We start from the raw sequence: 57,671 nt of genomic DNA on the forward strand, positions 1-57,671 counted from the left end.
GATGGACGGCATAGCTGGAGGTCGCAAGATTCCGGTTGGCGATCAGCGAGGGATAGGCCCCGGCGCCGGCGGCACCCGAGGCATCGGGCATGTGGCAGCCCTGGCAGACATTGGCGAACAATTCCTCGCCGGTCATTTCGACGAAGCGGTAGCCCGAGCTGAAGGTCGGGCGCGTGGCGGGGTTGTCCTGCGCGAAGTCCGCGGCCGCAGGGAGGAACGCGAGCAGTACGGCGCCTGCCCCTGGCGCAACGAAATGGGCTTTCGTCGGCCTCATGTTTTCACCACCCGCTCGTGCAATCGCGCAATGGCGTCGAGCGAAGACAGGATCGCCCCCTCCTGCCAGGCCGGCAGATCGGATGCATGCTCGCCGGCCAGCACGATCCGACCGTCGATCTGGCACAGGTTCTTGTAGTGCTTCACCCTGCCCTCGTCGGTCCATTCGCCGCTGCAGCCGAGAGTGAAGGGCACGCGGTGCCAGGCGACCGCAACGCCGTTCTCGAACTCCTGTTTGTATTGCGGATGGATCATGGAACCGAACTCGACGGCGCTTGCGATCCGTTCTGCCGGCGTCATCGCGGTGAACTCATAGGCATTCGCACCCTCGAACAGATAGGCGCCGAGCAGCACGCCGCGTCCGGCGCGATTGAAGCCTTCATTGGGATAGGCGATCTGCCGGATCGGCAGGTCGGTATAGGTGATGCCGCCATAGATCGCCTCGTCTTCCTCCCAGAAGCGGCGCTTGAACTGCAGGCCGATCTTGACCGCGCCGGCATAGGAAACGGCGTCGATCGCGGCCTCCATGCGGCTGCCGACGTCGATCGGGATCTGGCTCAGGATCGACAACGGGATCGTGCAGATGCACCAATCCGCTTTTGCGTGCAGCACCGTCGACGGATTTGTCGTGTCGACATAGCTCACCGTGACGCCACGGTCGTTCTGCTGGATCTGCGTCACCTTGGCGTTATAGCGGATGAGGTCGCCGACCTCTTTTGCAAAGGCCTTGCCGATCATGTCCATGCCGCCGACCGGCTGGAACATCGTGGTCTGGAAATTGTAGCGCGCAAAACTCTGCAAGTAGCGCCAGACGCGTGATCGCAAGAGATCCGACAAGGTGACGGGATCGCTCGGCAGCGGCGCGGAGCTCAAGCCCCCGCCGGGCTCGCGCGCATAGCCGCGGAACTCGGCCGAGAGGAGATTGGCATTGTACCTGTAGTCGGAATCGAGTGCGCCCCAGGAGCGCAGCGCCTGCAGCAGGATCTCCTGATCTTCCTTGGACACCGCTTCGTCGAGCTTGCCCTGCTGGGTCACTTTCGCGAGCAGTTCGGAAACCTGGCCCTGGAAATCCGCCTTGATCGCGCGGATTTTTTGCGGCTCGCCGCCGAACGCTCGCGAGGCGTGGAGATAAGCATTGTGGTTCAACTGAATGAAGGGTTCGAGCGCAACCCCGAGCCGCCTGCAATAATCGAGCAATGCACGATGGTGGTAGGGAATCCGCCACGGGCCCGGGTTGATGTAGAGACCGTGATCGAATTCGCAGGTCTGCTTGTAGCCGCCGAGTTCGACGAACGTGTCGCCGCCGCGCAACGTCCAGTTGCGGCCGCCTGCCCTGTTGTTGAATTCGAGGATCTGGACCTTGTAGCCCGCCTTGCGCAACTCCAGCGCCGCGCTCATGCCGCCAAGTCCCGCGCCGAGGATCAGGACGGATGCGCCCTTCGGGTCGCCTTCGAGCCTCACCGGCCCCTTGTAAGTCGACTCGGAGGCAAAGCCCAGGCTGGTCATCGCGTGATACATCGCCGCGCTGCCGGCCATCGCGCCGATCAACGAGAAAAGATCACGCCGCCTGATGACTGCCGCTTCGCTTTGCATTGACGTCCCAGCCGGGCCAGATCGAGAGCAGCAAAGGAAACGATTGGCTCCTCACCTGTCAAGGAAGCGGCTTGGTTGAACACGCGCCAACACGCGCTTTTGATGCGAGTTGGCGCGGTGATGCAAGATCGGGCGGGGAGCTCCGCTGTACCTCGCCCCGCGTGCGGGGAGAGGTCGAAATTCAAGCGAAGCTTGAATTTCGGGTGAGGGGGAGCTTCCGCGAGTCCGTCTGTCACTATATTTGCGGAGAGAGCCCCTCACCCCAACCCCTCTCCCCGTAAGAACGGGGAGAGGGAGAAGAACCTCAATCGGTTCGACCTAAGCCATCACACCGCGATCACCTTTTCGATGTGAACGCAGCGGCAATCCATCTCGTAGTCGAGACCAACCACCGGCGGGCGGTTGAAATGCCAGGTCAGGCCGTTCCTGAACACGCCACGGCGGCCGAGCTCGCTTTCGAGGATCGAATAGACGTCCTGCACGGTGTAAAGCTGCACGCCGGTGGTCTGTTTCCAGGTGCCGCCAAACGCGCTCATGCGGCGTTCCATCTCATCCAGCACCCATTTTGCCTTGGCGAGCATGCCCGACGGACTGACGTCGCCCGGGCTGATGATGTGATCGCGATAGTTCGCCTTGCCTTCGGCCGATTCGCCGCTACCGGCGACGACGAAGGACGGCGCAGCCTGCGGCGCCGGTACCGCATAGGAAAAGGCGTGGAAGCAAGGCTCGGACGGCGGATCGATCTTCGGGCACACATTGCTGCGCGCCACCGGATTGACGCCGTCCTTCATGACGCCCCATTCGATCAAAGTCTTGATGTAGATCTCGTTGAAGGCGCGAAAGCCCTCTTCGGTGAACGGCGCGGGCGAGCGCAATTCGCAGGCGCCGAACGCCGTCAGCGGACGGCCGGCACCTTTGAGAATTTCGGCGATCCGTGCAAAGGCCGCCTTCAGCGGCACCGGATCGGCAAAACGGACGCGCTCGATGGTGAAACCGGGTAGCGCGCCGATGCCGCAGGAATACTGGCTGACGCCCGGCATGAAGCGATAACCGCCGTCTTGAACCTCGATGGTCGTAATCATGACACCTCTTTGCAACGTAAAGGGGCTAGAAAAGCCCGGGTTCGGTCATTCGTGGAGAACGCCGAGATAGGCATCGCGGACGATCCGATCGGCGAGCAGTTCGCTTCCCGAACCGCTGCGCACGATACGTCCCATGTCCATGACAAAGGCGCGGTCGCAGAGATCGAGCGCGATGGTGACGTCCTGCTCCACCAGCAGGATCGACGTGCCGCCAGCGTTGAGCTCGCGCAGCGCCGCCACGAGCTGCTCGACCAGCAAGGGCGAAAGCCCGAGCGAAAGCTCGTCGATCATCAACAGCAGCGGCGCGCTCATCAGGCCGCGGCCGATCGCGCACATCTGCTGCTCGCCGCCGGACAAGGTCGCCGCCGCCTGCCGTCGCCGCTCGCGCAGCTTCGGGAACGTGGCATAGACCTGATCGAGGTCGCGATTGATCTCGGCGCGGCCGGCGTCGCGCAAATAGGCGCCCATCAGCAGGTTCTCCTCGACACTCATCGCGCCGAACAGCCGCCTCCCCTCCGGCACATGCACGATGCCGTGAGCAAGGATCCCGGCGGCGGTGTCGCCGGTGAGATCGCGGCCTTCCGAGAAATAACTGCCCGCCGTGGTCGGGATCAGGCCCGACAATGCCCGCATCAGCGTGGTCTTGCCGGCGCCGTTGGAGCCGATCAACGCGGTGATCTCGCCGCGGCGAACGTCGAGATCGATGCCCCACAGCACCTGGATCTCGCCATAGCCGGCGCACAGCCCTTTCAGTTCGAGGATCAGGGAGCTAGCCACGGGCGGCATTCCGTTTGGCATATTGCTGGCCGAGATAGGCCTCGACAACAGCGGGATTCTCGATCACCTCGCGCGGCGCGCCATCGGCGATCAGCGCACCGTTGTGCAGCACCGCGATGCGGGTGCAGACATTGAGCACCACCTTCATCAGGTGCTCGATCATCACGATGGTGATGCCGCTGGCGGCAAGCTCATGGATCAGCTTGGTCGCGCGCTCGACCTCGGCGCTGTTGAGACCGGCATTGACCTCGTCGAGAAACAGCAGTTTCGGATTCATCGCGAGCGCTTTCGCAAGCTCCAGCCGCTTGCGCATGGCGAGCGTCAGCGTCGCAGCAGGGTGATTGGCCTGCAACTCGAGGCCGACATAGACCAGATGGGCCATTGCCTGCTCGCGCGCCACCTTCAGGCTTTGACCCGGTTGCGAGAACAGCGCGGCGGCGGCGACATTATCGAGCGCGGTGAATTCGGCAAATGGCTGCACGATCTGGAAGGTGCGCGACAGGCCGAGCCGCGCCGCCTGATAGGTCTTGATGCGCGTAATGTCATTGCCGTCGAAAGCGATCTTCCCCGAATTGGCCGGCGTGACGCCGCAGATGGTGTTGACCAGCGTGGTCTTGCCGGCGCCGTTGGGTCCGATCAGGCCGAGCACCTCGCCTCTGTTGACGGTGAGCGTGACGTCGCGCAGCGCCTGCAGGCCGCTGAAATGCCTTGATACGTTCTCGAGGCGAAGGATCTCAGACATGCTTGACCCGTCGCCAAAGGTTGGATGGCCGCAATGAGATCAGGCCATGCGGCAGGAACAGCAGCAAGAGGACGATGATCAGCCCGAGCACGCCGGTGTGGATCTGGATGTAGTTGCGCCAGACCACCTCCTCTAATCCGAGATAGAGGAATGCGCCGCAGGCAACGCCGAGCGGCGAGCCGAGGCCGCCCATCAGCGCCATCACGATCGGTTTCACCGAATAGAGGATGTCGAAGACGTCGGACGGATCGATATAGTGCACCCAGGCGGCATAGACGCCGCCGGCGGCACTGACGAAACAGGCCGACAGGCCGAAGGCGATGCTCTTGTAAAGCGTGGTGTTGAGGCCGACCATGCTGGAGGCGGTCTCGTTCTGGCGGATGCAGGCGAGCCCGAAGCCGAGCTTCGAGCCAGCGACGGCCATCACCATCAGCGCGGTGAGCAGCAGCAGGATCCACATCGCGTAAAAGAAAAACACCGCTTCCGCGAGCACGCCGGAGCCGGACACCAGGGGGATGTTGAGGCCCATGCCGCCGCCGGTGAGATCGGTGGCATTATTGATGAGCTCGCGCAGCACCTCGACCAGCGAGAGGCTTGCGATCGCAAAGTAATGTCCGCGCAGGCGCAGCAGAGCCGCGCCAAGTGCCGCCGTGATCAACAAGGCGGCGACCGCGGAGATGACGACGCCAAGCCAGAGCGGCAATCCCTTGCCCAGCAGCACGCCCGTGGTGTAGGCGCCGAAGCCGAAGAAGGCGGCGGTCGCAAACGAGGGATAGCCGGCAAAGCCGCCGACCACGTTCCAGGACAGCGCGAGGATCGCATACATGCAGGCGATGGTGCCGAGCCGCAGCGCATAGGCGCCGCCAAACAGCGGCAGCGATGCGACGACCGCGAGCAGGACAAGCAGAGCGATATTCGACTTCGTCATTCAAAACCCTTCCGGCCAAGGAGCCCCTGCGGGCGCAGGATCAGGAAGACGATGAGCAGGATGAAGGACAGCGTGGTCGCATGGGCCGGACCGAAGAAGGTCGAGCCGATCCCTTCGACCAGCGCCAGCAGCAGCCCGCCCGCGAGCGCGCCCGAGACGCTGCCGAGGCCGCCGAGCACGCAGACCACGAAGGCTTTTCCGAGATAGCCCGACGAGGTCAACGGCGAGATCGGAAAGATCAGCGCCATCAGCACGCCGGCGCAGCCGGCGAGTGCTGCGCCGAGGCCGAACGCAACCGCGTAGATCGACTTGACGTCGACGCCCATCAACACCGCCGCGTCGCGGTCGAGCCGCACCGCGACAATGGCGCGCCCGACGCGCGAGTGTCGCAGCAGGAGATAGAGCAATCCGGTCAGCGCCAGCGCGGAGACCGTCGCGATCAGACGATCGACCGGAACCACCACATCGAAGATCGACACCGAGCCGAGCGACGGCGTCAGCGTCAGCTTGCGGTAATCAGCCTTGAAGAAATAGATCATCGCGTTGTTCAGGATCAGGTCGAGCCCGAACGTCATCGTCAGCGTCACCAGCACGGGGGCGGTGATCACGCGGTTGAGCAACAGCCGCTGCAGGAGGTAGCCGAGCACGAAGAACAGCGGCGCAGCGACCGCGACCGAGTACCAGGGCGAGATGTGCAGCGCGTTGTAGAGCCCGTAGGCGAGATAAGCGCCGAGCACGATGAAGGAGCCGTGGATCAGGTTGATGACGTTGAGCACGCCCCAGACCAGCGAGAAGCCGATCGCGATGCAGGCATAAAGGCAGCCGAGAACGACGGCGTTCACCAGGATCTGGGCTGCGTGCATGAGGGTGCCCTAACCGATCAGCTCAAGAGTGCCGTCATTGCGAGGAGCGAAGCGACGAAGCAATCCATTCTTTCTACTTGTGGAGACATGGATTGCTTCGCTTCGCTCGCACTGACGGTTGGTCATCGGTTGACGCCAACCTTGAGGTCGCCCTGCTTGATGGCTTCCGGGAACAGCACCACGGGCTTCGCGCTCTGGATCTGGAAGACCGGCGGGTCGAGCGAGTTGATCTGGCCGTTGGCACCAAACCTGACGGGGCCGAAGAAAGTCACCACGTCGAGCTTGGCGAGTTCATCGCGTACCTTGTCGCGATCGAGCGAGCCGGCCTTTTCGATCGCCATCTGGAACAGCGCGCCGCACAACGCCGCCGACGCCTGGCCATAGTCCGGCTCGCTCTTGTACTTGGCCTTGAACAGCTTCACGAAATTCTCGGTCGCGCCGAAAATGTCCTTGCCCTCATATCGCGCGGCCGGATGCCACCAGGAGGCGCTGGTGATGTTCTCGGCGGTCTTGCCACCGGACTCGATGAATTCCTGGTAGGCGGGACCGGCGATCATGGTGACGACCGGCGCCTTCATCTCCTGGTCGACCATCTGTTTGCGCACCAGGAGCAGGTCGTTGATGTAGCCGGTGACGAAGATCCATTGCGGCGCCAGCGACTTGATCTGCGACAGCGTCGCCGAGTGATCGAGCGTGCCGATCGCATATTTCTCGAAATAGACGAGGTCGAAGCCGTTCGCCTTCGCCGACTTCTCCATCTCCTGCGCGATCGCGAGCGGGAACAGGTCGTTGCGCGCGAGGATGGCGACCTTCTTCACCTCGGGCACCTTGGCCTTGATGATCTGGGTCAGCGGTGTCGTCAGCGTGTCGTTCGGCGTGAAGGTGCCGAACAGATATTTGTAGCCCTGGTCGTAGACCTGGACCGAGGATGCAGTCGCCGCCAGCGTCGGCACCTTGTACTTCTCGGATACGGTGCTGGCCGCCTTGGCCGCGCCGGAGCCGAAGGCGCCGAACATGAAGTTGACATTGCCCTGGGTGATCATCTGCTCGGTCGCCTGCACCGCGCGCGGCGTGTTCGACTGATAGTCGGCGTAGACGATCTCGACCTTGTATTTCTTGCCGCCGACGGAAATGCCGCCGGCCTTGTTCGCCTCCTCGGCCCAGAGGTCATAGCCCTGCTGCTGCTTGATCGCCTCAGGCGCGAGCGGGCCGGTGATCGGCAGCGGGGCCCCGAAACGGATGACGTCCTCGGCCGACGCGTTAGAAGCCAGCGCGCCGGAGAGAACCGCTGCCGCCCATATTGGGGTTGCAAGACGCGCGCAACGAGTGACCCAAGACTTATTCATAGAATATTTCTCCATGGCGGCCAGACCGAATGGAAAAATCATGGCAAATCCCGCATTCGAATAAAAGCATTGAAATTAGAGGTCTGAGGTCGAATAATTCGATCCCTGGTCAGCGCCTGCCATCTTGTTGGGCAGACCGACAGGAGGCAGACCGACAGGAGGACGAACGCCGCATGATCGAGTCAGCCGCCATCCGATATTTCCGAGAGGTCACTCAATGCGGCTCGATCAAGCAAGCGGCTGCTACGCTGCGGATCGCGCCGAGCGCGATCAGCCGGCAGATGCAGGCGATCGAGGAGGAGCTATCGGCAAAGCTGTTCGAGCGCGGCCCGCGCGGGATGCAGCTCACCGGCGCCGGCCATTTGCTGTACCGCTACGCGGTCGAGAACCGCAATCAGCTCGACGGCATTCGCGTCAAGGTGCAGGAATTCGACAGCTCGCGGCGTGGACAGGTCAGGATCGCCACCGTCGAGGGCATGCTGATGAGCTTCCTGTCGAATTTCGCCGTTGACCTTGCCGGCGACTATCCGGGCATCTCGATCTCGATGACAATGGTGGGCTCGCGCGACGTGGCCGAGAAGGTTGGCCATAACGATGCTGACCTCGGCTTCGTGTTCGGCCGCGCGCCGCGCAGCGACCTGATCGAGCTCGGGCGAATGCGGCAGTCGCTGTGCCTGATCGTCTCGCCACGCCATCCGTTGGCGAACAAGGCGAGCTGCACGGTGAAGGAACTCGCAGGGCTACGCGTTGTGGTTCCCGATCCGTCCTTCGGCATTCGTCAGGAGGTCGATCGCGCCTGCGCGCAGGCCAAGGTCAGGCTCGAGGTGTGCACCGAGACCAACTCGCTCGCCTTCGCACAAAGGCTTGCCGCGCGCACCGATCTCGCCACCTTCTTGCCGCGTGTGGCCGCGGTGCAGGCGCTGGAGGCGGGCCTGCTCGTTGCCGTGCCGCTACGCGACAAGCGGCTGGAGGCGACGCAGGTCACCATGGTCCGGCTGGCGAGCCGAAACCTGTCGCCGTCCTGCCGGCTGGTGGCCGACCTCCTGATCGGCCGAATGCGTGAAGAGCAGGACTGAATTGTCCGAGCTCAGCTCGCTTTGCGCAGTTTGAAGCGCTGGATCTTGCCGGTCTGCGTTTTCGGCAGCGCATCGACGAAGCTGATGGCGCGGGGATATTTGTACGGCGCGATCCTGGCCTTGACGTGATCCTGCAGGAGCTTGACCTGCAACTCATCGCAGCGGCAGCCCTGCTTCAGCACGACATAGGCCGAGACGATCTGCCCGCGCTCTTCATCGACCTGCCCGACCACCGCACATTCCGCGACATCTGGATGTGTCAGCAGCGCGGCCTCGACCTCGGGACCTGCGATGTTGTAGCCGGAAGAAATGATCATGTCGTCGGCGCGGGCGACGAAGGAGAGCCTGCCATTCTCGTCGCGCACGAACGCGTCGCCGGTCAGGTTCCAGCCATCGCGCACATATTTGGTTTGGCGCGCGTCCGCGAGATAGCGACACCCGGTCGGGCCGCGCACCGCGAGTTTACCGACCTTGCCGGGCGGCAACTCGTTCATGTCGTCGTCGACGATCTTTGCCTCATAGCCGGAAACCGGATGTCCGGTCGTGCCCGCCACGGCATCGCCGATCCGGTTGGTGATGAAGATGTGCAGGATCTCCGTGCTGCCGATGCCGTCGAGAATCGGCTTGCCGGTCTTCCTGGTCCAGCTTTCGAACACCGGCGCCGGCAACGTCTCGCCGGCGGAAACAGCGATGCGCAGCGATGACAGATCGGCCCCGTTGTCCATCGCGGCCATCATCGCACGGTAGGCGGTCGGCGCGGTGAAGCAGATCGTGGCCTTGTAGGTCTCGATGATCTCGACCATCTGGTTCGGCGCGGCGTTTTCCAGCAGCGTCGCGGTGGCGCCGAACCGCAAAGGAAAGATCGCAAGCCCGCCGAGGCCAAACGTGAAGGCCAGCGGCGGCGAGCCGACAAAGACGTCGTTCTCGGTGACCCCAAGCACTTCCTTCGCATAGCCGTCCGCGACGATCAGGAGATCGCGGTGGAAATGCATCGTCGCCTTCGGCTCGCCGGTCGTGCCCGATGTGAATCCTAATAGCGCCACGTCATCGCGGCCGGTCTTGACCGCGTCGAACCGCACCGGCTTGCTCAATGCGACGCGGTCGAGCTCGGCGTCGTGATTCTGCGTGCCGTCGAAATTGACGACCTGCTTGAGGAATTTGCTGGTCTTGGCACAGGCGACAAGTTCGTCGGCGATACGGCTATCAGTTAGCGCCAGCGAGATTTCGGCCTTATCGACGATCTTCGCCAGTTCGCCGGCGCGGAGCATCGGCATGGTGTTGACGACCACGGCGCCGGCCTTGGTCGCGGCGAGCCAGGCGGCGACGAAGGCCGGATTGTTGCCGGAGCGGATCAGCACGCGGTTGCCGGGCTTGACCCCGTAGTTCTCGACCAGCGCATGCGCAAGGCGGTTGGACCAGTCGGTCAATTCCTTGTAGGTGCGCTGGCGGCCGTTGCCGATCAGCGCAGTGTGGTCGCCAAAGCCTTTCTCTACCATGCGGTCGGTCAGTTCGACCGCGGCATTGAGATATTCTGGATATTGAAATTCAGGCCGGTCGAGCAGCAGGTCCGGCCATTGATGGAATGGCGGAAGATTGTCGCGCGTGAACGTGTCGACATGGGCGGAAGGGCCCAGCTTCGGTGCAAGAACTGCCATATCCATCGCCCCTCGCTTTCCAGCAAGAATGCTCACGATCACACATCGAGGACGCCCGGCAGCGTATCCGGCAACAATTTTATACTTAAAACAATTTCACGCAAGAGCCGATTTTGCGGTTCGGAGAATTCAGTCCTGCGCCAATTCGCGCAGGCGCGTGACCATCGCCGAGTCCGGATCGGCGAGCGGCGCGATCGCGGTGAAATGATTGGCAGCGGCGACGACGCCGAAGCGGGTGGCAACGCCGGCCGCGCCCCATTGTTCGACGATGGTGCGGCTTTGCCGATGATATTCGGCGCTTTCGGTTTCGCCGACCACCGCATCCAGCGCTGTTCCGGCCGGCGGCCGCCAGAACAGCGGACTTGCAGCCTCGGCCGCCGCGGCATCCAGACGCAATGCCTTGTTGATCGAGGTTTCGACCAGCGGCGCGAGCTCGAACAGGCCCGAGATCGAATAGGCGGATATGACCGGCCGCTTCGGCAGCGACGCATCGAGCGCCGGCCAATCGGTCGCGAGCATGCAGGCGGCGAGATGCCCGCCCGCGGAATGGCCGCTCACCACCAGCGGTCGGCCAAGCCGAGCCAATACGCGCGAGGCATCTCGCATCTGGCTGATGATGTCGGCAATGGTGACAGTGGGACAGAGATCGTAGCTTGGCACGGCAACCGTGACTCCGTGGGCATTGAGCCCGCGCGCGCAATGGCTGAAGAAGGAGCCGTCGAGCGCCTGCCAATAGCCGCCGTGGATGAAGACGACGATCGGCCCCTCGCTGCTTTCAAACAAATCAATGGTGTGGCGATTGCCCGGGCCGTAGGCGATGCGGCGCGGCGCATGCTGCGCGCGATAGGCGGCCGCGTCCCTGGCCCAGCCTTCGATCAGCGCGGGATGTTCCGGTACCCGCGCGCGGTTGTTGTATTCGACCTCGTAGTCGACCCCAGCCACGCCGCTCATGGCGTCCGCGCTTTGGCCGATCGCTGCGCCGACGCCTTTGTCTTGGCGAGCAGCCGCATCAATTCGCTGATATCCTTGCGCGAGAGGTCGGCGAAGACATCGGCGATCCAGGTCTCGTGCTCGGCGGCCATCTTGCGGAACTCGGCGCGGCCGAGCTTTGTCAGCCGGATGAACTGCACGCGCCGATCGGTCTCCGAGGTGCGGCGGTCGAGATGACCGGATTCCACCAGCCGTTCGACCAGACCGGTCACATTGCCGTTCGACACCATCATCCGCTTGGAGAGGTCGGACAGCGTCATGCCATCAGGCACCTTGTCGAGCTGGGCCATCAGGTCGAAGCGCGGCAACGTAACGTCGAAGCGCTCGCGAAGGCGGCTGCGCACCTCGCCCTCGATCAGTGTGGTGCAGGTCAGGAGCCGAAGCCAGAGCCGAAGCTCGGTGCCGTGATCCTCCGGCAGTTCGACCGCTTTTGTCTCGGAATCAAGCATCATGGGTAGTCACGCCTTTCGCGGCGCCAATCGCAGCCGATCGTTTTGACCTTCAAGCAATTCGCGGCATATCGCAAGCTGAATGAGCGATGCTCCATGATATCGCGGGATCTCTTTAAGCTTCAAGCAATTTGGCGCGGCGCTTGCATGCGGGCTTGCATACGATCCGCTGGCGGTCGAGACGCGGCGAGGCATTCGCTTGCGGCGCTTGCCGTCGTCAGAATAAGCTGTGGCGCGGGATTTTGATCTTTGTTGGCGCGGGGACAGACCATGAAACGGGCATTGAAGTTGGCAGGACTGGCGGCGCTGTTCGCCCTTGCTGCCGGACCTGCGCTGGCGCAGGAGAAGATCAAGATCGGCGTCATCGTGACGACGTCGGGCCCGGCTGCCGCGCTCGGCCAGCAGGTGCGCGACGGTTTTGCGCTGGCGATCAAGGATCTCGGCGGCAAGATGGCGGGCCGCGAGGTCGAGGTCGTGAATGTCGACGACGAGCTCAAGCCGGATGGCGCGGTGACCAAGGTGCGCGGGCTGCTGGAACGCGACAAGGTCGACTTCGTGGTCGGGCCGATCTTCTCCAACATCCTGCAGGCGATCCATCGCCCCGTGACCGAGAACAAGACGTTCCTGATCTCGCCCAACGCCGGACCCTCGAGCTACGCCGGCAAGGAATGCAACCCATTCTTCTACGTCACCTCCTATCAGAACGATCAGGTGCACGAGATCCTCGGCAAGGTCGCGCAGGATCGCGGCTACAAGCGCGTCTATCTCCTGGTACCGAACTATCAGGCCGGACGCGACTCGGTGGCCGGCTTCAAGCTCGACTACAAGGGCGAGATCGTCGATGAATCCTATACGCCGCTCAACACGCTCGACTTCCAGCCGGAGCTCACAAGAATCTCCTCGCTGAAGCCGGATGCGCTGTTCACCTTCATGCCGGGCGGCATGGGCGTCAATCTGGTGAAGCAGTACAAGCAGGCCGGCGCCACCGTGCCCGTGCTATCGGCCTTCACGGTCGATGAATCCACGCTGCCGGCCCAGCAGGATGCGGCGGTCGGCATGTTCGGCGGCGCCAACTGGGCGCCCAACCTCGACAATCCCCAGAACAAGAAGTTCGTGGCGGCCTATGAAGCCGCCTACCAGAGCGTGCCCGGCACCTACGCCATGCAAGCCTACGATGCGGCGCTCTTGATCGACAGCGCTGTGAAAGCGGTGAACGGCAACCTCTCCAACAAGGAGGCGGTCGCGGCGGCGCTGAAGAAGGCCGATTTCGTTTCGCTTCGCGGCAGCTTCAAGTTCAACGCCAACGGCTATCCGATCCAGGACTTCTATCTGACCCAGGTCGCCAAACGTCCTGATGGAAAGTTCCAGACCGAGATCGTACAAAAGGTGTTCGAGAATTACGGCGACCGTTACGCCAAGGATTGCTCAGGCAAGTAAGCGAGGGAGTGGAACAATGAACGACGAGATCGCGGGCATCACCCGCGCCAACGAGGGCATGCAGGGCATCACCTGGAACATCCTCGGCCAGACCTATGTGCCGAAGAACCGCACCGAGCATTCGTTCTCCTGGCACGCGACGTTTCCGCCCGGCACCTTCGTGCCGCCGCACATCCATCCCGACCAGGACGAATATCTCTACATCCTCGAAGGCAAGCTCGACTTCATGCTCGACGGCGCCGATGAATCGGCGACGCCAGGCGATCTCGTGCGCCTGCCGATGGGCAAGCCGCACGGCATCTTCAACAAGTCACAGCAGGCGGCGAAGACGCTGTTCTGGGTGTCGCCGACGCGCCGGCTCTACGACCTGTTCTGGGCGATCCACAACATGCGGGAGCAGAACCCGGATGACGTGGTCCGGCTCGCGGCCGAGTACAACATCCACTTCCTGCCGCCGCCTCCGGCGTAACGCAGGCTGATATTTGCTCGAATCGACGCGAGCGTGGCTTTTCACCTCTCCCGAAGGGAGAGGTCGGCGCGAAGCGCCGGGTGAGGGGTTTCGCTCCCTCATGGACACCGCCCCCTCACCCGGATCGCATCTGACGATGCGATCCGACCGCTCCCCGCTGGGGAGAGGTGGGCACCGAGCTACTGCCGCGCCACCACGCGGGCGGCGAAGCCGGCCTTGGCGGCGTAGCCGCGCACGATTGCTTCGCGGGCCTCGTAGCTGAGGATGGTATCGATATCTGTAAACCCCTGCGGGGCGATCTGCTCGACCGCATCGATCACGCCCTCCGGCCCGCCGCGGCGGTTGGAGGCGACGATGTCGGCAGTCATCGGCAGGCGCTGGCGTTCATAGGCGGCCAGCGCCTGACGTGGATGCTCCGACCGCGCCAGCGCATCCGCGAGACACCGCGCATCGAGGATGGCCTGCGAGGCGCCGTTGGAGCCGACCGGATACATCGGATGCGCGGCATCGCCGAGCAAGGTGACGCGCCCGCTCGTCCAATAGGGCAAGGGATCGCGGTCGCAGCACGGATACTCCCAGAATTCCGGCGTGGCGCCGACCAGCGCTGCAAAGTCCACCTGCGGGATCGAGAAGCCTGTGACATGCGGCATCAGCTCTTCCCGCCTGCCGAGATTCGACCAGCCCTCGCGGCGCGGCGGCGGTGACGCGCCATCGCCGATCCGCACCATCACCGCCCAATTGGTGAGACGGCTGGCCGGGCTCGAGCCTTCCGCGATCGGATAGATCACGGCCTTGGCGTTCAGGCCCCCGGCGATGATCATCGAGCGGCCGGTCAGGAACGCGGGCCAGTCGGCGGCTCCGCGCCACAGCATCAGGCCGTTCCAGCACGGCGGGCCTTCGTTCGGAAACAGCGTCTCGCGCACTTTCGAGTGGATGCCGTCGGCGCCGATCAGGATATCAGCGCGAGCGGTGTGCATATGTGCCCCCGCACGATCGAAGAAATAGGCCGTGACGCCGCCTTCATCCTGCGTGAACGCGCCGAGCCGGCAGCCGGTGTGGATCGCCTCGCCGCCAAGCCGCTCGACCACAGCCTGATGGATGACGCCCTGCAGACGGCCGCGATGGACGGAGAATTGCGGCACGTCGTGGCCGGCGTCCAGCCCGCGCTTCTCATGCCAGACCTGCTGGCCATGGCGCGTCAGGTAGAACAGTTCATGGGTCCGGATCGCGACCTTGTCGAGCGCGTCAAGCAGGCCAAGCCCGGCGAGTTCGCGGATTGCATGCGGCAAAGTGTTGATGCCGACCCCGAGCTCGCGGATCGTCTCCGCCTGCTCGAACAATTCGCAAGTAATGCCACGGGCCCGCAGCATCAGCGCCGTGGTGAGCCCGCCAATCCCGCCGCCGACGATAATCGCCTTCATCGCCCTACTCCACTCGCGACGTCATGCCCGGCCTTGCGCCGGGCATCCACGCCGTCCGCGCTGAACCAAGGACGTGGATGGCCGGGACGAGCCCTGCCATGACGAAAGCATTCGCTCGACGCACCAGCGTCGCATGGCCCAAGCCCGCGTCGCAAGCGGGTTTGTTGGAGGTGGAGCGCGCTTAGGTTAACGCTCTCACCACCTCAATCCGGAACCACCGCGATCGCCTGGATCTCGACCTTGGCGCGATCCTCGATCAGGCCGGAGACCTGGACCGCCGTCATCGCCGGGAAGCGGCGGCCCATGATGTCGCGGTAGACGGCGCCGATCTCCTTCAACCGGGAGGAATATTCGCGGCGGTCGAGCAGGAACCAGGTCATCGACACGATATGCTCCGGCTTTGCGCCGCCGCTGGCGGCGACCGCGACGACGTTGCGCAGGGTCTGCCCGATCTGCTCCACGAGGTCGTCAGTCTCGAACACGCATTGCGCGTTCCAGCCGATCTGGCCGGCGACAAGGATCATCTTGCCGCGCGCGGCAACGCCATTGGCATAGCCGACCGGCTGGGCCCAGCCTTCGGGCTGCAGGAGTTCGATCATGTGCTTATTCCCGTCAAAGGCTCAATTCCCCTCGAAGACCGGTTTCCTCTTGGCGGCGAACGCCTCGAAGGCGCGGCGGAAATCGCCGGTCGCCATGCAGATCGCCTGCGCCTGCGCTTCCGACTCCACTATCTCGTCGATGCCCATCGCCCATTCCTGGTTGAACATCGTCTTGGTCATGCCATGCGCGAACCACGGACCGTCGGCGAGCGAGCGGGCGAGATCGTAGGCCGCGGCAGGTAGCTCCGCCGTCGGCACCAGTCGGTTGTGAAAGCCCCAGGCAAATCCCTCTTCCGCGCTCATAGCCCGGCCGGTGTAAAGCAACTCAGCGGCGCGGCCCTGACCGATCACCCGCGGCAACAATCCGCACGCGCCCATGTCGGCGCCGGCGAGGCCCACGCGCGTGAACAGGAAGGCGGTCTTGGCCTGCGGCGTCGCCAGCCGCAGATCGGAGGCGAGCGCCAACATCGCGCCGGCGCCGGCACAGATGCCGTCGATTGCGGCGACGATCTGCTGCGGGCATTTGCGCATCGCCTTCACGACATCGCCGGTCATGCGCGTGAACGCGATCAGGTCCGGCATCGCCATCCGCGTCAGCGGCTCGATGATCTCGAACACGTCGCCGCCGGAGCAGAAATTGCCGCCGTCCCCGGTCAGCACGATGGCGCGGACATCTGAGGCGTAGGCGAGATCGCGGAAGAGATCGCGCAGTTCCTCGTAGGACTGGAACGTCAGCGGATTCTTCTTGTCCGGCCGATTCAGCGTGATCGTGGCGACGCGGGCATCGTCATCGGTTGCCCATTTGAAATGGCGCGCCTGATAGTCCTTGAACGGCCGGAGCTTTGCTTTCATCTCAGACATGATTTTTTCCTTGGGCGTTTCTTTTATCCCGTGAAGACCTCGCCGCCTGCGACGGCAATGGCCTGTCCATTGATGGACGATGAGCTAGAGGAAGCGAGCCAAAGAATGGTGTCCGCGACTTCCTCAGGCGTCACCAGCCGCTGCATCGGATTGACTTTCGCCAGGGCTGCGCGTGCTTCGGCTTCGCTGCGGCCGGTCTTGGCGACGATGTTGGCGGCCGCATCCGCCACTAACGGAGTATCCGTATAGCCCGGACAGATCGCATTCACGGTGACGCCGCGACGCGCATATTCGAGCGCGAGCGCGCGCGTCAGCCCGACAACGCCGTGCTTCGCGGCGACATAGGCCGAGACGTAAGCGTAGCCGGTCAGGCCCGCCGTGGACGATACGTTGATGACGCGCCCGCGGCCACGTTGCGCCATGCCGGGCAGCACCGCATGAGTCACCAGGAACACGCTGGAGAGATTGCTCGCCAGCATGTCCGACCATAGAGCCGCATCCGTCTTCTCGAACGGCGCGCTCAATGCCTTCCCCGCATTGTTGACGAGAATGTCGATCGGGCCGACCTCGGCCTCGATCCGCTTGATGCCCTCGGTGACAGCGATTTCATCGGTCACATCGACAGGCAGAACAGCGCCGGCACCCGCCCCAATGGACGCCGCAGTCCCGGCAAGCGTATCCGGCCTCCTGCCTGCAACGCTCACGCGTACGCCGGCTTCGGCCAGCGCTCGTGCCGTGGCCGCGCCGATGCCGGAGCCGCCACCGGTGACGAGCGCATGTGCGTCGGGCCAGAAATTCCGGGTCATGCTTTCGCTCCCGCTGCCGCGCGCTCCAGATTGGCCTCATATTGCGGCTTGCCGGAGAGATACTGCTTCGGCCAGGCAATCGACTTCACGCCGATCTTAGCGGCCTCGTGCAGCGTCCAGGCCGCATCCGCAAGATGCGGGCGCGCGATCGCGCAGAGATCGGCGCGGCCGGCGGCGATGATGGAATTGGCGTGATCGGCCTCGGAAATCGCGCCGACCGCAATGGTCGCAATGCCGACCTCGTTGCGGATCTTGTCGGCAAACGGCGTCTGATAGAGCCGGCCATAGACCGGATGGTCGTCAGCCCAGACCTGGCCCGAGGAGCAATCGATCAGGTCGGCGCCGGCTTGCTTGAACAGCCTTGCGAACTGAAGCGCATCATCCGGCGTGTTGCCGCCCTCGGCCCAGTCATGGCATGACAGGCGCACCGAGATCGGCTTGTCCTGCGGCCACACGTCACGTATCGCCCGAAATACCTCCAGCGGATAACGCGCGCGGTTCTCGATGCTGCCGCCATATTCGTCCGTCCGGCGGTTGGTGAGCGGCGAGAGGAAGCTCGACAGCAGGTAACCGTGGGCGCAATGCAGTTCGAGGATGTCGAAGCCGGCCCGCACCGCACGCCGCGCCGCGGCGACGAACTGCTCGCGCACCTCAACCAGTTCGGCGCGCGTCATCGGCTCCGGCGTCTGACCGTCGGGCAGATAGGGAACAGCGGAGGCTGACACCAGCGGCCAGTTTCCTTCGGCAAGCGGCTCGTCCATTCCCTCCCAGGCCACGCGGGTCGAACCCTTGCGTCCGGAGTGGCCAAGCTGAATGCCGATCCTGGCCGCGCTATTGGCGTGGACGAAATCGACGATGCGCTTGTAGGCCTTCGCCTGCTCGTCGTTCCACAATCCGCAGCAGCCCGGCGTGATCCGCGCCTCCGGCGACACGCAGGTCATCTCGGTGAAGATCAGCCCGGCGCCGCCGAGCGCGCGGGCGCCGAAATGCACCAGATGGAAATCGTTCGGCACGCCCTCTTCTGCCGAATACATTGCCATCGGCGAGCAGATGATGCGGTTGGGCAATGATAAGCCGCGGATACGGAACGGCGTCAACATCGGCGGCGCCACGCGATCATTAGAATCCGGCAGCCCGGCGCGTTCGGCAAACCAGCGCTCATAGCCTTCGAGCCATGTCTTGTCGCGAAGCCGCAAATTCTCGTGGCTGATGCGCTGCGAACGCGTCAGCAGCGAATACATGAACTGCTCGGGCTCCAGGGTATCAGCATAGCGCGCGCCCACCACCTCGAACCACTCCATCGCATTGCGCGCGGCATTCTGGATCCGCGCCACATCGACGCGGCGAAGCTCCTCGTAGGCCGCGAGTACCGCGGGAATCTTGTCCGGCGTCGCGCCGAGCTGCTTGAACTGGTTGGTCAGCTCGATCGCGTCCTCGAGCGCGAGCTTGGTCCCCGATCCGATCGCAAAGTGCGCGGTATGCGCGGCATCGCCCATCACCACGACATGGCTGTTACCGTTGAACGCGGTCCACTTGCCGCAGATCAATCGCGGGAAGGAAAGCCAGGCCGAGCCACGCAGATGCCGCGAATTGGAGACCAGCGGATGGCCATCGAGAATTTCGGCGAAGATCTTCTCACAGAACGCGATGGAGTCGTCCTGATCGAGCTTGTCGAGACCATGCGCAAGGAACGCCTCCTCCGTGGTCTCAACGATGAAGGTCGCCGCGCCCTCCTCGAACTTGTAGATATGCGCCTGGAACCAGCCGTGCTCGGTCTTGCGGAAGTCGAAGGTGAAGGCATCAAAGCGCTTGTTGGTGCCGAGCCAGATATAGCGGTTCGGCCGCATCAGGATGTCGGGCTGGAAGCTTTCGGCATAGCGCGTGCGGATCTTCGAGTTCACGCCGTCGGCGGCAACGATCAGGTCGGCATCCGGAAATTCGAGATCGGACTCGACCTCGCGCTCAAAGACCAGTTCAACGCCGAGTTCCTCGGCGCGCGCCTGCAATATGTTGAGCAGGCGCTTGCGGCCTATGCCGACAAAGCCGTGGCCGGTGGTGCGCATCCGGCGCCCCTTGATCAGGACCTCGATATCGTCCCAGTGGTTGAAAGCCTGCTCGATCGCATCCGCCGTGACCGGATCCCATTTGCGCATGTTGTCCATGGTCGCATCCGAAAACACGACGCCGAAACCGAAAGTGTCGTAGGGGCGGTTGCGCTCGACCACCGAAATCCGGTGCGCCGGATCGAGCATCTTCATCAGGATGCCGAAATAGAGCCCGGCCGGCCCGCCCCCGATGCAGACGATGCGCATGGCTGTCTCCTCACCTTCGGCCGTCGGAGGATCTGAGCGTTCCCAGGAGCCGAAGTCAGGAGATATTTTATGCTTAAAATAGTTTTGTCAAGCGAGAGTGAGACACCACCAGCCCGGCAAACGGGTGATCGTGCCGTTCTTTTTGCCCAGGAACGGCGATTTTGGCGCGACTTGGGGCTGGAGATGAAGACGGAGGAGTGACTTGGGAGTCTGGCCCGCAGCCGAAAGCAAAACGCCGGCCTCCACGGATTGGAGGCCGGCGCTGAATCTTCACCTCTCCCGCTTGCGGGAGAGGTCGGCGCGTAGCGCCGGGCGAGGGCTCTCTCCACTCGGGGAGCCCTAATGCGGAGGCACCCCCCACCCCAGCCCTCCCCCCCGCAAGCCGGAGAGGGAGCGCAGCTTCGCCGGGGCGACCTTTCAACCTGATCGGCGATTTCGCTAATACGCCAGCGGCTTCGGCCGGCCGACGCCGCAGTAATGAAAACCGTTCCGCGTCACATCCTCGGGCGAATAGATGTTGCGGAGATCGACGATCACGGGTGTTGCCATGATCGTTGCCATCTTCTTCAGGTCGAGCGCGCGGAACTGCTCCCATTCCGTCACGATCACGATCGCATGGCTTCCTCGCGCGCAATCATAAGCGTCGCGGCAGAAGGTGACGTTCTCGAACACCTTCTTGGCCTGCTCCATCCCGACCGGATCGAAGGCACGGATCGTCGCGCCCATATCCTGCAGCGCCGTGATCAGCGGGATCGACGGCGCATCGCGCATGTCGTCGGTGTTCGGCTTGAAAGTGACGCCGAGCACGGCGATGGTCTTGCCGCGGATGTTGCCGCCGAAGGCATTCGCCACCTTGCGCGCCATGGCGCGCTTGCGCTGGTCGTTCACCGACACCACCGTCTCGACGATCCGCAGCGGGGCCTCGTGGTCCTGGCCGGTCTTGATCAGCGCCAGCGTATCCTTGGGAAAGCAGGAGCCGCCGAAGCCCGGACCGGCATGCAGGAATTTCGAGCCGATGCGGTTGTCGAGCCCGATGCCGCGGGCGACCTCCTGGACATTGGCGCCGACCTTCTCGGCAAGATCGGCGATCTCGTTGATGAAGGTGATCTTGGTCGCAAGGAATGAGTTGGCGGCATATTTCGTCAGCTCCGCGGTGCGGCGGCTGGTGTAGAGGATCGGCGAGGTGTTGAGATGCAGCGGACGATAGACTTCCGCCATCACCTCCCTCGCAAAGGCATCCTCCGTGCCGATGACGATGCGATCGGGGTGCTTGAAGTCCTGGATCGCGGCCCCTTCCCGCAGGAATTCGGGATTAGAGACGACGGCAAATTTTGCGTCCTTTTTCTCCTCGCGGATGATGCGCTCGACCTCGTCTCCGGTGCCGACCGGGACGGTCGACTTCGTCACCACGACTGCCGACTCCGGCAAGGCCGCGGCGATTTCGCGCGTCGCGGCGTAGACATGGGAAAGATCGGCGTGGCCGTCGCCGCGGCGGGACGGGGTGCCGACCGCGATGAAGATGACTTCGGAACGGCTGACCGCCCCCTTCAAGTCGGTCACGAAGGCCAGCCGGCCCTGCGCGATGTTTCTCGCCACCAGCTCCGAAAGCCCGGGCTCGTGGATCGGGATCTCGCCCTTGTTCAGCGCTGCGATCTTCTTTTCATCCTTGTCGACGCAAACGACGTAGTGCCCGAAGTCGGCGAAACACGCCCCCGACACCAGTCCGACATAACCGGCGCCGACCATCGTGATATGCATGACTTATCCTGTCTGACCAAATGATCGCAGCGGCCGCACCGGTCATCATTTGACCAGCATCGACTCGCCATCGAGATGCTGCGGGAAAAAGAAGAAATTGTTGATATAAAACCGCCCTTCCTTGCGGCCACCATCCGCCTCGAGCGCCGCCGCATCCTGCAGCTCCTCGACATCGAACTTTTCGACGTCGATCACATCGCCTTCCTTCAGGAAGAAACCACGGTAGAGCCGTTGCCGGAAGAAATCGAACACCGATTCCGTCGCGGCCGGCCGATGACGATCCTCCGCTTCCACCAGGAACACCGGCTGGCAGCGCTCCAGGAGCTCGACGGCGCCGTTGAGGACGTTGAGCTCGTGCCCTTCCACGTCGATCTTCACGAAGGCGACCTCTTGATGCATCACCGAATCCAGTCGCGCCATCGGCACGTGGGCGGCGACGATCGGATCGGCCGACGCCATCACACGCCGCTCTAGAGAGGCAAGGCCGTGGACCAAACCCGTGTCGCCGCGCGGAATGAAGAGTTCCGCGTCACCTTCGTGGTCCGACAGCGCGATCTCGTGCACGCTGACGTTTGAAGCAGATGTCCGCCGCAGCAGGCGCGCCATGTCGTGCGAGGGTTCGAAGGCGTGGACCTCGCGGGAAAGCCGCGCCAGCTTTCGCGTGTAGAGCCCGCAATTGGCACCGATGTCGACCGTGACCGCATCGTCCGGGATAATCTTGTCGAGATAGGAAAGTTCCCGCTCCGCCGATTTCGGACGATGCATAAAGTGCCACTGCAGCCAGATCGATGGGAATGCATCCTTCAAGAGATCCTTGGCCTGCTGCTTGGCACCCATGTCCATTCCCTCCGTTATGTGTTGATGCGGATAGGATACTCCGAGACGCCGCCCACCGGATTGGCTTGCGGCCGCCACGTCACACCCGGTGGTAGATATCCTGCACCCGGACGATGTCGTCCTCCCCAAGATACGTGCCCGACTGCACCTCGATCAGGTTGAGCGGAACCTTGCCCGGATTTTCCAGGCGATGCATGCAGCCGAGCGGAACGAAGATCGATTCGTTCTCGCGGAGCAGCACCTCCTCGTCGTCCCGCGTGACGATCGCGGTGCCGTTCACCACCACCCAATGCTCGGCGCGGTGAAAATGTTTCTGCAGCGACAGCTTGGCGCCCGGGTTGACAGTGATGCGCTTGACCTGGAAGCGGTCGCCGGCATGGATCGACGTGTAGTAACCCCACGGACGGTGCACGCTGTGGGTCTGCGTCGCGGCGCGATGGCCGTTGGCCTTCAACCGCTCCACCAGCTTGCCGACATCCTGGGCGCGCTCGCGTTTGGTCACCAGCACCACGTCGGGCGAAGCGGTGATGACGAGATCCTCGACGCCGAGGGCGGCAACCAGCGGGCCGTCTCCCCGCACGTAGCAGCCGGAGCTGTCCTCGGCCAGCGCATCGCCGATCACGACATTGCCGGATGCGTCCTTCTCGCCCATGGTCCACAGTGCCGACCAGCTTCCGACGTCGCTCCAGTCAAAACTGGCGGGCACCACCATGGCCTTGTCGGTCTTTTCCATCACCGCGTAGTCGACGGAGATGGACGGGCAGGACTCGAATGCCTTTTCTTCCAATCGCAGGAAATCGAGATCGCGCGTCGCGCCGGCCAGCGCCGCGCGGCAGGCATCCAGAATCGCGGGCTCGTGCCGCGCCAGTTCATCGATGAAGGCGCGTGCGGGCAGCAGGAAGATTCCGCTGTTCCACAGATGATCATTGCCGGCCAGCAAGCGCTCCGCGGTCACGGCGTCGGGCTTCTCGACGAAGCCCGCGACTTTGCGGATTTCGGGAAGATCGGCGATCCCGCCGCCCATGCGGATGTAGCCATATCCGGTCGCAGGCCCGGTCGGCTTGAGGCCGAACAGAACAAACTGTCCACGGCGCGCCGCCGGTAGCCCGCTCGCGATCGCGGCGCGGAACGCCGCGTGATCGCGCACCCAGTGGTCGACCGGCGTCACCAGGATCACCGCGCCGGGATCAACCTCGCTGGCGAGAAGCGCCGCGATCGCGACCGCCGGCGCCGTATTTCGTCCGAACGGCTCCAGCACCATGGTCGGATTGGCGATGCCGGCCGCGCGCAGTTGCTCGCCAATGGCAAAGCGATGCTCGGCATTGGCGATCACCATCGGATCGGCAAACAGCGACGGCTCCGTCACACGGTTCGCCGTCTGCTGCAGCAAGGTCTTCTCGCCGAGCAGCGCGAGCAGTTGCTTCGGCTGGTTCTCGCGCGACAGCGGCCAGAGCCGTGAGCCGGTTCCGCCCGACAAAAGAACTGGGACTATGCGGCCGCGTGGCTGCAGCATTCTGTCGCTCCCCTTTTTGTGATGCTTGGATGTCGGCGGGCTAGAAGCCGCTGCCGGACAGGAATTCGCGGCGGACGGTGCGCACGATGATCATGACGTCCATGCGCAAGGACCAGCGCTCGATGTAGTCGAGATCGTAATCGATCCGCGAGATCGCGCGGCCGGCCTCAACCGTGCTTCCGCGGCAGCCGCTCACCTGCGCAAGGCCCGTGATCCCGGGCCGAGCGCTGTGGCGCTGGAAGTAATACGGCACGAGGTCCTCATAAGGCAGCTCAGCGGCCAGCATGCCCGGGACATGCGGGCGCGGGCCGACCAGCGACATGTCGCCCTTGATGACATTGATCAATTGCGGGATTTCATCGAGGCTCGTCTTGCGCAGGATCCTGCCGATCGGGGTGACTCGGGAATCGCCCTGCACGGTCTGCTTGACGCCGCGCACGTCGCCGGCGTCGGTCCGCATCGAGCGGAACTTGTAGATCTTGAAGCGCCGGTTTCGATAGCCGTACCGGTATTGGTGAAACAACACCGGTCCTCGCGACGTCAGCTTGATGCCGATGGCGATCGCGATCAAGAGCGGCGCGAAGAACAACAGCGCTGCGCTTGCAACCACGATATCGAAGATGCGCTTTGAGATGGAAGAACCCGGCTCAGTCCGCACCGCGCCGCGCGGGCGCTTTGCTCGATAGGGGCTATATGAATTGCTGCCGGCATATTCGACCGGCCGCATCGAGATGGTGCTCCGCTTGTTGCGGAGCGACCTGATACTGTCCTGGTCGAAGTTGGCTGTGACGATGGCGGCCATTTGCTCTCGCTCTCTCTGTTGAACCCAAAGAGGTCACAAGCGCGACGACGCAGAGCGTCACTGCCCGTCTCGCGGGCACCTTCGCAATTGCGAATTTTCCTGCGTAGCAGAGACGCGTCTCGATCGCGCGGCGGTATAACTCTACGAACTCTTTGAGCGAAATGGGGCAGCAAAACGAAAATGTTGCGCGCGGTTTTGCATCGCGGCATCGTGAGCTTTGTGCGATGCAAAGAATCCGTTTTGTTCGGAAGCGCTTAGGTTGAAGTGCACGCGAAATGCGCTGCGTGTGCTTCGATGCAGCCATGCATTAACGCAAACCTGGAACCACGCGCGAATCGGATTCGATTCAGAAATGGCCCCGCAACGGCTATATCAAGCACTTAATCTGTGCGATCATTTTTGAAGGATTTCTTTCACTGCATACTAAAGCGCCACTCGTACTCTCGCCGACGCGATCATTTCAATTGATGGTCTTCTCGATGATTGCGGGACGTCAACACCCGAAAACGGCCTTAACGAAGAAGCCGCTTGTCTCGGAAAGATTTTCCAGGGAGGCGCCAATGATCGCGGCGCGTTTGGATCGCCCTGAACCAAAACGACTCGATTCTGCGGGGCGTAAATTGAGGAACCGCATCATCCTGACGAACATGCTTGCCTGGATCGTGATCATTCTGCTCATCCGAATGATCTTCTTCTAGACTTTATACAGGCAAGCGAAACGGGAACAGGTGCCGCTGCGGCGGCGCCGCCGATTGACCTCATGACGGTTCCATGATCGAAGCAATCGATGATGCGGCCGCCAGTTGCATATCCCGAGTTCGTTGCACCTTCGGCTCCCGCAGACACGCGCATCTACGCGGTCGGCGACATTCACGGACGCGCCGACCTGCTCGCCGAGACCATTGCGCGTATCGACGACGACATAGCCCGGCGGCCGATCCGCTACGCGCTCGAGATCTATCTCGGCGACTATATCGACCGCGGCCCCGATTCCAAGACCGTGCTCGATCTGTTGGCAGTTCGCCTCGTCAGGAATCACGCGGTTTGCCTGCGTGGCAATCATGAAGAGCTGTTGCAACACTTTCTTGACGATCCGGCGGCGTTCGCGCAGTGGCGGCGGCTCGGCGGCATGCAGACGCTCGCCTCCTATGGCGTGTTTCCGCGCGACGTGCCCGTCTCCGAAGTCAACCTGCAGCGCCGTTTTCTCAACGTCTTCCCACGCACGCATGTCCTGTTCCTGCAATGCCTGCGCGACAGCTTTATCTGTGGTGACTTCTTCTTTGCCCATGCCGGGGTGCGCCCCAGCGTTCCGGTCGAGCAGCAGCATCCGGAGGATCTACTTTGGATCCGCCGGGAGTTTCTCAGTTCGGATGAAGATCACGGCAAATATGTCGTACACGGCCACACCCCGGTTCCCCATCCCGACATCAGGCATAACCGCATCAATATCGACACCGGCGCGTGGAGAAGCGGGACCCTGACCTGCATCGCCATCGAAGGAACAGCGATTCTGGTCCTGTGACAGACGATGGCGCCATTAACGCTGCGCGATCATGGAACCGCATGGAGCTGTCGCGGAACCACTACCCACATTTTTTCGCCTTGTTTGCTCACTTATGCTCCGCGCCGTTACTGACGGACTTTCGTGGGGATGCAGTCATGCAGCAACAATCAATCCGTGTCGCCCGCGCGGCGCCACGCAATATTCTATTTGCGTTTGTTTTGGCGAGCATCGCGAGTTTTGCAACTTGCGCGTCGGCTCAAACGCAAACCGGCTCGCATGCGTTCTCGACAGGGACCTACGTGCTCGGTCCGAACGACAGAGTGCGTGTGAAGGTCTATGGGGAGCCCGACATCACGGGAGAGTATGAAATCGACGCGAGCGGTCAGGTCTCGATTCCACTTGCAGGACGCATGAGGGCGTCCGGCATGACGACCAAGCAGTTGGAACGCGCGATCACATCCGCGCTATCGAAGGACATCGTGCGTGATCCGAAGGTGAACGTCGAGATCGTCGCGTACAGACCTTATTACATCCTCGGCGAGGTCAAGAAGGCCGGCGAGTATCCGTACCGCCTTGGTCTGACGGTGATGGATGCGGTCGCCAGTGCCGGCGGATTCACCTATCGCGCCAACGAGGGCAAGGTCTATCTGCGCCGATCGGGCAGTCCAGCGGAGGAGATCTACGCGCTCGATGCACCGATCCTGGTGTTTCCTGGCGACAACATCCGGGTTCCCGAGCGCTACTTCTGAGTGGCTCGTTCGACGGAGCAATCTCATTCGCAAATCACGCGCGTAAACATTTACGTCATGCGCGCTGCCATAGTGTCGTCGATTTGCGATGAGTATTATTTTGCAATGCAGAAAACTTTTTCCCGCGACGCACGTTAATGCGCGGGAAGATGTTCTCTGATCAAACCAGCAATGCTCCGTAGTGCGCGCGTAACAAGTGCAAAGGGCTGCCATGTCAATGCGCAGTCCGCGGTGAATTTGTGAGCACGGCAGCCGGGCCTCAGAACTTCACCGCTCCAGAGTTCCCGCAAGGGATGGATTATGGGACGCACGACTGCATTTGGCTGGTTGAACGCGATTGGAACGAGTGGGTCGCAGACCCGTTCGGTCGTCGCGTTCGGTCGCCGCGGACTGAAGATCCTACCCGCGCCGGTGACTGCGATTGTGCTTGGACTCGGATCGCCAGCGGAGGCGCAGGTGCTCCCTTGGCCGAATGAGGAGGTGGCGCCGCCATGGAACGCGCAACAGATCTTCGAGCCATCTCCGTTACCCAAGCTGACCGATCCTGACACCCGTGAAGCCATCCCGCCGGAGGACACGCCCGTGAAAGGCCGTCTACAGCCTGGCTATGAGCCTGTCGGCATTCGCTCGGGCTCATGGATGTTCAATCCGTCGCTGATCACTGGCGGGTTCTTCGACAGCAACGTATTCGCGTCGAATACCGACATCCGAAGTGACGTCGCGGCCGTGGTCGAGCCGTCGCTGCGTGCCCACACGCTATGGGAACGGCACGGCCTCGACCTCAAGCTCGATGCCCAGGAGACGGTCTATAAGCAGAACTCCAGCCTCAACCAGACCAATGCCAGCCTGAAGGGCAATGGCTGGCTCGACATTGCCCATGACATGGTGCTTCTGGGCAGCTTCCAGGTCGCGCATCTCAATGAGGGCGTTGGTTCGCTGAGTTCGCCCGCCAACGCCATCGCGCCGACACCTTATAATCTGTACTCAGGCGATGTGACGCTGCGCAAGGAATTCAACCGGCTGACCACCTCGGTCGGATTCAGCACCGATTCCTACGATTACGGCTCGACCGTGTCGCAGGATGGCAGGACCATCAACCAGGATGCCCGCGACGGACAGATCTACTCGCTCCATAGCCGGATCGATTATGCGTTTTCCGAGACCCTTGGCTGGTTCGGCAGCGCCGAGGGCAATGTGCGCGACCTCCGCGGCCAGCCTCTCCAGCCGCTGAGCTCCCAGGGCTATCGTGCGCTCACCGGCGTCACCCTCGGACTGGCGCGCCTGATCACCGGCGAAATCGGCTTCGGCTATGTGCAGCAACAGTTCGTCGATCCGACTATCGGCACGATCGCAGGCCCGACCTATCACGCCAGGCTGACCTGGAGCCCGACGCGGATGATCGACGTTCACTTCAACGCCGAGCAGATCGTCACGGAGACTTCCGTCACGAGTGCGAGCGGCGTGCTCGCCAACGCCGTGCAGTTCGGGCTGGACTATGAGTTCCGTCGCAACGTCATCGTTTCGTTCTACGGCGCCTATGAGATCGACCGCTTCTTCGGGCAGCCGCGCAAGGATCAGGTCACCACGTCCGATGCCCGCGTCAAATATCTGCTGAATCGTTTCGCCGCGATCGCGGTCTACTACCGCTTCACGTCGCGCGAAAGCAACATTCCGACTTTCAGCTACGACAAACACCTGGTGGGATTGAATGTTACAACGCAGTTCTGAGCACCTGCCTCGCCCTCCGGAAGAGAGGACGGAACCTGCCGCAAGTCGCTGGCAGGCTCCGACCGTCGATCTGCGCGAGATGGCGCGTATCCTGCGCCGCCGCTACAAGCTTGCCATCCTGCCCGCTGTCGTGCTGGTCGCACTCGGGCTGACCTACTGCCTGCTGGCCACGACTTTATATACGGCAACCGCGACCGTGCTGGTCGATCCACGCCGAGCCGCCGCTGTCGAGACCAACAGCCAGACCGCGCTTTCGAACTATGGCACCGATGATGCAACCATCGAAAGCCAGTCATTGCTGATCCAGTCGATCGCGATCCTGGACCGTGTGGTCCGCAGGCTGAAGCTGACGCAAGATCCGGAATTCATCCCGACACCAGGCCTCCTCGATCCGATCAAGCGGCTGTTCGCCTCGGCTGCGCCCGAAGGCGCGGCGGATCCGCAAGACGCGGCGCGCGCGCGTTCGATCGAAATCCTGCAGAAGCGCATGAAGGTGACTCGGCAAGGCACGACCTTCCTGGTCGATATCAATGTCAGCTCGGAATCGCCGTCGAAGGCCGCTATTATCGCCAACGCGGTCGCGGACGCCTATTTCGAGGATCAGGTCCGCGCCAAGAATGACGCGACCCGCATCGCGGCTAACTGGCTCGGCGGCCAGATCAACGATCTCAAGTCGAGGGTCGTCGCCTCCGAGAAGGCGGTTGAGGATTTCCGATCCGCCAACAATCTGACGGTGTCGCAGGGCGTGACCGTCAACGACCAGCAGATCACCGACCTCAACAACAAGCTGATCGCCGCGCGGGTGCAGACCGCGGAGGCGCGCGCCAAATACGACCAGGTGCAGCAGATCGCCAAATCCGGTGGCGACCCCGGCGGAATCAATGCGGCGATTTCGTCGGATATGATCACGAAGTTGCGCACGCAATATGCCGACATTGCCAAGAACGAGGCCGATCTCTCCAGCAAATACGGCGCGCGGCATCCGCTCGTCACCAATGTGCGCGCGCAGCTCAAGGACACCCAGCGGCTGATCAACGAGGAAATCAAGCGGATCCTCGAGAGCACCAAGCACGATTACGACGTGGCGCTCTCCCGCGAAAACTCGCTGAGCCAGAGCCTGGAGCAGTTGCAGAACGTATCCAATACTTCGAGCCAGGCCCAGGTACGGCTGCATGAGTTGCAGCGCGAGGCCGAAGCCAACCGCACGCTCTATGAATCCTATCTGGCGCGCTCGAAGGAAGCGACGTCGCAGGAAAGCCTGGAATTGCCGGATTCGCGGGTGGTGACCAAAGCCAGCGTTCCGATCCGTCCCTCCTCGCCGAAGACCATGCTAATCCTGGGCCTTGCCGGGATGCTCGGCCTCGGCTTGGGAACCGTGCTCGCCTTCGGGGCCGACTATCTCGACGGCCGCATCAAGACGCTGGAGCAGGCGGAGTCGATATCGGGCGTGCCGGCGCTCGCCGCGGTGCCGTTGATCGGCACAAGGGAGCTTGCAGGATTGGCGCGGCGGCGCGGACGGGGCGAACTCGAAAATCACGATCCGAGAACGGTCAAGCTGTTGCCGGCCGCCTTGCAACCGCCTTTGATGCGCTATGCGATCGACGAGCCCGCCACATTCTTCGCGGAAGCGATTCGCTCGGTTCGCCTGGCGCTGCAACGGACGATGCGGCTGCAGCCGGTCAGGGTCGTGCTCGTCACCTCGGCCCTGGACAGCGAAGGCAAGACCACGCTTGCCGGCAATCTGGCGCAGTCGCTGGCGACGTTGGGTATCCGGACGCTTCTGATCGACGGCGATCTCCGCAACCCGCAACTCACCCGCTCGCTCTGCCCGCGCGCCGACATCGGATTGTTGGACGTGGCCCTGGGACGCGCGGCTATCGACCAGGCGATCCTGACCGACGAAAGCACCGGACTGTCCGTGCTGCCGTCGACCGCGGTCAAGCAGGCCGAGATCATCACCGAACTGATGTTCTCCGACCGCATCGTCGATGTGCTCGATCACTTACGTCATCGCTACGAATTGATCATCGTCGACTCGCCGCCACTGGTGCCGCTGGTTGACGGCCGCGCGCTGGCCGAGCTTGCGGACCGCATCATCCTGGCGCTGGCCTGGGATCAGACCCCGCGCGAGGTCCTGGCCCACACCATCGACCTGCTCTCGCCGGTCTCCGATCGCATTCTCGGCACCGTTCTCACGCGCGTCGACCTCAGTCGCCTGCAGTTCTACGACTACTACCGCAGTTCCGCCTATCTCAAACCATACGGAACCGCGAGCCTCAGCCCCGGAGCGGCGCGGTGAACACGCGCGGCTTTGCCAGCCAACCTCTAAGCCTGCCCGGCGCGGCGTCGCACACGCCGTCCGGAGCACGGACGCATGGGATGACATTCGACACTTTTGTCGAGTGGCTGGCGACGGGCTTTCTTGTGCTCGCAGTCGTCGCGATGTTCATGCTCTCGGCGGGCATGCTCACCAACGTGAAGATCCACTATCTGACGGCGGGCGGAAATTTTTACGAGAAGCTGCATCCGACGACGTACTTCACCTTCCTCGCCTTTTTCCTGCTGCTGATGCGCAGCCGCGGGCCGATCGGCGAGATCGACCGGATGTTCTCGCAGTCGAAGCTCCTCTTGTTCTATCTGCTCTGCTGGCTGTTCCTGCTGGTGCAGATGTTCGTGCTGGAACGGCCGTTCACGGTGATCTTCGATACGTTCTTGACGCCGGTCGTGTTGTGTCTTGCGATCTGGCAGCTCTCGCCGTCGCAACGACGGCCGCTCGCCTGGGCGATCCATGTCACGATTCTCGTGAATATCGTGGTCGGCTATTATGAGTATTTCTCAGGTCACCGCCTGATTCCGCTGACAATGGGCGACATCGTCGTCCTCGGCGAATGGCGCTCCTCGGCGTTTCTCGGCCATCCCCTTACAGCATCGGGCGTGGTCGCCGGCTATGTGCTGGCGCTGCTGCTGCGGCCGGCGCTCTGCCCTCCGATTCTGATACGGGTGCCGCTGATCGCCTTCAGCCTGGCCTCGCTGATGGCGTTCGGCGGCCGGACCGCGCTGGTGACGGTGCTGATCGTGATGGGACTGCTTGTCGGGATCGAGATGCTCCACATGCTGCGGGGCAAGCGCATCCCGCTCTCGGCCGCGATCCTCGCCATCTGCCTGCTGTTCGCAGCGGGCGCAGTCGGATTTGCCGCGCTCGATCTCGGCATCTTCGACAAGATGCTGCTGCGCTTCTCCTCCGACAAGGGCAGCACGCTGGCACGCTATGCCACCTTTCACCTGCTGTCGTATTTCGACTGGCAAGAATTGCTGCTCGGCCCCAATCCGGTCCGGGTGACTTCACTGCAGAGCCAGCTCGGCCTCGACTATGGTATCGAGAATTTCTGGATCTCCTGCATCGCGCAGTTCGGCGTCATCCACACCGTTGCGCTGACGATTGGGCTCGCTTGCCTCTTCACCGAGATCATCCGACGCGCCGACCGCGGCGTCTGGGCGATGCTGCTTCTGATGTTGACGATCGCTGCGAGCTCGGTGAGCTTCTCGTCCAAGAATATCCAGCTTGCACAGTTCATCGTCCTGATCACCGTGCTGCTGCCGCGCGCCGAATATCGGCGGACAGCCCCTCCGCCTCCCGTCGCTCAGCGCCGTTACCGGCCTGTTCCCGCGTAAATCCGGCGTCAGGACATCGTATGGACATCTACGTCGACAACACCCATCTCGGACGTCACGTCACCGGACTCGAGCGCATTACGCTCGAACTGTTTTCCGCGTCCGCGCTCGCTCCGCTCAATGTGGTGCCGGTCACCGCGCGCGGCACGCGCCAGATGGTGACGACCCAGACCTTTGGCTTGCCGATGCGGCTTGCGACCTCGTCGGCGATACTGCTGTGCCCCGGTTTTCCGCCGAGCCCGCTATTGCTGCCGTTCGCCTCCCGCGTGCTGCCCTACATCCACGATGATTTCCTGGTGACCAGGCCCGCCGAACTGAACGCACGTGCCCGGCTCTATATGGCGCGTCCCTTCAAGCTGGCGCTGCGGCACTATCCGCGCTTCCTTGCCAACTCCAACGATACAAGGCGCCGGATCGCCGCCTATACCCGACCCGATGCCGAGATCACGCTGTACCGTCCCTCCGTGCGCAACGTGTTCGGATTACAGTCGGAGCAGCGCGCCGGCCGCGCGACTGCGCCGCAACCGCTGCGGCTGGTCGCCCTCGGCACCGTCGAGCCGCGCAAGAATTTCAAGGCGGCGGCCGCGCTCGTCGGGGCACTGCGCGGAAGAGGTTTTGCCGACGCCACGCTGGATATCGTCGGCCGGCGCGGCTGGGGCGACGACTGGCAGGCGCTGGAAGCCATGCCGGGCGTTACGCTGCACGACTATCAACCGACCGAGCGCGTCAGGGAATTGCTTGATACGGCCGACCTGTTCGTCTGCACCTCGCATGACGAAGGGCTCGGCCTGCCCTTGCTCGAAGCGCAATATGCCGGGCTGCCGATTGCAGCACCCGATGCGCCGATCTTCCGTGAGGTGCTCGACGCCTCCGGCATCTTCATCAATCCCGCCGAGCCCACCGCCGCCGCGGCGCAGATTGCAGCCGCGCTGTCGATCCAGAATTGGCGCACGCGCTATGTCGCGCTCGCCGAGCAGAATCTTGCTCGCTGGAACGCGCTTGCCCATGGCGACCGCGAGGCGGTGATCGACCTGATCTCGCGCCTTGCTGCCCACCCCCTCTCCTCTCGCCAGTTCAACCCGAAGCGGATCTAAACTTTTGCACAAGACTACCAACGCGATGCGGCACCTCGACAGCCTGCGGATCATCGCCGCTTGCGCTGTGGTGATTTTGCACTATTCCGATTATTTCAAGGAGCTGCCGACCGGGCGCATCATCATCGCCCACGTCTGGCATTTCAACCTGTTCGTCGACCTGTTTTTCGTGGTTTCCGGCTTCGTCATCGCGCGTCAATATCATGACGACGTCGGCGACGGCCCCGCCATCGGACGCTTCCTCTGGCGGCGCATCGCCCGCATCTATCCACTGCATCTCGCCACGCTGACATTCTATATTGGCATTGCTTTCGCGCTTTCGCTTGGCATCGCGCACACGGACAATCCCGGGCGCTATTCGTTCTCCGATCTGCCGGCGCAATTCCTGTTGCTGCATGCTTTCGTCGGTGAACGGTTGACGTTCAACTTCCCGAGCTGGTCATTGTCGGCGGAAATGTTCTGCTATCTGCTGTTTCCGCTGATCGTTGCGCTCACATTGCAGCGCAAAGTACTGATCATCGCGCTCGTAGCGTTGTCTGCGCTTGCTAACAGCATTTGGGCAGCGACCATGGATACCCTGCCATGGTCCGAGTGGATCAACTTGGGCGGAGCCTTCCGCGCGGTTCCCGCGTTCAGCCTCGGCATTGCCTGTTCCCTCTACCGCGACCAGATCGCGCGCTGGCCCGCAACGCGCGGCGCCCTGATTTCGACGCTTGTTGCGTTCATCTTGTTCGGATCGTGGCTGACGCCAATGGCTGCGCTGGTTGCGGTCTACGTGATCGCCGTACTCGCGATCCAACTCGACTGCAGCGGCCGCGATACGTTGCTATCGATGCTCACGCTCGATCGCTTCGCGCCACTGACTTATTCCAGCTATATGCTGCACATGCCTATCGCAACCGTCGTCATCACCTTGGATTCGCGTCTGATGCTTTTCGCCTCTCCCGATGCCAAGCTGATCCTGGCGCCCGTGTCGATCATCATCCTTGGCATCGTGAGTGTGCTGTCCTACCGATACTTCGAGACGCCGTCACGGCGCTACCTGACCGACCTCTACGACCGCCGCTTCGTCAAGCCGGTGGCGGCACCGATCTCCCATCGGGAGATCGCGTGATGACGCTCGCGGCGTCGGCACAGGCAGACATCGTTCACGCCCGCACGGATGCGCGGGCGACGAGCCGCGACGCCGTGATCGATACCATGCGGGGCGTTGCCATCCTGATGGTGATCGGGATCCATTCCCTGCCGCAGCCGCTCGATCTTGCCTGGACCAAGGCGATCGATGCCGCGCTGCGGCCCTGCGTACCCATCTTCCTGTTCGCGTCCGGTTACCTGACCGCGCGCGCCGGACGTGTGCCGTTGTTCAAGCGGCTGAAGGCGGCGGTGATCCCCTATACGATCGCCTTCATCGCCGCCTATCTCTACATGGCCCTGCACAATCCCGCGATGGATCATCGCGTAACCACGACGTTGGCGCGGTTCGCACTCGCTTATGTCTTCGTGTACTACTACGTGTTCGTCTATGTCGGCTGCACCGTCGTGCTGTGGCTGATCTATGCTGCCGCCGGAACGGACCGGCAGAACACGGAGCAGCGGATGACAATCCTGCTCGCCCTTGCGATCGGTTTCGGGCTTGTCGCCGGAAGCTACCTCGATCCCCTGCTGTTCCATCTCGGCTTTGCCGAGTCCTTCGTCGATGAAGCCCGGATGCGCGATATCCCCTTCTGGTTTTCGTTCATGGCTGTCGGCGCGCTGACGGCAACGTTCGCCGGCGTGGCCGCGCGGAGCATGCGCGCGATCGTTGTCGGCGCCATGCTGTTCGCCTATTTGCTGTATCTGTCCGTGCGCCTGTCCGGAATCGGCGATGCGGCAGTCTATGACTCGACGGCGTTCTTCCTGTACGCGGCGCTGTTCAGCCTTGCGCTGCTGGTGTTGCAGCCGAGCGCAGCCTGGCTCGCGAGCCTCGGCTCGGGCAGCTATTTCATCTATCTCTGGCACATCTTCGTCGTGATGTTGCTGCGTGACCACGCCGGATTGCGCCAGTTCGGCCCCGCCGTCAGCTTTGCGATCACTTTCGGACTGACAGCACTGGTCAGCATCGCTGCGCTAGGCGCGGTCAGGCAGTTCTCCTCCGCGCGCGTTGCCCGCTGGCTGGGAGCATAACGATGCTGCTGCGCCATACACTGCTCTACCTCCCTGCGCAGTTCGTCGGGCCGCTGTTCCAGTTGATCGCGATGATCGTATGGACCCATGTGGTCAACGATCACACGCTCGGCATCATCACGCTGGTCACCGCCACACACGAATTCCTGCAGATCGCGTTCCTGGCCTGGTGGTCGCAATACGCACTGCGCTTCTCCGGCCGTTACAAGGATGGCGACGCGCCGCGCTTCTACCGCACCGAAAATGCGGTGCTGCTGGCGTCGGTCCTGCTGCAGAGCATTGTCATCGTCGTCGTGCTGCGCCTCGTCATTTCACCCGACGCGCATTTCGGCATGCTGCTTGCGGCCATTGCCTACGTGGTGACCCGTTCGCTGAACCTCTATATCGGCGAGCGCGCCCGCGCCCAGCAGCAGATCTGGGTCTACACGATCCAGCAGGTGGTCGGCCCCGCATTCGGCTTTGCCGTGGGCCTCGTGATGATCAAGCTGTTCGGCCAATCCGCCGAATGGCCGCTGGCCGGATACGCCGTCGCGCAACTCGCGGCTGCGCTGCTGGTACTGCCGAAGATCGCCTACGGCCGCCGCCTGTGGCCGATCGATCGCGAGATCGTGGTGCACGCATTGCATTACGGCGTTCCCCTGATCATCGGTGGCGGGCTCGGCTGGGTCGGCCTCAATGCCTCGCGCTTCATCATCAACGAGATGCAGGGTGTGGCCGCCGCCGGCCTGTTCGCCGTCGGTTACGGACTGGGACAACGCGCCGCCGCGGTCGCCGCCATGCTGGTGACGGCCGCCGCCTTTCCGCTCGCAGTCAAGAGCATGGAGCAAAGCGGCAGCAAGGCGGCAATGCGGCAGCTTGCCGATAACACCGCGCTGCTCGTTGCGATTCTCGCGCCAAGCCTGACCGGCATCTTCATGCTGCGGCTCGAGATCGTACACCTTCTGATCGCGGTGCCGTTCCAGCAGGCAACGCTGAGCGTGCTGCCGCTCGCGACACTCGCCGGCGCGATCCGCAACCTTCGCGCCCATTTCGGCGACCAGGTCTTCCTGCTGCATAACCGCACGCGCTGGATGATGGCGATCTCCGCCATCGACGCCACGATGACGGTGATCCTCAGCGTGGTGTGCCTGCGCTACTGGGGACTTGCCGGCGCGGCAGGCGCCACGGTTCTCGCTGCGACTGCGGCGGCCGCCACGAGCTTCAGCATCGGCTTCTCGCTGTTCGGGTTGACGCTGCCGTTTGCGCACCTGGCGCGCATTGCCGTTGCGACCGTCGCGATGGCGGCGCTGCTCCGCGAGTTCCCGGAAGCGCGAAATGCGATCATGCTCGCGGCACATATCGCAGCCGGGGCGGCGGTCTATCTGACAATGCTGGCGCTGCTGTACGCACCGTCACTCCTGAAGATGCTGCGGGCACGCCCGCAACATTCCGGAGCATGACGATTCTGTTACGCTTTCTTCGCATTCTCGAACGCGCGCGCGATCGCAAACCACAGCGGCTTTCGCTGCATCGATGAATCATAAGGTAGTGGCCGCGGCAGGCGTTGCGCCAGCGGATCCTTCTTCTTGGCAGCATCCGTGTAGAAGGAATAATTGTCCGCCAACTCCCAGGCGATCACCATCTTGACCGCCGGCACCCGCAACGCGTTGTTGAGGAATTTCTCCGCAGTCTCGGCGATCATCGCGTCGCGGGTGGCTATATCGTCCGGGAACGTGTCGTCGCGCACATCGAATTCGGTGATGTAGATGTCCACGCCGCGTGATGCGAGTTCATGCAGGAACTCGACGAACCGTCCCGGATCATGCGGATAGCGCGGCTGCAGGTGCCCCTGCAAGCCGACGGCCGCGAGCGGCACGCCAGCCTGCTTCAATTCATCGACAAGACGCAGCAATCCGCTGCGCACGATGTGCCCAACCTCGTCATCGCGCTCGGTCTGCGCCTCGTTAAGAACAAATTTGGTTTTCTTGTCGACCATGGCCGCGCGTTCGTAAGCACGGCGGATGTAACCGGTTCCGCCGAAAGCGTCATACCACGGCCCTAATCTGTAGCCGCCGGGCGCTTTGTGGCCGGGCCAGAACGGCTCGTTGACGACATCCCATGAATGCAACTTGCCGACGTAGCGGCTGACCACTTCTTCTATATAGGAGTCGAAGAACGCCTGACGCTCCGCGTTGCTCATGCTCTTGATCCACTGCGGAACCCAATCATTCCAGATCAGGCAATGACCGCGCATCGGAATGCGATTGCTCGCACAAAATTGCAGCAGACGATCCGCGCTCTCGAAACGTTTGGGGCCAGGTTGTGGCGCGATCGTGCCCATTTTCATCGCAACGTCAGTTGTGATGATGCGCGTTTGCGTTGTGTAAAGCTCGCGATACGCAAGATCCTTGTCGATCACGGGGCCAGCGGCAGCGCCAAAGGCAAAGCCATGTTGTGCAGCGATTGCACCGAGACTCTGTCCTTGCGCCGGCGCCGCAGTTGAAATTCCTGCACGCGCGGCGACGCCTGAGGCTGCGAGAATGGCGAGTGCACTTCGTCGCGACATCTGCATGGCTGCTCTCCATCAAGTGAATGCATTCGTTGCGCTGAATCATTTTTGCACAGCGGCATCGCCATCGTTGCGACGCAATAGTTCTATTTCGTGACGCCGCTCGTCGAGGAAGAGTCTTCGAGATGCGAGTTCCCATCGCACAAGCATTGAGCATGCCGACGACTTCCATCAGCGCACCTCGGCTTCTCTCGCACCTGGAGATCGACATGCCGGAAATACAGACGCAGCCTGCGACATCCAATCTCAATGTTGATGGCATCTCCATCAACATTGGTTCACTTCCCGAAGCGGTGAACTCGATCGTATCGGCTGCGCAGCAAGGCGAAAACTTCAGCGTATGCACGTTGAATCTCGATCATGTCGTTCAACTGCAACAGCGGCCTGACTTCCGTGCTGCCTATCGTCGTGCAAAATTTGTGACGGCGGACGGGTTCCCGATCGTCGTGCTGTCGCGTTTGCTTGGCACGCATATCGAGCGGACCACCGGCGCCGATCTCGTGGAACCGCTCTGCGAGGAAGCGCGAAAGAAGGGCCTTCCTGTATTCCTGCTTGGGTCGAATGACGCGACATTGAAGATGACCGCGCAACGTCTGTCGGAACGGTTCCAGGGCCTGCAAGTTGTGGGATGGTATGCGCCCGGCCCCAACTTCGATCCTTATTCCGCCGAGGCCGATCATGCGATCGAACTGATCCGCGAGTCCGGTGCAAGACTCTGTTTCGTTGCGCTCGGCGCGCCCCGCCAGGAAGTATTTGCCGCGCGCTGCCTCGACGAGCTCGATGGCACTGGTGTGTTGTGCATCGGCGCGGCGCTCGATTTCATCGCCGGCACGCAGAAGCGCGCGCCGTCGGTTACCCAGAAGGCCGGACTCGAATGGGCCTGGCGCATGCTGAACAACCCAAGCCGGCTCGGACCGCGCTATGCTCGCTGCATGGCCGCCGTTCCGGGACTCGTTGCGCGCACGCTGCCCCAGATCATCAACGCACGAATCCGGAAGACCGCATGACCTCGACCGTCACACTGGCGCTGCGCGCCCGCAATGCAAGCCGCGTTCGGCCGCGCTATCAGATCTGCCTGCTCCATCCGTTCGATCCGCGCGGCCAAAAGGTCGGCGGGCTCGAGACCTATATCCGCGACTTCATCACCTTCCATCCTGACAACACCGACATCCTGTTCGTCGGCGTGGATTCGATCGGTGACCTCACCCTCGGCGAAGTGCACCGGGTCACGTTCCGCGGCCGCACCTTCGATTTCCTTCCGATCCTTCGCTACAGCGATGCCCAGGCGCGTGAAGCCGCGCGCACCATTCGTTCCTCGTTGACAGGCCAGTTCTTCGTGGCGCTGCTGCGTCATTTCGGCCAGATCGCACGGCTGGTACGGACACGGCGATGCTCGATCGATTTACGTCGGGTTGAGTTCTCCTGGCTGCCGGCGATCTTGCGTCTCCCCTTCGTGCAGATGCTACATGGCGAGGGCGCGCCGAAACTGCAGATGGATTCGCTGCTCCGGAAATATTCCTTCGTGCACAATACCGGCGAGCGATTCGCCGTGACGATGAGCGAGAAGTTCCTCTGCGTTAATCCATTCATCACCGAGCGGATGCAGAAGACGTATCCGCGCAGCAAGGACAAGATCGATACGCTGTGGACCTGGGTCAATACCGACATCTTCCAGCCGCAGCCGTTCCCGGAAAGCATGTCGCCATTCCAGATCGTGTTCGCCGGCAGGCTCGACGAATTCAAGGACCCGCCGCTGATGTTCCGCACCATCGAGCGATTGCGACAGCGGCTGAACGGCCCGATCCGCTTTCACTATATCGGCACCAGCGACCCGCATCGCTTCAGCGAGTTTGCCGCGATCGAGGACATCACCATTCGCCACGGCTTCAAGGATGCCACGGGCATGGCGAAGACGCTGGCGGAGGCGCATGCGGGCATCCTCACCTCCGAATTCGAGGGCATGCCGCGCTGCGTTCTGGAAACGCTTGCGGTCGGCCGTCCCGTTGTCGCGATGCACCTGCCGCAGCTCGAGTCCGTCATCCATGACGGCCAGAGCGGCTATCTGGTGACACGCGATGGCAGCCGCGACGATATGGTGGAGACTCTCGCACAGCGCTTCATCGATGTCCGCGACGCCATCGACGGCGGCAAGATCACGCCCGAGCAGGTCGCCGATGCGATCCAGGACTTCACGCCGGCCACGCAACTGGCGCGCGTGTACCGCTACCATCAGGAAATTCAGGACGCCCGCGGCTTCGCCGCCGCCACGGCCTCTTGAGGCATCGACGTGAACATCCTGCTGCTGACCAGTGAGTTTGCTCCCGCCATGGGCGGGATCGGCACCTATGCAGGGGAAATCGCCGCCGCCGCGACCCGGCTCGGCGCGCGCGTCACCGTGGTTGCGCCGGACTACGGACAGGACAATGCAGGCCGCGATCGCACGCTGCCGTTCGAAGTGGCCCGCTTTGCCGGTGGCCTGCATTCGATGAAGGAGCTGCCGGCGAAAATGCTGCTGGCACGCAACAAGGTTCGGGAGCATCCATACGATGTGATCCATGCGGCCGATTGGCCGTTCTTCATTCCCGTCGCATTGTCGCGCTGGCAGACGCGGGCACGCGTGCTGATGACCGTGCACGGCACCGAGATCAACGAAACCCAGACCCCGTTGAAGCGATTTGCAATCCGCAGCGCCGGCGTGTTCGGCCCGCGGACGGAGATCGTGGCGAACAGCCGCTACACCAGGGATCTGTTCCGAGAACGGTTTGCCGTTGACGCAGGACAAATCAGCGCGATCAGTCTCGGTGTTTCCGACTTCTGGTTCGGCGAGCGACGCGATCGTGCGGACATCCGCGCCGGCCTTGGGCTGGCGCCGGAGCGGCTGGTCATAGTCACCGTCGCGCGGATCACCCACCGCAAAGGACATCATCTGACGCTCGCGGCACTGGCGCGCCTCCCCGAGCGGTTGCGCCAGCGTATCACCTGGCTCGTGATCGGCCCGAATGGCGAGGCCGACTATGTCAACGAACTCCAGCGCTTGATCGAAACCGCGAACTGCGATGTCCGCCTGCTCGGTCCGCTGCCGAATGAAGAGATCCGCGACATCTATGGCGCGGCTGATCTGTTCTGCCTGACGGGCCTTCCGGATTCCTCCGGCCGGGTCGAGGGATTCGGGCTGGTCTATCTCGAGGCCGGTGCCGGCGGCGTGCCGAGTGTTGCGACGGCTGTCGGCGGCGTTCCCGACGCCGTGCTGCCGGATCAAAGCGGCATTCTTGTTCCGCCTGATATCGACAGCATTTCCGCGGCGATCGCCAGGTTCGCCGAGAATGACGAACTGCGTGCGAGCCTTGCCGCAGGCGCGCTGGCCCATGCACGCGCGTTGTCCTGGGAACGTTGCGCTGCCGCGACCTACGGACTGGCTCGGAACGAGCGGCCTGCGCCGCAGGCCGAGGTGGTGACGGCATGAGGCGGATCGCCGCCGCCGCGATCCTGCTTGTGCTCGCCACCGGCACGGCACACGCCGGCGCCGACAACTGCCGCCGAAGCCGCGAATACTTGTTGGGTAGCCTCGGCGGCGATCTGAAGTTGCCGCCCCAATCCTACAACGATCTGTTCAAGATCTGTATGGCGGCGAGCAGCATGACGAATGTGAAGGACGCCTATGTCCTCAAGGACGGCGGTATCGCGGTCGTTCCCAAGCAGGACACCATTCCTGCCACGGCGTCGACATTGTCGCAATTCTGCGACGCCTATCCGAGTGCGACGCTGCGCTTCCTCACCAGCAAGGAAGTGCTGACGATGAAATCCGTCGTCGACATCGTGCAGCTTTCCTCGACCTCGGCGACACCTTGCAAGAAGATCAAAGGCCTCACCTGAAGCGTCACTTCTGCGCGTCGTAGTAGCGCGGCATGGCGTGCGGATCGAGCGGACGCTCCGCCCGGCGTCCGAGGAAGAAGAAGCCGCTCGCCGCATCCGATCCGGGGCGACCGCGCGTCAGCGGATCGAGCAGGCGGATCCAGAAGAATGGCAGCGCTACCAGACGCGACAGCTTGTCGCCGGCGCCGAGCGCACGGGCGAAGTAGCGGATCGACCACACCAGCGCGACGCCTGCGCCACCGACACGGCCCGCGCGGATTTCCGAGAATTGCTTGAACAGCCAGCGGTGGCCACTTCGCGTGAAGCGCGAGAAATCATAGCCGCGCTCATGCACTTGTTGCATGAACGGCGTCTCGGCATAGACGAGGCCTCTGCGCCGAAGCACGCGGTGAATCTCGCTGACGACGGACGCAGGCTCAAGGACATGTTCGAGCACGGCCTGGACCCAGACGCCGTCGAATACGCCGTCCTCGAACGGCAGCCGGTGCGCGTCGGCCACCAGCAGCGTGTAGGGCGACGCGTAGACATCCGTCCCGATCAACTCGAGGGAGTCATCCGCGTAGAGCTCATCGGCGCCGTCGCCAACCGCACCTCCGCCGATGATGAGCACGACCGGCCGTTCGCATTCCTGCTTCAGGAGCTCGACGAAGCGTGCACAGTTGGATTGCGCCACCTGATTGCCGCCGAAGGTGAGCTGATGGAGGCGCGAACTGATCGAGCGGCGCGACACGTCGCGGTGAAAGACCGAACCATTGCCGCCGCGATACATCTCGCGCTCGAAGATGCTGGCGGCGAAATCGATCAGGACCGGCTGGTCCTCAACCACCGGGAACCCGCTTTCGCAGTATTCACAGTTCTTATTGGAACAGAACGGTCGCGCGTCGATCTCTCGCAGCGGGGCCGCACAGCGGGGACAACGAACCGTGCGCCGCCAGTCAGTCTCCGCGCACATGTCCGATCGGTCAGTGACGGAAGAATCCACGAAGCCCCTTCGTTCAAGCGACGTACCTGGGTTCCATCCCAGGGACTAAACTTATCTCGTTTTCTTGACGGCAATTGCGGCGCCTGTGCGACGCAACAAGCCAACGCGTGCGAGGCAAGAAGGTTCTCTTCGTTGGGCGAGTGGACGTGCGTCCAAAAGGGCACAGGGATTCCCCACGGCCATAGCAGAGTCGATCTGAGCCGCAGTTCAGCGCAGTAGATGACTCCTCAACTTGTCATCACGATGGCTGCGCAGACCTTCGGCACAATTTTGATCGTGCTTGTCGCGGCTCGTGAAGCGTCTGGTTCCTTGGAACCTTCTCTGCGCGAAAATTGATTCGAGCAGAGCTCAGGGAAGCGCGTGGTTCCGCAGCGATCTGCTGTTGGCGGAACCGGCCGACTTTCGGTTCTTCGATTGCGCGAAGTCATGCATTCCCGTTTGCCACTGCAGGCCAACGATCGCGCCTTTCGTCGGCTGAAGCAGCGCGAGCGATGCGAACAGCGTAAAGGGCAGCCATATCGCGAGTTGCAGCCACGCCGGCGGCGCGTAAGCCATCTCGACGGCGAGCAAAGCCGGCACGACCACATGTCCGACCACGACGATGACGAGATAGGCGGGAAAGTCATCGGCACGCTGCGGCGTGTAGTCCTCGCCGCAGACTTCGCAGTGATCCACGACCTTCAGAAACCGGCGGAAAAGGTGGCCCTTCCCGCAATTGGGGCATCGCATGGTGAAGCCGCGCAATGCGGCTTGGGCAAGCGAAACTGGCTGTGTCATCGCTGAATTCCTTGACGTGAGGCATGTCCATACAGTACGAGAATGTATGGATACAATCAAAGACAAACAGGCCTATTGTATGGATTGGGTCCCTACACTTTCCGAATGGCAAGGCCCCCTGTTCATGCGGATCGTCGATGCGCTGGCGTCCGACATCGAGAGCGGCCGGCTTGTTCGCGGACAAAGGCTGCCGACGCACCGCGCGCTCGCCACCGAGCTCGGCATCGATCTCACCACCGTCACCCGCGCCTACGGCGAAGCGCGCCGGCGCGGCCTGCTGGACGCCAGGGTCGGTCAGGGCACGTTCGTCTCGGAGACGACGGTGCGTTCGCCGTCGCACGTTCCCGCGCAAGTCACGATCGACCTTTCGATGAATCTTCCGCCTCAACCGGTGGAAGCCAATCTGGATCTTCGCATCGCGCAGGGGTTGGAGACGATTCGCAGGGAAAGCGGCTTCGGCGCGTTCCTGACCTATTCAAGACCAGGCGGCAGCGATCTCGATCTCGAGATGGCGGCAAACTGGCTGCGCCATCGCGTGACGGATGCGGATGCCGAACGTCTCGTGATCTTTCCGGGATCGCAGGCCATCGTGTTCAATGCGCTTCTCGCCCTCACCTCGCCCGGCGACGTGGTTCTGACGGAGGCACTCACCTATCCTGGCCTGAAGACAGCCGCCGCCCGATTGGGCGTTCGCCTGATCGGATTGCCGATGGACGAACAAGGCGCGCAGCCGGATGCGCTCAAGGATGCATGCCGCAAGCACAAGCCGAAAGCCGTCTATCTGGTGCCAACGCAGCAGAATCCGACGACCGCCACCGCAGGCCCGGCGCGCCGCAAGGCCATCGCCGAAATCATCCGCCATGCCGGAATCTTCCTGATCGAGGATGACGCCTATGGTCTGCTCGAACCGTCGGTGTCGCCGATCGCAAACCTGATTCCCGAGCGGAGCTATTTCGCCGCCAGCACGTCGAAATGCATCGCGCCGGGACTGCGCGTCGCCTATCTGCTGGCACCCGATCCCACCGCCGCGCAGACCATGCGCAGCGGATTGCAGGCGACGATGCAGATGTCACCACCCCTGATGGTCGCGCTCCTCACCCATTGGATCCGAAACGGCATCGCCGATGAGATCATCGAGGCGGTGCGCAACGAAGCCAAGGGACGACAGCAACTGGCGGGACGTATCCTGAAGGGCATCGCTTTCGCATCCCGTCCCACCAGCCATCACCTTTGGCTGGAGCTGCCGCCATCCTGGAATCGGATGGACCTGCTTTCGCATCTGCTGCGCCACGGGCTTGCCGTTGTCGGCGAAGATGCCTTCGCCGTCATTGACAAGCCGCCGCGCGGGATCCGTGTCTCCCTTGGCGCGGCGCGCAACCGCGCCGATGTCAGCCAGGCCATGCAGGTGCTCGCGGCGCCCATGAAATTGTCTGTCATGGCGACGCAGATCGTCTGAGGCGGCGGCCGCTCAATTCGGCTTTCGCCACCAGATGAAGAGCGAATAGAGGACAACCGGGACGGCCAGGGTGACCCATGAGAGGGCATCCCACCAACCGTCTCCCACGAGCGCGCCGACGAGGCCAAGCGTGCTGACGATCGCGACCAGCAGGGGCGCGATAAAGATCTGTCGAAGCGTGCGATGCATGGGTTTGCGCGACGTCATCAGGACGACAATGCGGGACTTTCGAGGTTGGAGGAGCGCGCGATCACGCGATCGACGCTGACCCCTGCCCTTCGCCGCCGCACCCACAAATAGATGCCGGTGCCGAGGATGATGATCGTGAGCACGTCGAGCAGTGCCCAGAGGATCTTGAGCGGCATGCCGCCATAGTCGCCGAAATGCAGCGGCTGGGAAATGAACAGCGTCGAGACGTACCAGGGCATATCGCGGCTGTCGGTGAGCGTGCCGGTCTCGGCGTCGACCAGGGCCGGCTTCAAAAGGCGCGAGGTGAGCGGCGTGTTGCCGCGCAGGAACACCGCGTAGTGGCTCTTGCTGCTGAAGATCGAGCCGGGGAATGCGACGAAGCTTGGCGTCATCCCCGGCACCGCATGCGCCGCCACCTCGACCGCTGCATTGACCGACGTCAGCTTCGCGGGCACCGAGCGATCGCGATATTGCGCGGTCATCTCGGCAAGCTGCCCATACTGCCACATCTTCAGGACCAGGTCGGCCCATGTGTTGATGACGCCGGTGAAGCCGACCACCAGCGTCCACGCAACGAGAAGGATGCCGGCAAGGTTGTGGACGTCGAGCCAGCGCACCACGCGCGTCCGGCCGGCGCGATACGTGCCGAAGCTCAGCTTCCGCATCGAGGGCGCATAGACGACGATGCCGGAGATGATGGCGACGCAGAACAGGATGCCCATCAGGCCAAGGAAGAGCTTGCCCGGCAGACCTGCAAACATATCCGTGTGCAGCTTGAGCATGATGTAGGTGAAACGGCCGGTCACGTCAGGTGCATCCAGATAGGCGCCCGTATGCGCGTCCATCCGGATCAAGAGGTTCTTGCTCGGATCGGACGTGATCGAAGGCCCGACGCTGACGAACATCGCGTTCGGATCGTCCCGGTCCCAGATCAGGAAATGCGGGACCTGTCCCGCTGCATTGGCGATTGCGTTGGCGAGCAGATGGTCGAGATCGGCAAGCGGCGCATCCGCCGCCACCTCAGCCGGCTTCACCTGGCTGTGCAGGAGGTCGTCGATCTCCTCATGGAAAATCAGCGGCAGCCCCGTGATGCACAGGAGCAGCATGAACACCGTACAGATGAGGCTCGTCCATTTGTGGACGAAACCCCATCGCCGAAGAGACCTGGTTGCCGCCGTCACTTTGCCGTCCTAGTTCCAGCTATATTTCAACGTGCCGAGCACCGTACGTCCATTCCCCAAGCCACAATAGGGCAAGCCGGTCAAGCACGACGCCACGTAGAAGTGGTCGGTCAGGTTGGTCACGTTGACCTGCGCCTTCAATCCCTTCCAGTCCGGCCGCAGATAGCCGAAATCGTAGCTCACGGCGGCATCGAACAGCGTATAGGCCGGGATGACGAAAGTGTTGAAGCTGTCTCCATAGGTCTCGCCGACATAGCGCACGCCGAACCCGAGCCCGAGACCTGCAACCGGACCATCGTACCAGGTGTACTTGCCCCAGAGCGAGGCCTGGTCCTGGGCCGTGTTCATCATGTATTTGCCGGCATATCCGGCAATGCTTGAAGTGACCTTCGGATCGAGATGGCTGTAGCCGCCGACGATCTCCAGTTCGCGGGTGATGTTGCCTTTCGCTTCAAACTCGAAGCCGCGAACGCGAACGGCGTCGGTCTGCACGTTGAACAGCGGATTGATCGGGCTTGCGGTGAGAATGTCCTGCTGTTTGATCTCGAACACGGCGGCCGTCAGCATCAGGTTCGATCCATTCGGCATGAATTTGACGCCGGCTTCAGTGCCTTCGCCGGTGGTCGGCCTGAACGAGTTGCCGGCGAGATCGGCGCCCAGATTTGGCGTGAACGATGTCGCATAGCTCACATAGGGCGACAATCCGAAATCGAAGAGATAGTTGAGGCCGACGCGTCCCGTCTGCGCCCGGTCGTCGCGGGAGTAGCTGCCGGCGAGCGGAAAGACTGCGAAGCTCTTGGAATCCGTGCTCACCCAATCGTTGCGGCCGCTCACCGTCAGCGTCCAGCGGTCGAGCTTGATCTGGTCCTGCAGATAGAGACCGGCCTGGCTCAGCTTGTCGTTGCGCAGGATGAATGGCGCCAATGATGCGAAGGACGGAACAGCGGTATTATATACCGGAGCGTAGGCATCGATCGGAGCGATGCCGGCGGATCGATAGTCGGTGTTGGACCAGAGATTAAAGTAGTCGAAGCCCAACAGTACCTTGTGGGCGAGCGGTCCGGTCAGGAAATCCGCCTGCAACTGGTTGTCGAGAGCGATGTTGGCGGCGCTTGCCTTCACATAATTATAGCTGCGGTTGACGAGACGGTCGGTCGCCATGCCTTCGGTGCGAACCGAGGAGAGATCGTTGGTGACATCGGTGTAACGCAGGTTCTGCCGGAACTGCAGGTTGTTGTCGAAGCGGTGCTCGAAGGCATAGCCGACCATGAACTGCTCGAGATTGTAGCCGTCAGCCCCGGGTACACCGAGATAGCGGCTGTATGGAACGTGCCCGTTCGGGTTGGGCAGGAACGACACCTGGCCCGTCACGTATTGCTGGTAGCCCCTGTTGTCGGCCTTCTGGTACTGCGAGAGCAGCGTGAAGCTGGTGTCCGTCGTCGGGGCCCAGGTGAAGCTCGGCGCAATGAACAGCTTGTTGTCCTGCACGAAATCGGTCTGGGTATTGCTGTCACGTGCGAGCCCGACGATGCGGTAGAGGAACTCGCCATTCTTGTCGGTCGGGCCGCCGAGGTCGAACGCGCCCTGGAAGCGATCGAATGAGCCGAACGTGCCCTCGATCGTGTATTGCGGCGTCGCCGTCGGCCGCCTGCTCACCATGTTGAGCAGACCGCCCGGCTCGGACTGGCCATAGACCACCGACGACGGCCCCTTCAGCACCTCGATCCGCTCGAGCCCATAGGTCTCGATCCGCGGCACGGCGAAGGTGGTGTTGTCCAGCGGCAGCCGCAGGCCATCCAGATATCTCGGCGCATCGAAGCCTCTGAGCTTGAAGTTGTCGAAGAACGCATTGGCCCCGAAGCTCTGCACCGTGACACCAGGCGTATAGCGCAACGCTTCGGCGACGTTCTGCGCGCCCTGCGCCTGGATCTGGTCCTGGGTGACGATCGAAATCGACTGCGGCGTCTCCAGGATCGGCGTGTCCGTCTTGGTCGCGGTCACGCTTTGCTTGGCGAGATAGCCGACCACCGGACCGGTACCCCTCTCGCCGCTTGAGCGTCCGGCCGCTCCGCCCGGCGCGGCGGCTTCCTGCGTCACCGGGGCCGGCGTCCGCCGCGCGACGTTGCGGCCGGATCGCGCAGCCCGCGTCGATCGCACCGGAGCCACACGGCCGCGCTGCTGGCGAGGCGCATCGACCGTGACCGGCGGCAATTCGGTGTTCGATCTCGGCTGCTCCGCGCCGGACGGACTCTGCGCCAGCGCCGGCGTGTCCGTGAATGCCATCGCAGCGAAGCCACAAATCGTCACAAGGGCGAGTCCCCACTCGCTCTTTCGCTTGAATTCCATCGCCAGATCCCCCGTCGCGGAACGCCCGCGGACTCAGGGGACTGAGTGCAAGAATTGCGAAGCTGACGCCTTTGCGATTGCGCAAAAACTCTTTGATCTATTGTCGACAAGCTCCAGATTGGCTGCCGGAACATCAGCATCAGCTTGCTACCTTAGTGGACACACGTCACGATCAGCCGCCCCACTGCGTAGAATTATTCTCATTCTAATTTGATGGACGGCATCGACTGGGCGCGTATCCGAAATGCTTGCGAAATGCGGTCGCAAAATTGGCGGGGTTGCCGTAGCCCGCCAGATAGGCCGCCTCGTTGATCGATATGCCCTGCTCGATGATCGCATCGCGTGCCGATTCGAGCCGGCGCGTCCGCAGATATTCGGAAGCGCTGACGCCAAACGCCCGTCGGAAATGGGTGTTGAAGGAGCGGCGGCTGATGCCTGCCTCGCGCGCCAATTGGGAGACTTTCCACGGGCGCCGCAGATCCGCGTCGATCGCGTCGCGGATCGCGCGCAGCCGGCGCTGCTTGTGATCGCCGGCCATCTCCATGCTCGCGCGCTCGCCCGCGATCGATATGACCCGCGCGAGGATTTCCATGGCATGCGCGGACAGCAGCAGCTCTTCCGCGCGTCCATCCAGTGTCGGAGACAGCATTTCGGTTGCCATGGCAAGGATGCGTGGCGGCGCCTTCAGCGTGACCACGAATTCATCCGATTCCGCCGAGGAAAATAGCTCGAGGAACTCGCGCTGCAGGCCGAGCCGATCGATCGATGCCTTGGGAAACGCGAGACCCGCGGCAAACATACGCACTCCGCCGGAGGCCTCGCCGCTCCAGAGCTGCGGTTTTCGCAAAGCCATCACGACAATCGAATTTTCCGAGTAGCGGAACCGCGTGACATCGCGATGCGGACCTCCCTGGCCTGAGCCCTTCAACACGATGGTGACGAACAGGCCGGCCTTGATCATGCCTTCGCTGCGTATCATGCGATCAAGGATGAAATTGTTTCGCTGGAACAGGCAGCCGGGAGATTCGAGCCATTGCGCAGTCCCCTCGAAGTCGTCCTCCCTTGATACTCCCTCGGAGTCGAAGACGCGGAACTGATCGAAGATGCGATGATAGATGTGCGTCACGTCCTTTGCCTGGAGCCGGCCAGCGAATCATCAGTCTATCTGCCTCTCAACCGTTGCCGAGGCAATTAGAACGCTTTCAAAGTGCCGCACCATTCCGCGGGTTGGCAGGATGGGTAGAGCGCAGCGAAAGCCATCGCGATGGAGCAAGCGCGTGAATGATGGGTTTCGCTTCGCTCTACCCATCCTACGATTCCGCCAGAGGCCCGTAGGGTGGGCAAAGCGAAGCGTGCCCACCATCAAGCACCGCGCTCGCGATGGTGGGCACGCTTCGCTTTGCTTTGCTCACCCTACAAATCTACGATTCCGCCAGACCCTCATCCAGAGAGGGTGAGGGGATGGATTGAAGCGCGCCGCGCTATCCACGTCATTGCGAGCGTAGCGAAGCAATCCACGTCTCCACAAGTGGCGCGATGGATTGCTTCGCTGCGCTCGCAATGACGGGGTGAGGTCTGATTTGAATTTCAAACAGCGGAGAGGATGTGAGTGCGCGTTCTCGCGGCATGGATCGCCCGAGGTTTGCGTTCTTTCCACCCTCTTCGAAATCAGAGGGCGCAGGGAAAGCCGGGTGCTGGTTGCACCCGTGGGTCCCGTGCAACAAAAAGCACGGGGGTAGGACCACAGGTTCAACCGAAGCAGTCCGGCTTTCCCTGCGCGATGGTGTTACGGCTTACTTCGTGCTCTCCCCGGTGACCGGGCTCTTTTGCCACCGTCGTCTTGCGGATACTTGATCCACAGAACTTAGCGCCAGCGTCGGGGCGCCAGGACCACACGACTTCGCCGTCCGCTGATGTCACGCTCGTCAGTCGCAACACCTGCGTCCACCGCATCTCACCGCAACGTTCGTGACGATCGCGAGCCGCCCCTCATCCGCCGTGAGACGCGCCGAGTTAAATCACTGATTTGCCCGACGGGTTAAGCGGTTTATTTTTCGCGCCAAGGCTGGACCGGGCAAATCACCTTGAAATAATTCATGAAATTCGTCCCAACGTGACCCTGCTCGCGACGGGCAGCTCTCGACCGGCCTCGACTATCGGTTCGTCGTGAAGCCTGCCTATAACACCGATCGCGGTCCGGTCTCGATCCTCTCGGGCCGATCGCACCGAATTCCAACCAGAGGTGGCTCATGATGTTTCGGGATATTCGCGCTGCCGTTCTCGGGCCGGACTCGCTTCGGCCCAACATCTGGGATCTCGTGGCGCTGCTGCTCTTGATCGGCGTCCTGGTTCTAATCGTCTATGGCGGCAAGCAGACGATTGAGCCGCTGTCGGAGCTCGAGCGTACGCCGGTTACGCTCGATCCGCGCAATCTTCCGCTCTATGCGCTGCGGACCACGATGCGGATGCTGCTGGCGATCGTTTGCTCGACGGTCTTCACCTTCATCTATGCCACGCTCGCCGCCGAGAGCCGGCGCGCGGAGATCGTGCTGATCCCGCTGCTCGATATCCTGCAATCGGTGCCGATCCTCGGCTTCCTGACCTTCACGGTCGTGTTCTTCATGAACCTGTTCCCCGGGCAGGTGCTGGGTGCCGAGCTCGCTTGCGTGTTCGCGATCTTCACCAGCCAAGCCTGGAACATGACCTTCAGCATGTATCAATCGCTGCGCAGCGTGCCGAAGGATCTCGAGGAAGCAACACAGAGCTTTCACCTCTCCGGCTGGCAGCGGTTCTGGCGACTGGATGTGCCCTTTGCGATGCCGGGCCTGATCTGGAACGCGATGATGTCGATGTCCGGCGGCTGGTTCTTCGTGGTGGCATCGGAGGCGATCACCGTGGGCAACACGACGGTCACCCTGCCCGGCGTCGGCTCCTATGTGGCGCTGGCCATTCAAGAGCAGAACCTGCCGGCGATCGTCTATGCGCTGATGACCATGCTTCTCGTCATCATCGCCTACGACCAGCTCCTGTTTCGCCCGATCGTGGCCTGGGCCGACAAATTCCGCTTCGAGCAGACTGCCTCCACCGAGCCACCGACGTCCTGGATGCTCGACCTCTTCAGGCGTACGCGCGCGCTGCGCGCGTTGACCTATCCGCTTGGCGCTGCGAACAAGGTCATTTCGACCCTCCGCATCAGCGTGCCTGCGGTACTGCGGACGCAAGGCAAGAGCAGCCAGCCCTCCCGCCTCGTCGACGGCATATGGGTGGCAGTGGTCGCCGCCGTGACGAGCTATGCGACCTGGAAGATCTATCAATATCTCTCCGCCACGCTCGGCTGGTCTGACGTGACCACTGCGGTTGGATATGGATTCGTCACGCTCGCGCGCGTGGTCGTGCTGATTGCGCTGGCAACGATCATATGGGTACCGATCGGCGTCTGGATCGGGCTGCGGCCGAAACTCGCCGAACGCATACAGCCGCTCGCGCAGTTCCTGGCGGCGTTCCCGGCCAACCTGGCCTTTCCCGTGTTTGTCGTGCTGATCGTGCATTTCGGATTGAATCCGAACATCTGGCTCAGCCCGCTGATGATCCTCGGCACCCAGTGGTACATCCTGTTCAACGTGATCGCCGGCGCCGCCGCCTTCCCGAGCGATTTGCGGGAAGCCGCCGGCAGTTTCCATCTGAAGGGATGGCGCTGGTGGGTGAAGGTGATCCTGCCCGGCATTTTCCCCTACTACGTCACCGGAGCGATCACCGCCTCGGGCGGATCGTGGAACGCTTCGATCGTCGCGGAAGTCGCAAGCTGGGGCGACACCCATCTGACCGCGATCGGCCTCGGCTCCTATATCGCGCGAGCGACCGAAGCCGGCGATTTTCCGAAGGTCGTGCTCGGCATCGCCGTCATGTGTGTGATGGTGACGCTGTTCAATCGCCTGCTCTGGCGGCAGCTCTATGCCTTCGGCGAACGTCGTCTTCGTCTCGGCTGACATCCAGAGCCGTTCAGCCTCGAAGATCGGGGTTGGAGCATGATGTCATTTGGTTGAATCGGCGTGACCGCGGTTGTCCACCTCTCCCATAGGGAGAGGTCGGCGCGCAGCGCCGGGTGAGGGGTTACGGTTCCTCGATGGAGCTCATCCCCCTCACCCGGATCGCATCTCACGATGCGATCCGACCTCTCCCCGTCGGGGAGAGGTAAGGCACCTCCGACGTGGCGCCAATTCGACCTGATCTCATCATGCTCTAGCGTCCCCAACGGTCCTCCCAGAGCTTTTCGCCGATCTGGCAATCGATCCTTGGTTCCTTCGCGGCGGCGGGAACGACCTTCTGCTCGGGATCACGTCCGGCCACTTCGAGCACCAGCTTGGTGCGAATGGCTTCCTTGAATCGTTCGCGATCCTTGATTGCCACGACGAAGGAGCCGGGCCCGCCGATGACGCAATCCTCGTAGTACCAATCGAGATTGTCGATATCCATCATTGAATGGGACGGCTCCTTGATCATGATCGGCAGGCCGTTGATGACGATGCCTTTCGCCAGCGCCTGGTCGCGAGCGGGCGTGACAGGTGGCCCGTTGTTGTTGGGACCGTCGCCGGAAACATCGATGACACGCCGAAAGCCGCGGTTAGGGTCCTCCTCGAAGAGCGGCGTCCCGAACAGGATTGCGCCCGAAATTGAGGTGCGCGACCCGCGCCGGATTGGCGCCTGCATGATTTCGCTGGCGACTGCGTCAGCCGTCTCGGGGCCGTCGATCACGCGCCAGGGAATGATCACCCGTTGGTCGCCGAACGCCGACCATTCGAAGTAGGTCAGGGCGATCTTTCCGTTCGGGCCTCCCTTCAGCGCCTGCAAAAATTCCCTGGAAACGATGGCCTCAGCATAACCCTCGCGCTGCACCGTGAGCTCGTCCGTATCCATGGAATAGGAGACGTCGGCCGCAATGATAAGCTCGATATCGACGGAAGGCGGGCCCTGCCGGTCGGCAAGTGCCGGTGGCTGACGAGGCGCTGCAGCGCCGGCGGCGCCCGCGAGCATGCTGGCGGCCAGCACCGCTGCGATCGAGATGCACCATCGCATCGCGGACCTCCTCGATCCCTAGCCCCGATATGATGGTGACACGCAAGTTTCACAGGGCAAAGCGGAGAGATTGGCGACCCGGTGTCATATTTCGGAATTCGCCAAGCCATGACTGCCTAAAAGTGCGCCGCGCTGCCCATCCAGTCTGGAACCGCCGGTCCGCCATTCCAAAACACGGGATTGTGCATTGCAGCACGATCGTTAGATTGCGCTCCACAAAAAGGATGCCGCGTGTCTGAAATCAATGCCGAGGCCTGGGTATCGTCAGGCCACCGCCCGATGGGCTTCCCCGAATTCGTAGTTGCGATCGCATCGATCATGGCGCTGAACCCGCTGGCCATGGACATGATGCTGCCGGCGCTGCCGAGCATCGGCGCCGCATTCAACATTGCCGACGCCAACCATCCGCAGATGGTGCTGTCCACCTTCCTGATCGGCTTCGGTGTGGGACAGTTCGTGATGGGCCCGTTGTCGGATCGCTTCGGCCGCCGTCCGGTGCTGCTCGGCGGCATGGCCGTCTATGGTGTCGCAAGCCTGCTCGCGATCGCGGCGCCATCCTTCGAGACGTTGCTGCTCGCGCGTGCGCTGCAGGGCCTCGGCACGTCGGCAACGCGTGTGATCGCCACCTCGATCGTGCGCGACTGTTACGCAGGACGACGCATGGCGAGCGTGATGTCGCTCGCGATGATGGTCTTCATCGCGGTGCCTGTGGTCGCGCCGTCGTTCGGCCAGGCGGTGCTGCTGCTGACGCAGTGGCGCGGCATTTTCGTTGCGCTGATGCTGTACGGCGTGATCGCGCTGGCCTGGAGCGCGTTGCGCATGCCGGAAACGCTGCCGGCGGAATTGCGCAAGTCGCTTCGGCTTGGCGAGGTGCTTGGCGCCTTCCGGCAGACCATCAGCAACCGCCAGACGCTGGGCTATGCGTTGGCATGCGGCGGCGTGTGGGGCGCGATGTTCGCGTTCGTGTTCTCCTCGCAGCAGGTGTTCACCGATATCTACCGGCTCGGCCGCTACTTCCCGCTCGCATTCGCCGCCATTGCGACCGGCGTCGCCATCGCCGGCTTTCTCAACTCCCGCATCGTCGGCCGCCTCGGCATGCGCGTGATCTCGCACGGCGCATTGGCTGGATTTCTGCTGGTTGCCGCCGTCATGCTGGCGGCGGTGAAGCTGCAAATGCTGCCCTTACCGTTGTTCATGCTGCTGTCGGCGCTGATGATGTTCACCTTCGGCCTGATGATGGCGAACTTCACGGCGCTCGCCATGGAGCCGCATGGCCACATCGCAGGTACCGCGTCGTCGCTGTACGGATCGATCACGACATTGCTCGGCATCGGCGTCGGGATGGCGATCGGCCAGAGCTATGACGGCACGCTGCTGCCGTTCTCGACTGGCTTCTTCCTCTGCGCGCTGGCGGCACTCGCCATCGCGGCTGTGACGGAAAAGGGCCGCCTGTTCCGGCCGCATCATCACGCGGTGTAGCCGCGCAGGTCTGATGATTTTCTCGTATCGAGCAAATGGGTCGGATTCACCTCGCCCCGTATGCGGGGAGAGTCGAAATTCAGGCGCAGCTTGAATTTCGGGTGAGGGGGAGCCTCCGCAAACACAGCCGTCATCGTGTTCGCGGATAGAGCCCCTCACCCCAACCCTCTCCCCGTAAGAACGGGGAGAGGGAGGATCACCAGCATCTTCGCCCTTATTTTCCGCCGCGCACCTGGACGACGAGCGCGCTGAGGCGGGCGTTCAGGTTGACATAGTTGATATTGGGGCCGCCCAGGCCGGCCAAGCATCTGCGCTTGCATCCACCACCACCGCCGCCACCACGGGCCGGCTCGCCGAAGGTGGCGACGGGAACGCTGCCGGTAACCTGGAAGCCGCGCGCCATCAGCCGCGAGCGCACCGCGAGGCAATAGCTCACCGACAGATGGGAGAAGCGCGTCTCGCCATGGCCGGCGCGGTATTTCATCACGGCGGTGCAGAGATCGCCGCGGGCGAGCCGCCATGCCTGGGCGAGGTAGGTCACCCCATAGCGGATGTTGGTCTCGGGCACGGCGAGTTCGGCATTGGTGCCGGTGAAGCCAAGCATCCGCGCCGTCGAGGGCAACACCTGCATCAATCCGATTTCACCGACGCCACCGATCGCGCCCGCATTGTAGCCGCTCTCCACGCCCATCACGGCTTCCGCGATCTCGGGCGCAAGACCCGTGCCGGCGGTCTGCTTCTCGATCAGCTCGCGATAGCGGGAGCGAGGCTGCGCGCTTGAGGTCGAGGTCGGGCCGCCTCGCGTCGGGGGCAACCCGACCTTGGCATTCTCGCGCCATCGCCGTTCGATGGCCGATGGAGATTCGGCCGGCGCAGCTTCCTTGGCTGGCGCAGCTTCGGCTGGCGCAGCCTCCTTTTCAGGCTCGCTTGCCGCCTCGGCGGCGGGGGATTCCTCCGCCGCCGCGGGTGACGTATCGGCGAACGCGAGAGCGCTTGTCAGCACGAGGCCGACGCCGGTCGCCAGTGCAAGCAACCAACCGCGCGACAGCCTGGTCTGCCGATGCCCCCGCACGCCCCCGCCTCGCTCACTCTGTAGATCGGAGCCGCAGGCGAAGACGCAGCGGCTGAAGCATGTCGGGAGGCGGCGCGCCGGCATTGGCGGAGGCAAGCAGCGGACGCAACCGGCCGCCAAGCTCGGGATCCATGCTGCTGTCGAACGCGATGCAGTCCATCCTGCCGTCGGGCAGGATCGAGGCGCTCACGACGAATGTCAGCGGCTTGTTCTCCTTCTCTCGCTCCGCCGCGAAGGTCACAAGCCACTGCGACGTGTCGCCGTCGGCATCGATCTGCTGCTGAAAGGCACCCTGCAGCCGGGACGCATAGTCGCGCCACGCGGCGGGCGCCTCGGACGCGGCCTTGTAGTCCGTGCTTTGCGCCGCAGCCGGCGCGCGCCCGGCGGAAAGGCCGAGCGCCACGAGACCGAAGGAACGCAGCAGACGCCGCAGCCTGCCCGGATTCCCGTTCATGATCTGGGATTTCGATGCCATCGTTTCCGTGCCGAATGCTGTTAGCGGGCAGCGCCTGCCGATTGCGTCAGCTCGCCAGCGATGCGGGATAGAGCGATTTCGTTGATCGCGGGCGGATTCTGCTCGAGCGCGCGCGCAAGATAGGCGCGGCGATTCAGCTCGGCACGCTGCGCCCGCAGGCGCTGGACCAGGGTGTCGCGCACGTCGGCAAGCGCCATGGTTTCGGACGGCTTGGTCTCGATCAGCTTGACGATGTGATAGCCGTCGGCGAGCTTGATCGGCTCGCTCACGCTATTGACGGCCATTCCCATCACGCGGCTCTTGATCTCGGGAACGAGCTGCGGCTCGGGCAGCCAGCCGAGATCGCCGCCCTTGTCCGCGAGCTCGCGCTGGTCGCTGGTGTCCTTGGCGATCTGGGCGAAGTCCGCCTTCGGCTGCTTCAGCTTGGCCTGGATGTCCGCGACCTTCGCCTTGGCCTTCTCCTCGGCCGCGGCGTCCGCTCCTTCCGCCAGCGCGACATAGATCTGGGCGAGATGAAAGCGGCGCGGCATGATCAGCGCGCCCTTGTTGGCGTCATAGGTCTTCTGGATTTCCGCCTCATCCGGATAATTCTCGGGCGGCACCGACGCCGACTGCAGGTAGGTCTCGAAGATGGCCTCCTCGCGCAGCTTGGTGAGCTGAGCGACGACGGCCGGTTGGTCCTGCCACTTCTTGTCTGTGGCTTCCTTGAGGACGAGCTGCC

Annotated in this window: 51 protein-coding genes (2 of these 51 running past the window's edge); 20 read left to right on the top strand and 31 right to left on the bottom strand. The window is 62.8% G+C overall.

Translation table 11 applies throughout. The annotated features are described in order from the left end of the window. From AC5ZGW_RS08000 to AC5ZGW_RS08035, 8 genes are all read right to left on the bottom strand, one after another. On the bottom strand, window positions 1-274 hold the 5' portion of the coding sequence (locus AC5ZGW_RS08000) for a c-type cytochrome (protein WP_165435239.1). 152 nt of this gene lie to the left of the window's left edge; 274 of the gene's 426 nt are visible here — the first part of the coding sequence; its start codon is at window positions 272-274; its stop codon lies off the left edge, out of view. Then, the gene (locus tag AC5ZGW_RS08005; protein ID WP_130226200.1) at window positions 271-1,866 is read right to left on the bottom strand and encodes a flavin monoamine oxidase family protein; all 1,596 of its coding nucleotides are present in this window, start codon (window positions 1,864-1,866) and stop codon (window positions 271-273) included. Before AC5ZGW_RS08005 ends, AC5ZGW_RS08000 begins: the two co-directional genes overlap by 4 nt. Before the next feature lie 326 nt (window positions 1,867-2,192). Next, window positions 2,193-2,948 (bottom strand): 2-amino-5-chloromuconate deaminase CnbZ, encoded by a 756-nt coding sequence (gene cnbZ, locus AC5ZGW_RS08010; RefSeq protein WP_130229934.1) that lies wholly within the window; start codon window positions 2,946-2,948, stop codon window positions 2,193-2,195. 45 nt (window positions 2,949-2,993) lie between these two features. Next, complete coding sequence (locus AC5ZGW_RS08015) at window positions 2,994-3,725, bottom strand: ABC transporter ATP-binding protein (protein ID WP_496113895.1); 732 nt, start codon at window positions 3,723-3,725, stop codon at window positions 2,994-2,996. Then, window positions 3,718-4,467, bottom strand: coding sequence for an ABC transporter ATP-binding protein (locus tag AC5ZGW_RS08020; RefSeq protein ID WP_130229937.1), 750 nt, complete (start codon window positions 4,465-4,467; stop codon window positions 3,718-3,720). The genes AC5ZGW_RS08015 and AC5ZGW_RS08020 overlap by 8 nt, the downstream gene beginning before the upstream one ends. After that, window positions 4,460-5,395 (bottom strand): branched-chain amino acid ABC transporter permease, encoded by a 936-nt coding sequence (locus AC5ZGW_RS08025; protein ID WP_130229939.1) that lies wholly within the window; start codon window positions 5,393-5,395, stop codon window positions 4,460-4,462. Before AC5ZGW_RS08025 ends, AC5ZGW_RS08020 begins: the two co-directional genes overlap by 8 nt. Next, the gene (locus tag AC5ZGW_RS08030) at window positions 5,392-6,258 is read right to left on the bottom strand and encodes a branched-chain amino acid ABC transporter permease (protein ID WP_130229941.1); all 867 of its coding nucleotides are present in this window, start codon (window positions 6,256-6,258) and stop codon (window positions 5,392-5,394) included. Before AC5ZGW_RS08030 ends, AC5ZGW_RS08025 begins: the two co-directional genes overlap by 4 nt. Window positions 6,259-6,380: 122 nt before the next feature. Further along, window positions 6,381-7,604 (bottom strand): amino acid ABC transporter substrate-binding protein, encoded by a 1,224-nt coding sequence (locus AC5ZGW_RS08035; protein WP_130229943.1) that lies wholly within the window; start codon window positions 7,602-7,604, stop codon window positions 6,381-6,383. A gap of 173 nt (window positions 7,605-7,777) precedes the next feature. Here AC5ZGW_RS08035 and AC5ZGW_RS08040 point away from each other — a divergent pair, with 173 nt between their 5' ends. Continuing rightward, entirely contained in the window at window positions 7,778-8,680 is a 903-nt protein-coding gene (locus AC5ZGW_RS08040; RefSeq protein WP_130229945.1) for a LysR family transcriptional regulator, read from the top strand. An 11-nt stretch (window positions 8,681-8,691) separates the two neighbouring features. Here the strand turns inward: AC5ZGW_RS08040 and AC5ZGW_RS08045 are convergent, their stop codons facing one another. From AC5ZGW_RS08045 to AC5ZGW_RS08055, 3 genes are all read right to left on the bottom strand, one after another. After that, window positions 8,692-10,335, bottom strand: coding sequence for a benzoate-CoA ligase family protein (locus AC5ZGW_RS08045; RefSeq protein ID WP_130229947.1), 1,644 nt, complete (start codon window positions 10,333-10,335; stop codon window positions 8,692-8,694). Between the two features lie 129 nt (window positions 10,336-10,464). Next, a complete protein-coding gene (locus AC5ZGW_RS08050; RefSeq protein WP_165435578.1) occupies window positions 10,465-11,286 on the bottom strand; it encodes an alpha/beta hydrolase in 822 nt (273 codons plus the stop codon). Next, a complete protein-coding gene (locus AC5ZGW_RS08055) occupies window positions 11,283-11,777 on the bottom strand; it encodes a MarR family winged helix-turn-helix transcriptional regulator (RefSeq protein ID WP_028165273.1) in 495 nt (164 codons plus the stop codon). The genes AC5ZGW_RS08050 and AC5ZGW_RS08055 overlap by 4 nt, the downstream gene beginning before the upstream one ends. Window positions 11,778-12,044: 267 nt before the next feature. Between AC5ZGW_RS08055 and AC5ZGW_RS08060 the strand changes: the two genes are divergently transcribed. Together AC5ZGW_RS08060 and AC5ZGW_RS08065 are read left to right on the top strand one after the other, a co-directional pair. Then, window positions 12,045-13,211, top strand: a complete 1,167-nt coding sequence (locus AC5ZGW_RS08060) for an ABC transporter substrate-binding protein (protein WP_130229949.1) — start codon at window positions 12,045-12,047, stop codon at window positions 13,209-13,211. A gap of 16 nt (window positions 13,212-13,227) precedes the next feature. Beyond that, window positions 13,228-13,680, top strand: a complete 453-nt coding sequence (locus AC5ZGW_RS08065; RefSeq protein ID WP_028165271.1) for a cupin domain-containing protein — start codon at window positions 13,228-13,230, stop codon at window positions 13,678-13,680. Window positions 13,681-13,859: 179 nt separating this feature from the next. On the opposite strand, the gene AC5ZGW_RS08070 is transcribed toward AC5ZGW_RS08065, so the two are convergent. From AC5ZGW_RS08070 to AC5ZGW_RS08110, 9 genes are all read right to left on the bottom strand, one after another. Continuing rightward, window positions 13,860-15,101, bottom strand: coding sequence for a flavin-dependent oxidoreductase (locus AC5ZGW_RS08070; RefSeq protein WP_130229951.1), 1,242 nt, complete (start codon window positions 15,099-15,101; stop codon window positions 13,860-13,862). A gap of 203 nt (window positions 15,102-15,304) precedes the next feature. Then, the gene (locus AC5ZGW_RS08075; protein ID WP_208822005.1) at window positions 15,305-15,700 is read right to left on the bottom strand and encodes a RidA family protein; all 396 of its coding nucleotides are present in this window, start codon (window positions 15,698-15,700) and stop codon (window positions 15,305-15,307) included. A 21-nt stretch (window positions 15,701-15,721) separates the two neighbouring features. After that, entirely contained in the window at window positions 15,722-16,561 is an 840-nt protein-coding gene (locus tag AC5ZGW_RS08080) for an enoyl-CoA hydratase family protein (RefSeq protein WP_130227824.1), read from the bottom strand. 23 nt (window positions 16,562-16,584) lie between these two features. Then, window positions 16,585-17,367, bottom strand: coding sequence for an SDR family NAD(P)-dependent oxidoreductase (locus AC5ZGW_RS08085; protein ID WP_130227823.1), 783 nt, complete (start codon window positions 17,365-17,367; stop codon window positions 16,585-16,587). Next, a complete protein-coding gene (locus AC5ZGW_RS08090) occupies window positions 17,364-19,679 on the bottom strand; it encodes a bifunctional salicylyl-CoA 5-hydroxylase/oxidoreductase (RefSeq protein WP_130227822.1) in 2,316 nt (771 codons plus the stop codon). Before AC5ZGW_RS08090 ends, AC5ZGW_RS08085 begins: the two co-directional genes overlap by 4 nt. Window positions 19,680-20,117: 438 nt before the next feature. Beyond that, entirely contained in the window at window positions 20,118-21,437 is a 1,320-nt protein-coding gene (locus AC5ZGW_RS08095) for a UDP-glucose dehydrogenase family protein (RefSeq protein WP_130227821.1), read from the bottom strand. Window positions 21,438-21,482: 45 nt separating this feature from the next. After that, the gene (locus AC5ZGW_RS08100; protein ID WP_130227820.1) at window positions 21,483-22,274 is read right to left on the bottom strand and encodes an FkbM family methyltransferase; all 792 of its coding nucleotides are present in this window, start codon (window positions 22,272-22,274) and stop codon (window positions 21,483-21,485) included. Between the two features lie 79 nt (window positions 22,275-22,353). Next, window positions 22,354-23,787 (bottom strand): mannose-1-phosphate guanylyltransferase/mannose-6-phosphate isomerase, encoded by a 1,434-nt coding sequence (locus AC5ZGW_RS08105; RefSeq protein WP_130227819.1) that lies wholly within the window; start codon window positions 23,785-23,787, stop codon window positions 22,354-22,356. Window positions 23,788-23,827: 40 nt separating this feature from the next. Next, window positions 23,828-24,589, bottom strand: coding sequence for a sugar transferase (locus AC5ZGW_RS08110; RefSeq protein WP_028165262.1), 762 nt, complete (start codon window positions 24,587-24,589; stop codon window positions 23,828-23,830). A 560-nt stretch (window positions 24,590-25,149) separates the two neighbouring features. Here AC5ZGW_RS08110 and AC5ZGW_RS08115 point away from each other — a divergent pair. The 10 genes from AC5ZGW_RS08115 (at window position 25,150) to AC5ZGW_RS08160 (ending at window position 36,938) form a co-directional block, all read left to right on the top strand. Then, window positions 25,150-25,287, top strand: a complete 138-nt coding sequence (locus AC5ZGW_RS08115; RefSeq protein ID WP_165435364.1) for a hypothetical protein — start codon at window positions 25,150-25,152, stop codon at window positions 25,285-25,287. 89 nt (window positions 25,288-25,376) lie between these two features. Continuing rightward, window positions 25,377-26,111: a metallophosphoesterase family protein gene (locus tag AC5ZGW_RS08120; protein ID WP_349645103.1), complete on the top strand. Its 735-nt coding sequence runs from the start codon at window positions 25,377-25,379 to the stop codon at window positions 26,109-26,111. Between the two features lie 137 nt (window positions 26,112-26,248). Then, entirely contained in the window at window positions 26,249-26,842 is a 594-nt protein-coding gene (locus AC5ZGW_RS08125; protein ID WP_130227818.1) for a polysaccharide biosynthesis/export family protein, read from the top strand. A 456-nt stretch (window positions 26,843-27,298) separates the two neighbouring features. Next, window positions 27,299-28,570 (top strand): outer membrane beta-barrel protein, encoded by a 1,272-nt coding sequence (locus AC5ZGW_RS08130; protein WP_245474877.1) that lies wholly within the window; start codon window positions 27,299-27,301, stop codon window positions 28,568-28,570. Continuing rightward, a complete protein-coding gene (locus AC5ZGW_RS08135) occupies window positions 28,551-30,869 on the top strand; it encodes a polysaccharide biosynthesis tyrosine autokinase (RefSeq protein ID WP_130227816.1) in 2,319 nt (772 codons plus the stop codon). The genes AC5ZGW_RS08130 and AC5ZGW_RS08135 overlap by 20 nt, the downstream gene beginning before the upstream one ends. A gap of 80 nt (window positions 30,870-30,949) precedes the next feature. Further along, entirely contained in the window at window positions 30,950-32,242 is a 1,293-nt protein-coding gene (locus AC5ZGW_RS08140) for a VpsF family polysaccharide biosynthesis protein (RefSeq protein WP_207231078.1), read from the top strand. A gap of 20 nt (window positions 32,243-32,262) precedes the next feature. Then, window positions 32,263-33,336 (top strand): glycosyltransferase, encoded by a 1,074-nt coding sequence (locus AC5ZGW_RS08145; protein WP_130227815.1) that lies wholly within the window; start codon window positions 32,263-32,265, stop codon window positions 33,334-33,336. A gap of 4 nt (window positions 33,337-33,340) precedes the next feature. Next, window positions 33,341-34,450: an acyltransferase family protein gene (locus AC5ZGW_RS08150; protein WP_130227814.1), complete on the top strand. Its 1,110-nt coding sequence runs from the start codon at window positions 33,341-33,343 to the stop codon at window positions 34,448-34,450. After that, window positions 34,450-35,499, top strand: a complete 1,050-nt coding sequence (locus AC5ZGW_RS08155) for an acyltransferase family protein (protein ID WP_245474875.1) — start codon at window positions 34,450-34,452, stop codon at window positions 35,497-35,499. The genes AC5ZGW_RS08150 and AC5ZGW_RS08155 overlap by 1 nt, the downstream gene beginning before the upstream one ends. A gap of 2 nt (window positions 35,500-35,501) precedes the next feature. Then, complete coding sequence (locus tag AC5ZGW_RS08160) at window positions 35,502-36,938, top strand: lipopolysaccharide biosynthesis protein (protein ID WP_028165256.1); 1,437 nt, start codon at window positions 35,502-35,504, stop codon at window positions 36,936-36,938. Between the two features lie 8 nt (window positions 36,939-36,946). Here AC5ZGW_RS08160 and AC5ZGW_RS08165 read toward each other — a convergent pair whose 3' ends face one another. Beyond that, complete coding sequence (locus AC5ZGW_RS08165; protein ID WP_028165255.1) at window positions 36,947-38,050, bottom strand: endo-1,4-beta-xylanase; 1,104 nt, start codon at window positions 38,048-38,050, stop codon at window positions 36,947-36,949. Window positions 38,051-38,256: 206 nt separating this feature from the next. Between AC5ZGW_RS08165 and AC5ZGW_RS08170 the strand changes: the two genes are divergently transcribed. From AC5ZGW_RS08170 to AC5ZGW_RS08185, 4 genes are read left to right on the top strand one after another with little or no spacing between them, the layout of a single operon-like run. Beyond that, entirely contained in the window at window positions 38,257-39,054 is a 798-nt protein-coding gene (locus AC5ZGW_RS08170) for a WecB/TagA/CpsF family glycosyltransferase (RefSeq protein WP_028165254.1), read from the top strand. Further along, window positions 39,051-40,325, top strand: coding sequence for a glycosyltransferase (locus AC5ZGW_RS08175; RefSeq protein WP_130227813.1), 1,275 nt, complete (start codon window positions 39,051-39,053; stop codon window positions 40,323-40,325). Before AC5ZGW_RS08170 ends, AC5ZGW_RS08175 begins: the two co-directional genes overlap by 4 nt. A 9-nt stretch (window positions 40,326-40,334) precedes the next feature. Next, window positions 40,335-41,510, top strand: a complete 1,176-nt coding sequence (locus tag AC5ZGW_RS08180; RefSeq protein WP_130227812.1) for a glycosyltransferase family 4 protein — start codon at window positions 40,335-40,337, stop codon at window positions 41,508-41,510. Beyond that, window positions 41,507-41,920, top strand: coding sequence for a hypothetical protein (locus AC5ZGW_RS08185; RefSeq protein WP_207231077.1), 414 nt, complete (start codon window positions 41,507-41,509; stop codon window positions 41,918-41,920). Before AC5ZGW_RS08180 ends, AC5ZGW_RS08185 begins: the two co-directional genes overlap by 4 nt. A gap of 4 nt (window positions 41,921-41,924) precedes the next feature. Here the strand turns inward: AC5ZGW_RS08185 and AC5ZGW_RS08190 are convergent, their stop codons facing one another. Together AC5ZGW_RS08190 and AC5ZGW_RS08195 are read right to left on the bottom strand one after the other, a co-directional pair. After that, complete coding sequence (locus tag AC5ZGW_RS08190) at window positions 41,925-42,746, bottom strand: class I SAM-dependent methyltransferase (protein ID WP_165435363.1); 822 nt, start codon at window positions 42,744-42,746, stop codon at window positions 41,925-41,927. 504 nt (window positions 42,747-43,250) lie between these two features. Continuing rightward, window positions 43,251-43,679, bottom strand: a complete 429-nt coding sequence (locus AC5ZGW_RS08195; protein WP_130227810.1) for a DUF983 domain-containing protein — start codon at window positions 43,677-43,679, stop codon at window positions 43,251-43,253. A 46-nt stretch (window positions 43,680-43,725) separates the two neighbouring features. Between AC5ZGW_RS08195 and AC5ZGW_RS08200 the strand changes: the two genes are divergently transcribed. Beyond that, the gene (locus AC5ZGW_RS08200; protein ID WP_245474874.1) at window positions 43,726-45,135 is read left to right on the top strand and encodes an aminotransferase-like domain-containing protein; all 1,410 of its coding nucleotides are present in this window, start codon (window positions 43,726-43,728) and stop codon (window positions 45,133-45,135) included. Between the two features lie 12 nt (window positions 45,136-45,147). Here AC5ZGW_RS08200 and AC5ZGW_RS08205 read toward each other — a convergent pair whose 3' ends face one another. The 4 genes from AC5ZGW_RS08205 to AC5ZGW_RS08220 form a co-directional block, all read right to left on the bottom strand. Beyond that, on the bottom strand, window positions 45,148-45,342 hold the full coding sequence (locus AC5ZGW_RS08205; protein WP_028165250.1) for a hypothetical protein: 195 nt from the start codon (window positions 45,340-45,342) through the stop codon (window positions 45,148-45,150). Continuing rightward, window positions 45,342-46,505: a PepSY-associated TM helix domain-containing protein gene (locus tag AC5ZGW_RS08210; RefSeq protein WP_130227809.1), complete on the bottom strand. Its 1,164-nt coding sequence runs from the start codon at window positions 46,503-46,505 to the stop codon at window positions 45,342-45,344. The genes AC5ZGW_RS08205 and AC5ZGW_RS08210 overlap by 1 nt, the downstream gene beginning before the upstream one ends. 9 nt (window positions 46,506-46,514) lie before the next feature. Beyond that, a complete protein-coding gene (locus AC5ZGW_RS08215) occupies window positions 46,515-48,851 on the bottom strand; it encodes a TonB-dependent siderophore receptor (protein ID WP_496113896.1) in 2,337 nt (778 codons plus the stop codon). A gap of 205 nt (window positions 48,852-49,056) precedes the next feature. Further along, window positions 49,057-49,977 (bottom strand): helix-turn-helix domain-containing protein, encoded by a 921-nt coding sequence (locus tag AC5ZGW_RS08220; protein WP_130231884.1) that lies wholly within the window; start codon window positions 49,975-49,977, stop codon window positions 49,057-49,059. A gap of 1,123 nt (window positions 49,978-51,100) precedes the next feature. Between AC5ZGW_RS08220 and AC5ZGW_RS08225 the strand changes: the two genes are divergently transcribed. Further along, window positions 51,101-52,837 (top strand): ABC transporter permease, encoded by a 1,737-nt coding sequence (locus AC5ZGW_RS08225; RefSeq protein ID WP_130231195.1) that lies wholly within the window; start codon window positions 51,101-51,103, stop codon window positions 52,835-52,837. 253 nt (window positions 52,838-53,090) lie between these two features. Here AC5ZGW_RS08225 and AC5ZGW_RS08230 read toward each other — a convergent pair whose 3' ends face one another. Then, window positions 53,091-53,924, bottom strand: coding sequence for a DUF1194 domain-containing protein (locus AC5ZGW_RS08230; RefSeq protein ID WP_130231197.1), 834 nt, complete (start codon window positions 53,922-53,924; stop codon window positions 53,091-53,093). Window positions 53,925-54,155: 231 nt separating this feature from the next. On the opposite strand from AC5ZGW_RS08230, the gene AC5ZGW_RS08235 reads away from it, so the two are divergent. Continuing rightward, window positions 54,156-55,403, top strand: a complete 1,248-nt coding sequence (locus AC5ZGW_RS08235) for a multidrug effflux MFS transporter (RefSeq protein WP_130231199.1) — start codon at window positions 54,156-54,158, stop codon at window positions 55,401-55,403. A 214-nt stretch (window positions 55,404-55,617) separates the two neighbouring features. On the opposite strand, the gene AC5ZGW_RS08240 is transcribed toward AC5ZGW_RS08235, so the two are convergent. The 3 genes in view from AC5ZGW_RS08240 to AC5ZGW_RS08250 are tightly spaced (at most 20 nt apart) and all read right to left on the bottom strand, a layout consistent with a single transcriptional unit that may run on beyond the window. Continuing rightward, on the bottom strand, window positions 55,618-56,475 hold the full coding sequence (locus tag AC5ZGW_RS08240) for a lytic transglycosylase domain-containing protein (RefSeq protein ID WP_349645141.1): 858 nt from the start codon (window positions 56,473-56,475) through the stop codon (window positions 55,618-55,620). 13 nt (window positions 56,476-56,488) lie between these two features. Further along, window positions 56,489-56,950, bottom strand: a complete 462-nt coding sequence (locus tag AC5ZGW_RS08245; RefSeq protein WP_130231201.1) for a hypothetical protein — start codon at window positions 56,948-56,950, stop codon at window positions 56,489-56,491. Between the two features lie 20 nt (window positions 56,951-56,970). Further along, window positions 56,971-57,671, bottom strand: the 3' portion of a protein-coding gene (locus AC5ZGW_RS08250; protein WP_496113897.1) for a peptidylprolyl isomerase. 403 nt of this gene lie beyond the right edge of the window; 701 of the gene's 1,104 nt are visible here — the last part of the coding sequence; its start codon lies beyond the right edge, outside the window; the stop codon is at window positions 56,971-56,973.

It is taken from the genome of Bradyrhizobium sp. Crot121 (genome assembly GCF_059512385.1).

Bases quoted from the DNA above. Each gene is read 5' to 3' on its own strand.
- AC5ZGW_RS08005 (WP_130226200.1), bottom strand. From the start codon at position 1,866: ATGCAAAGCGAAGCGGCAGTCATCAGGCGGCGTGATCTTTTCTCGTTG.
- cnbZ (WP_130229934.1), bottom strand. From the start codon at position 2,948: ATGATTACGACCATCGAGGTTCAAGACGGCGGTTATCGCTTCATGCCG.
- AC5ZGW_RS08020 (WP_130229937.1), bottom strand. From the start codon at position 4,467: ATGTCTGAGATCCTTCGCCTCGAGAACGTATCAAGGCATTTCAGCGGC.
- AC5ZGW_RS08025 (WP_130229939.1), bottom strand. From the start codon at position 5,395: ATGACGAAGTCGAATATCGCTCTGCTTGTCCTGCTCGCGGTCGTCGCA.
- AC5ZGW_RS08030 (WP_130229941.1), bottom strand. From the start codon at position 6,258: ATGCACGCAGCCCAGATCCTGGTGAACGCCGTCGTTCTCGGCTGCCTT.
- AC5ZGW_RS08035 (WP_130229943.1), bottom strand. From the start codon at position 7,604: ATGAATAAGTCTTGGGTCACTCGTTGCGCGCGTCTTGCAACCCCAATA.
- AC5ZGW_RS08040 (WP_130229945.1), top strand. From the start codon at position 7,778: ATGATCGAGTCAGCCGCCATCCGATATTTCCGAGAGGTCACTCAATGC.
- AC5ZGW_RS08045 (WP_130229947.1), bottom strand. From the start codon at position 10,335: ATGGCAGTTCTTGCACCGAAGCTGGGCCCTTCCGCCCATGTCGACACG.
- AC5ZGW_RS08050 (WP_165435578.1), bottom strand. From the start codon at position 11,286: ATGAGCGGCGTGGCTGGGGTCGACTACGAGGTCGAATACAACAACCGC.
- AC5ZGW_RS08055 (WP_028165273.1), bottom strand. From the start codon at position 11,777: ATGATGCTTGATTCCGAGACAAAAGCGGTCGAACTGCCGGAGGATCAC.
- AC5ZGW_RS08060 (WP_130229949.1), top strand. From the start codon at position 12,045: ATGAAACGGGCATTGAAGTTGGCAGGACTGGCGGCGCTGTTCGCCCTT.
- AC5ZGW_RS08065 (WP_028165271.1), top strand. From the start codon at position 13,228: ATGAACGACGAGATCGCGGGCATCACCCGCGCCAACGAGGGCATGCAG.
- AC5ZGW_RS08070 (WP_130229951.1), bottom strand. From the start codon at position 15,101: ATGAAGGCGATTATCGTCGGCGGCGGGATTGGCGGGCTCACCACGGCG.
- AC5ZGW_RS08075 (WP_208822005.1), bottom strand. From the start codon at position 15,700: ATGATCGAACTCCTGCAGCCCGAAGGCTGGGCCCAGCCGGTCGGCTAT.
- AC5ZGW_RS08080 (WP_130227824.1), bottom strand. From the start codon at position 16,561: ATGTCTGAGATGAAAGCAAAGCTCCGGCCGTTCAAGGACTATCAGGCG.
- AC5ZGW_RS08085 (WP_130227823.1), bottom strand. From the start codon at position 17,367: ATGACCCGGAATTTCTGGCCCGACGCACATGCGCTCGTCACCGGTGGC.
- AC5ZGW_RS08090 (WP_130227822.1), bottom strand. From the start codon at position 19,679: ATGCGCATCGTCTGCATCGGGGGCGGGCCGGCCGGGCTCTATTTCGGC.
- AC5ZGW_RS08095 (WP_130227821.1), bottom strand. From the start codon at position 21,437: ATGCATATCACGATGGTCGGCGCCGGTTATGTCGGACTGGTGTCGGGG.
- AC5ZGW_RS08100 (WP_130227820.1), bottom strand. From the start codon at position 22,274: ATGGGTGCCAAGCAGCAGGCCAAGGATCTCTTGAAGGATGCATTCCCA.
- AC5ZGW_RS08105 (WP_130227819.1), bottom strand. From the start codon at position 23,787: ATGCTGCAGCCACGCGGCCGCATAGTCCCAGTTCTTTTGTCGGGCGGA.
- AC5ZGW_RS08110 (WP_028165262.1), bottom strand. From the start codon at position 24,589: ATGGCCGCCATCGTCACAGCCAACTTCGACCAGGACAGTATCAGGTCG.
- AC5ZGW_RS08115 (WP_165435364.1), top strand. From the start codon at position 25,150: ATGATCGCGGCGCGTTTGGATCGCCCTGAACCAAAACGACTCGATTCT.
- AC5ZGW_RS08120 (WP_349645103.1), top strand. From the start codon at position 25,377: ATGATGCGGCCGCCAGTTGCATATCCCGAGTTCGTTGCACCTTCGGCT.
- AC5ZGW_RS08125 (WP_130227818.1), top strand. From the start codon at position 26,249: ATGCAGCAACAATCAATCCGTGTCGCCCGCGCGGCGCCACGCAATATT.
- AC5ZGW_RS08135 (WP_130227816.1), top strand. From the start codon at position 28,551: ATGTTACAACGCAGTTCTGAGCACCTGCCTCGCCCTCCGGAAGAGAGG.
- AC5ZGW_RS08140 (WP_207231078.1), top strand. From the start codon at position 30,950: ATGACATTCGACACTTTTGTCGAGTGGCTGGCGACGGGCTTTCTTGTG.
- AC5ZGW_RS08145 (WP_130227815.1), top strand. From the start codon at position 32,263: ATGGACATCTACGTCGACAACACCCATCTCGGACGTCACGTCACCGGA.
- AC5ZGW_RS08155 (WP_245474875.1), top strand. From the start codon at position 34,450: ATGACGCTCGCGGCGTCGGCACAGGCAGACATCGTTCACGCCCGCACG.
- AC5ZGW_RS08160 (WP_028165256.1), top strand. From the start codon at position 35,502: ATGCTGCTGCGCCATACACTGCTCTACCTCCCTGCGCAGTTCGTCGGG.
- AC5ZGW_RS08165 (WP_028165255.1), bottom strand. From the start codon at position 38,050: ATGCAGATGTCGCGACGAAGTGCACTCGCCATTCTCGCAGCCTCAGGC.
- AC5ZGW_RS08170 (WP_028165254.1), top strand. From the start codon at position 38,257: ATGCCGGAAATACAGACGCAGCCTGCGACATCCAATCTCAATGTTGAT.
- AC5ZGW_RS08175 (WP_130227813.1), top strand. From the start codon at position 39,051: ATGACCTCGACCGTCACACTGGCGCTGCGCGCCCGCAATGCAAGCCGC.
- AC5ZGW_RS08185 (WP_207231077.1), top strand. From the start codon at position 41,507: ATGAGGCGGATCGCCGCCGCCGCGATCCTGCTTGTGCTCGCCACCGGC.
- AC5ZGW_RS08195 (WP_130227810.1), bottom strand. From the start codon at position 43,679: ATGACACAGCCAGTTTCGCTTGCCCAAGCCGCATTGCGCGGCTTCACC.
- AC5ZGW_RS08200 (WP_245474874.1), top strand. From the start codon at position 43,726: ATGGATACAATCAAAGACAAACAGGCCTATTGTATGGATTGGGTCCCT.
- AC5ZGW_RS08205 (WP_028165250.1), bottom strand. From the start codon at position 45,342: ATGACGTCGCGCAAACCCATGCATCGCACGCTTCGACAGATCTTTATC.
- AC5ZGW_RS08215 (WP_496113896.1), bottom strand. From the start codon at position 48,851: ATGGAATTCAAGCGAAAGAGCGAGTGGGGACTCGCCCTTGTGACGATT.
- AC5ZGW_RS08225 (WP_130231195.1), top strand. From the start codon at position 51,101: ATGATGTTTCGGGATATTCGCGCTGCCGTTCTCGGGCCGGACTCGCTT.
- AC5ZGW_RS08230 (WP_130231197.1), bottom strand. From the start codon at position 53,924: ATGCGATGGTGCATCTCGATCGCAGCGGTGCTGGCCGCCAGCATGCTC.
- AC5ZGW_RS08245 (WP_130231201.1), bottom strand. From the start codon at position 56,950: ATGGCATCGAAATCCCAGATCATGAACGGGAATCCGGGCAGGCTGCGG.